Annotated in this window: 56 protein-coding genes and 2 riboswitches (1 of these 58 running past the window's edge); of the genes, 25 read left to right on the forward strand and 31 right to left on the reverse strand. The window is 51.9% G+C overall.

Translation table 11 applies throughout. From position 1 onward, the window contains the following. A partial coding sequence (locus Q397_RS24750) for a transposase (protein ID WP_156950727.1) occupies positions 1–202 on the reverse strand: 202 nt, incomplete at its 3' end. A gap of 74 nt (positions 203–276) precedes the next feature. Continuing rightward, positions 277–813, reverse strand: a complete 537-nt coding sequence (locus Q397_RS22575; protein ID WP_051610022.1) for an NUDIX hydrolase — start codon at positions 811–813, stop codon at positions 277–279. Between the two features lie 86 nt (positions 814–899). On the opposite strand from Q397_RS22575, the gene Q397_RS0113655 reads away from it, so the two are divergent. From Q397_RS0113655 to Q397_RS0113670, 4 genes are all read left to right on the forward strand, one after another. After that, the gene (locus Q397_RS0113655) at positions 900–1520 is read left to right on the forward strand and encodes a flavin reductase family protein (protein ID WP_028879892.1); all 621 of its coding nucleotides are present in this window, start codon (positions 900–902) and stop codon (positions 1518–1520) included. A 100-nt stretch (positions 1521–1620) separates the two neighbouring features. Next, positions 1621–1995, forward strand: a complete 375-nt coding sequence (locus Q397_RS0113660) for a histidine triad nucleotide-binding protein (RefSeq protein ID WP_028879893.1) — start codon at positions 1621–1623, stop codon at positions 1993–1995. An 86-nt stretch (positions 1996–2081) separates the two neighbouring features. After that, on the forward strand, positions 2082–2966 hold the full coding sequence (locus Q397_RS0113665) for a DMT family transporter (RefSeq protein WP_028879894.1): 885 nt from the start codon (positions 2082–2084) through the stop codon (positions 2964–2966). Beyond that, positions 2960–3397 (forward strand): GNAT family N-acetyltransferase, encoded by a 438-nt coding sequence (locus Q397_RS0113670; protein ID WP_028879895.1) that lies wholly within the window; start codon positions 2960–2962, stop codon positions 3395–3397. Before Q397_RS0113665 ends, Q397_RS0113670 begins: the two co-directional genes overlap by 7 nt. Here Q397_RS0113670 and rsmI read toward each other — a convergent pair. Further along, the gene (gene rsmI / locus Q397_RS0113675) at positions 3387–4313 is read right to left on the reverse strand and encodes a 16S rRNA (cytidine(1402)-2'-O)-methyltransferase (RefSeq protein ID WP_084149066.1); all 927 of its coding nucleotides are present in this window, start codon (positions 4311–4313) and stop codon (positions 3387–3389) included. The two genes, Q397_RS0113670 and rsmI, sit on opposite strands and share 11 nt — an antisense overlap. On the opposite strand from rsmI, the gene Q397_RS22580 reads away from it, so the two are divergent. Together Q397_RS22580 and Q397_RS24270 are read left to right on the forward strand one after the other, a co-directional pair. Next, positions 4280–5698, forward strand: coding sequence for a penicillin-binding protein activator (locus Q397_RS22580; protein ID WP_051610023.1), 1419 nt, complete (start codon positions 4280–4282; stop codon positions 5696–5698). The two genes, rsmI and Q397_RS22580, sit on opposite strands and share 34 nt — an antisense overlap. 14 nt (positions 5699–5712) lie before the next feature. Continuing rightward, positions 5713–7029 (forward strand): cyclic nucleotide-binding domain-containing protein, encoded by a 1317-nt coding sequence (locus tag Q397_RS24270; protein WP_028879897.1) that lies wholly within the window; start codon positions 5713–5715, stop codon positions 7027–7029. Positions 7030–7032: 3 nt separating this feature from the next. On the opposite strand, the gene hemW is transcribed toward Q397_RS24270, so the two are convergent. After that, entirely contained in the window at positions 7033–8202 is a 1170-nt protein-coding gene (gene hemW, locus Q397_RS0113690) for a radical SAM family heme chaperone HemW (protein WP_240475073.1), read from the reverse strand. A 71-nt stretch (positions 8203–8273) separates the two neighbouring features. On the opposite strand from hemW, the gene Q397_RS0113695 reads away from it, so the two are divergent. From Q397_RS0113695 to xth, 4 genes are all read left to right on the forward strand, one after another. Continuing rightward, on the forward strand, positions 8274–9674 hold the full coding sequence (locus tag Q397_RS0113695) for a DNA-3-methyladenine glycosylase 2 family protein (RefSeq protein WP_028879899.1): 1401 nt from the start codon (positions 8274–8276) through the stop codon (positions 9672–9674). Continuing rightward, a complete protein-coding gene (locus tag Q397_RS0113700) occupies positions 9675–10181 on the forward strand; it encodes a methylated-DNA--[protein]-cysteine S-methyltransferase (protein ID WP_028879900.1) in 507 nt (168 codons plus the stop codon). Between the two features lie 64 nt (positions 10182–10245). After that, positions 10246–10863 (forward strand): LolA family protein, encoded by a 618-nt coding sequence (locus Q397_RS22590; protein WP_051610024.1) that lies wholly within the window; start codon positions 10246–10248, stop codon positions 10861–10863. Between the two features lie 256 nt (positions 10864–11119). Beyond that, a complete protein-coding gene (gene xth, locus Q397_RS0113710) occupies positions 11120–11911 on the forward strand; it encodes an exodeoxyribonuclease III (protein WP_028879901.1) in 792 nt (263 codons plus the stop codon). Between the two features lie 9 nt (positions 11912–11920). On the opposite strand, the gene Q397_RS22595 is transcribed toward xth, so the two are convergent. The 6 genes from Q397_RS22595 to Q397_RS0113740 form a co-directional block, all read right to left on the reverse strand. Then, a complete protein-coding gene (locus Q397_RS22595; protein ID WP_051610025.1) occupies positions 11921–12940 on the reverse strand; it encodes a ParA family protein in 1020 nt (339 codons plus the stop codon). A 180-nt stretch (positions 12941–13120) separates the two neighbouring features. Beyond that, positions 13121–14173, reverse strand: coding sequence for a MaoC family dehydratase (locus tag Q397_RS0113720; protein WP_028879902.1), 1053 nt, complete (start codon positions 14171–14173; stop codon positions 13121–13123). A gap of 95 nt (positions 14174–14268) precedes the next feature. Beyond that, entirely contained in the window at positions 14269–14646 is a 378-nt protein-coding gene (locus Q397_RS0113725; protein WP_051610026.1) for a response regulator, read from the reverse strand. An 81-nt stretch (positions 14647–14727) separates the two neighbouring features. Then, positions 14728–15096 carry a response regulator gene (locus Q397_RS0113730; RefSeq protein ID WP_028879904.1) on the reverse strand — a complete coding sequence of 123 codons (369 nt, stop codon included), beginning with the start codon at positions 15094–15096 and terminating at the stop codon, positions 14728–14730. Between the two features lie 23 nt (positions 15097–15119). Further along, positions 15120–16319 carry an aminotransferase class I/II-fold pyridoxal phosphate-dependent enzyme gene (locus Q397_RS0113735; protein WP_038013983.1) on the reverse strand — a complete coding sequence of 400 codons (1200 nt, stop codon included), beginning with the start codon at positions 16317–16319 and terminating at the stop codon, positions 15120–15122. A 13-nt stretch (positions 16320–16332) separates the two neighbouring features. Then, positions 16333–17598 carry an MFS transporter gene (locus tag Q397_RS0113740; RefSeq protein WP_028879906.1) on the reverse strand — a complete coding sequence of 422 codons (1266 nt, stop codon included), beginning with the start codon at positions 17596–17598 and terminating at the stop codon, positions 16333–16335. A gap of 104 nt (positions 17599–17702) precedes the next feature. Between Q397_RS0113740 and Q397_RS0113745 the strand changes: the two genes are divergently transcribed. Then, entirely contained in the window at positions 17703–18413 is a 711-nt protein-coding gene (locus tag Q397_RS0113745) for a substrate-binding periplasmic protein (RefSeq protein WP_028879907.1), read from the forward strand. Positions 18414–18415: 2 nt separating this feature from the next. On the opposite strand, the gene apbC is transcribed toward Q397_RS0113745, so the two are convergent. After that, a complete protein-coding gene (gene apbC / locus Q397_RS0113750) occupies positions 18416–19528 on the reverse strand; it encodes an iron-sulfur cluster carrier protein ApbC (protein ID WP_028879908.1) in 1113 nt (370 codons plus the stop codon). A gap of 152 nt (positions 19529–19680) precedes the next feature. On the opposite strand from apbC, the gene hflK reads away from it, so the two are divergent. The 5 genes from hflK (at position 19681) to Q397_RS22605 (ending at position 24288) form a co-directional block, all read left to right on the forward strand. Next, complete coding sequence (hflK, locus tag Q397_RS0113755) at positions 19681–20793, forward strand: FtsH protease activity modulator HflK (protein WP_028879909.1); 1113 nt, start codon at positions 19681–19683, stop codon at positions 20791–20793. After that, positions 20793–21659, forward strand: a complete 867-nt coding sequence (hflC, locus tag Q397_RS0113760; RefSeq protein ID WP_028879910.1) for a protease modulator HflC — start codon at positions 20793–20795, stop codon at positions 21657–21659. Before hflK ends, hflC begins: the two co-directional genes overlap by 1 nt. 74 nt (positions 21660–21733) lie before the next feature. Then, complete coding sequence (locus tag Q397_RS0113765) at positions 21734–21919, forward strand: DUF2065 domain-containing protein (RefSeq protein WP_028879911.1); 186 nt, start codon at positions 21734–21736, stop codon at positions 21917–21919. Positions 21920–22000: 81 nt separating this feature from the next. Then, positions 22001–22660: a type 2 periplasmic-binding domain-containing protein gene (locus tag Q397_RS24275; protein WP_028879912.1), complete on the forward strand. Its 660-nt coding sequence runs from the start codon at positions 22001–22003 to the stop codon at positions 22658–22660. Positions 22661–22797: 137 nt separating this feature from the next. Then, positions 22798–24288, forward strand: coding sequence for a DegQ family serine endoprotease (locus Q397_RS22605; RefSeq protein ID WP_051610027.1), 1491 nt, complete (start codon positions 22798–22800; stop codon positions 24286–24288). Between the two features lie 68 nt (positions 24289–24356). Here the strand turns inward: Q397_RS22605 and Q397_RS24280 are convergent, their stop codons facing one another. After that, the gene (locus tag Q397_RS24280) at positions 24357–24977 is read right to left on the reverse strand and encodes a transglutaminase-like cysteine peptidase (protein WP_051610028.1); all 621 of its coding nucleotides are present in this window, start codon (positions 24975–24977) and stop codon (positions 24357–24359) included. Between the two features lie 170 nt (positions 24978–25147). Here Q397_RS24280 and Q397_RS0113785 point away from each other — a divergent pair, with 170 nt between their 5' ends. Then, on the forward strand, positions 25148–26512 hold the full coding sequence (locus tag Q397_RS0113785; protein WP_028879913.1) for a TrpB-like pyridoxal phosphate-dependent enzyme: 1365 nt from the start codon (positions 25148–25150) through the stop codon (positions 26510–26512). Positions 26513–26602: 90 nt separating this feature from the next. Beyond that, a complete protein-coding gene (locus tag Q397_RS22615; protein WP_051610029.1) occupies positions 26603–27385 on the forward strand; it encodes a hypothetical protein in 783 nt (260 codons plus the stop codon). 130 nt (positions 27386–27515) lie between these two features. On the opposite strand, the gene Q397_RS0113795 is transcribed toward Q397_RS22615, so the two are convergent. Beyond that, positions 27516–28307, reverse strand: coding sequence for an ABC transporter permease (locus Q397_RS0113795; RefSeq protein ID WP_028879914.1), 792 nt, complete (start codon positions 28305–28307; stop codon positions 27516–27518). 70 nt (positions 28308–28377) lie between these two features. Here Q397_RS0113795 and Q397_RS0113800 point away from each other — a divergent pair, with 70 nt between their 5' ends. Continuing rightward, entirely contained in the window at positions 28378–28935 is a 558-nt protein-coding gene (locus Q397_RS0113800; RefSeq protein WP_028879915.1) for a regulatory protein RecX, read from the forward strand. Here Q397_RS0113800 and Q397_RS0113805 read toward each other — a convergent pair. After that, positions 28932–30320 carry an aminotransferase-like domain-containing protein gene (locus tag Q397_RS0113805; protein ID WP_028879916.1) on the reverse strand — a complete coding sequence of 463 codons (1389 nt, stop codon included), beginning with the start codon at positions 30318–30320 and terminating at the stop codon, positions 28932–28934. The two genes, Q397_RS0113800 and Q397_RS0113805, sit on opposite strands and share 4 nt — an antisense overlap. Before the next feature lie 223 nt (positions 30321–30543). Here Q397_RS0113805 and ccoG point away from each other — a divergent pair, with 223 nt between their 5' ends. Further along, positions 30544–31992 carry a cytochrome c oxidase accessory protein CcoG gene (gene ccoG / locus Q397_RS22620; RefSeq protein WP_051610030.1) on the forward strand — a complete coding sequence of 483 codons (1449 nt, stop codon included), beginning with the start codon at positions 30544–30546 and terminating at the stop codon, positions 31990–31992. 15 nt (positions 31993–32007) lie between these two features. Here the strand turns inward: ccoG and Q397_RS0113815 are convergent, their stop codons facing one another. The 5 genes from Q397_RS0113815 to argH all read right to left on the reverse strand — a co-directional run bounded on the left by Q397_RS0113815 (position 32008) and on the right by argH (position 39109). After that, positions 32008–33786: an aminopeptidase P family protein gene (locus Q397_RS0113815; protein WP_028879917.1), complete on the reverse strand. Its 1779-nt coding sequence runs from the start codon at positions 33784–33786 to the stop codon at positions 32008–32010. Between the two features lie 12 nt (positions 33787–33798). After that, positions 33799–36195: a DUF4175 domain-containing protein gene (locus Q397_RS0113820; protein WP_028879918.1), complete on the reverse strand. Its 2397-nt coding sequence runs from the start codon at positions 36193–36195 to the stop codon at positions 33799–33801. Positions 36196–36271: 76 nt separating this feature from the next. Then, positions 36272–37531, reverse strand: a complete 1260-nt coding sequence (gene lysA, locus Q397_RS0113825) for a diaminopimelate decarboxylase (RefSeq protein WP_028879919.1) — start codon at positions 37529–37531, stop codon at positions 36272–36274. Between the two features lie 9 nt (positions 37532–37540). Beyond that, entirely contained in the window at positions 37541–37702 is a 162-nt protein-coding gene (locus tag Q397_RS25010; RefSeq protein ID WP_156950729.1) for a lipoprotein, read from the reverse strand. 12 nt (positions 37703–37714) lie between these two features. Beyond that, positions 37715–39109: an argininosuccinate lyase gene (argH, locus tag Q397_RS0113835; protein ID WP_028879920.1), complete on the reverse strand. Its 1395-nt coding sequence runs from the start codon at positions 39107–39109 to the stop codon at positions 37715–37717. A 218-nt stretch (positions 39110–39327) separates the two neighbouring features. On the opposite strand from argH, the gene Q397_RS24285 reads away from it, so the two are divergent. Both Q397_RS24285 and Q397_RS0113845 read left to right on the forward strand, forming a co-directional pair. Next, the gene (locus Q397_RS24285; protein WP_028879921.1) at positions 39328–40812 is read left to right on the forward strand and encodes a diguanylate cyclase; all 1485 of its coding nucleotides are present in this window, start codon (positions 39328–39330) and stop codon (positions 40810–40812) included. A gap of 139 nt (positions 40813–40951) precedes the next feature. Beyond that, complete coding sequence (locus tag Q397_RS0113845) at positions 40952–41521, forward strand: AAA family ATPase (RefSeq protein WP_051610031.1); 570 nt, start codon at positions 40952–40954, stop codon at positions 41519–41521. Between the two features lie 55 nt (positions 41522–41576). Here the strand turns inward: Q397_RS0113845 and gcvPB are convergent, their stop codons facing one another. The 4 genes from gcvPB to gcvT are packed head-to-tail and all read right to left on the reverse strand — an operon-like array spanning position 41577 to position 45901. Then, positions 41577–43076 (reverse strand): aminomethyl-transferring glycine dehydrogenase subunit GcvPB, encoded by a 1500-nt coding sequence (gcvPB, locus tag Q397_RS0113850; RefSeq protein WP_028879923.1) that lies wholly within the window; start codon positions 43074–43076, stop codon positions 41577–41579. After that, positions 43073–44422, reverse strand: coding sequence for an aminomethyl-transferring glycine dehydrogenase subunit GcvPA (gene gcvPA, locus Q397_RS0113855; RefSeq protein ID WP_028879924.1), 1350 nt, complete (start codon positions 44420–44422; stop codon positions 43073–43075). Before gcvPA ends, gcvPB begins: the two co-directional genes overlap by 4 nt. Next, the gene (gcvH, locus tag Q397_RS0113860) at positions 44422–44796 is read right to left on the reverse strand and encodes a glycine cleavage system protein GcvH (RefSeq protein WP_028879925.1); all 375 of its coding nucleotides are present in this window, start codon (positions 44794–44796) and stop codon (positions 44422–44424) included. The genes gcvPA and gcvH overlap by 1 nt, the downstream gene beginning before the upstream one ends. Positions 44797–44800: 4 nt before the next feature. Continuing rightward, positions 44801–45901 (reverse strand): glycine cleavage system aminomethyltransferase GcvT, encoded by a 1101-nt coding sequence (gcvT, locus tag Q397_RS0113865; protein WP_028879926.1) that lies wholly within the window; start codon positions 45899–45901, stop codon positions 44801–44803. 68 nt (positions 45902–45969) lie between these two features. After that, a riboswitch (glycine riboswitch) is annotated at positions 45970–46057 on the reverse strand. A 3-nt stretch (positions 46058–46060) separates the two neighbouring features. Next, positions 46061–46158: riboswitch (glycine riboswitch) on the reverse strand. Positions 46159–46377: 219 nt separating this feature from the next. On the opposite strand from gcvT, the gene Q397_RS0113870 reads away from it, so the two are divergent. After that, positions 46378–47436, forward strand: coding sequence for a YeeE/YedE family protein (locus Q397_RS0113870; RefSeq protein ID WP_028879927.1), 1059 nt, complete (start codon positions 46378–46380; stop codon positions 47434–47436). Here the strand turns inward: Q397_RS0113870 and Q397_RS22630 are convergent. The 3 genes from Q397_RS22630 to metZ all read right to left on the reverse strand — a co-directional run bounded on the left by Q397_RS22630 (position 47433) and on the right by metZ (position 51642). Then, on the reverse strand, positions 47433–49328 hold the full coding sequence (locus tag Q397_RS22630; RefSeq protein WP_240475074.1) for an HD domain-containing phosphohydrolase: 1896 nt from the start codon (positions 49326–49328) through the stop codon (positions 47433–47435). The two genes, Q397_RS0113870 and Q397_RS22630, sit on opposite strands and share 4 nt — an antisense overlap. Continuing rightward, positions 49279–50361, reverse strand: a complete 1083-nt coding sequence (locus Q397_RS0113880; protein ID WP_028879928.1) for a PDC sensor domain-containing protein — start codon at positions 50359–50361, stop codon at positions 49279–49281. Before Q397_RS0113880 ends, Q397_RS22630 begins: the two co-directional genes overlap by 50 nt. 87 nt (positions 50362–50448) lie before the next feature. Further along, positions 50449–51642: an O-succinylhomoserine sulfhydrylase gene (metZ, locus tag Q397_RS0113885; protein WP_028879929.1), complete on the reverse strand. Its 1194-nt coding sequence runs from the start codon at positions 51640–51642 to the stop codon at positions 50449–50451. Between the two features lie 120 nt (positions 51643–51762). Between metZ and tldD the strand changes: the two genes are divergently transcribed. Next, positions 51763–53196: a metalloprotease TldD gene (tldD, locus tag Q397_RS0113890; protein ID WP_028879930.1), complete on the forward strand. Its 1434-nt coding sequence runs from the start codon at positions 51763–51765 to the stop codon at positions 53194–53196. 72 nt (positions 53197–53268) lie between these two features. Here tldD and Q397_RS0113895 read toward each other — a convergent pair whose 3' ends face one another. The 5 genes from Q397_RS0113895 to Q397_RS0113915 form a co-directional block, all read right to left on the reverse strand. Then, on the reverse strand, positions 53269–53910 hold the full coding sequence (locus tag Q397_RS0113895; RefSeq protein WP_028879931.1) for a hypothetical protein: 642 nt from the start codon (positions 53908–53910) through the stop codon (positions 53269–53271). 70 nt (positions 53911–53980) lie between these two features. Continuing rightward, positions 53981–54280: a chorismate mutase gene (locus tag Q397_RS0113900; RefSeq protein WP_028879932.1), complete on the reverse strand. Its 300-nt coding sequence runs from the start codon at positions 54278–54280 to the stop codon at positions 53981–53983. A 20-nt stretch (positions 54281–54300) separates the two neighbouring features. Then, positions 54301–55659, reverse strand: a complete 1359-nt coding sequence (locus tag Q397_RS0113905) for a glutamate--cysteine ligase (protein ID WP_028879933.1) — start codon at positions 55657–55659, stop codon at positions 54301–54303. A 1-nt stretch (position 55660) separates the two neighbouring features. Continuing rightward, complete coding sequence (locus Q397_RS0113910; protein ID WP_028879934.1) at positions 55661–56419, reverse strand: 16S rRNA (uracil(1498)-N(3))-methyltransferase; 759 nt, start codon at positions 56417–56419, stop codon at positions 55661–55663. Between the two features lie 67 nt (positions 56420–56486). Beyond that, a complete protein-coding gene (locus Q397_RS0113915) occupies positions 56487–57251 on the reverse strand; it encodes a substrate-binding periplasmic protein (protein ID WP_169738000.1) in 765 nt (254 codons plus the stop codon). Between the two features lie 147 nt (positions 57252–57398). Here Q397_RS0113915 and ubiA point away from each other — a divergent pair, with 147 nt between their 5' ends. Then, positions 57399–57671, forward strand: partial view of a 4-hydroxybenzoate octaprenyltransferase gene (ubiA, locus tag Q397_RS0113920; protein ID WP_038013991.1) — the 5' portion only. Its footprint extends 639 nt past the window's final position; 273 of the gene's 912 nt are visible here — the first part of the coding sequence; its start codon is at positions 57399–57401; its stop codon lies beyond the right edge, outside the window.

The following is a 57671-nucleotide window of genomic DNA, read 5'->3' on the forward strand; positions in this document are numbered from 1 at the left end:
GAACAAACCTATTGTAACAGGTCGTATATGAACCGTAGCGTTCAGGCACATCTGCCCAAGGAGACCCTGTGCGAAACCGCCAGAGAATGCCGTTCAAAACACGGCGGTCATCTACACGTGGAACGCCTCGGCTTTTTTGAGGCAAAAGCGGTTCAATGATCGACCATTCATAGTCTGTAAGCTCAAAACGGCGGCGGCTCATAATTCCCTCCAAATCTTTTGGAAGGTTGAATCATATTCAAGCTGATACAGGAAGGAATTTTATGAGTTTACGGCCTAAAATACCTTAAAAGCCGCGCGCTCTGTAATCGCAGGGACTTCGGCATGTTCGCGCACTTCGTAAAACCTCTCCAGTGTCCATTTGACGGACGGAAACGCAAGGTCGTCCCACGGGATTTCTTCCCACGTGAACATATCCACTTCAAGACTTTCCATCCCCGCTTTAAAATGCGGTGACCTCATCGGGGCGCGGTGCATAATCATCACATGGCCCACCTGCGGAACTTCATAGACACCGATAATATCCTGCACATCCACATCCACCCCGGCTTCCTCGCGCGCTTCACGGGCGGCACCTTCCGCGACGGTTTCATTCAGTTCCATAAAGCCGGCAGGGAACGTCCATTTCCCGACAGACGGTTGAATGGCACGACGGCACAGCAGGAATTTATCTTCCCACGTACAGACAGCACCCACCACAATGCGGGGGTTTTGGTAATCGATAAAGCCGCAATCCGGACACACCAAACGTTCCCGATCATCACCGTCAGGAATTTTTTTGATGCTTGGACCATTTAATTTAGTATCATTCATGCCAGCAGTCTGCCCGTCTTGCCGATTTTTCGCAAGATGGGAAATGATCTCCTCAAAACAACATTTGAAGTTAAAGAATTTTTTTAATGTTTTTCAAAACCGATCAATCTCACAACTTGCCGCACCATCCCTTCAAAGCCTGCATCACACCCCGCCCGATCGGATGGGTCAGCACACTCAGTGCCGACGGGGTTGGTAATGTTGCTCCCTTTAGTTTTTTTAATGGTGTCGCGCAAAATCCACCACAGCTTATGCTATCCATTAATGGGGGCGGGCCGTTCTCAGCGACCAAAGATACCCTTCAAAACATTGAAGATACTCAAGAATTTTGCGTTAACATTGCAACATATGACCTGCGTGATGCTATGTTTAGAACCGCAGCCCCAGAACATCCAGATGTCAATGAAGCAGAAGTTGCAGAACTGGAAATGGTGCCTTGTGAATTAATAAAACCGCCCCGTATTAAGCACTCCCCCATTGCGCTGGAATGTCGTTTGACCCAAACCATCGCGCTTTTGTCCGACGACCCGACCCAAAAGAACACCGCCATAGTAGGGCACGTCATCGGCATGTATATCGATGACAAGGTACTGGTCGACGGCAAAATTGACGTGCAAAAGGTCAACCCTATTTCGCGTCTTGGCTATAAAGACTACGCGACCCTTGGCGAAATTTTCCAGTTGGACGCCAAGTGGCGCAAGTCATGAGTGTCAGATTTTTAATATTTACTATTTTTTACTTGTCAAAATTGGTGGCTTTTAGCAAGCTGTCCACGATTTGAATAAGTACAAGAAAGTTTCTATTGCCATGTCATACGATAACAATAACATTTTTGCCAAAATCCTACGCGGTGAAATTCCGTGTGACAAAGTCTATGAAACAGATCATGCCTTTGCGTTTAGAGATATCAATCCGCAAGCACCGGTCCACACTCTTGTCATTCCCAAAGGCGCTTACGTCAGCTTTGCCGACTTCTCGGAAAAAGCCTCCGCGGAAGAAGTGGTCGATTTTGTCCGTGCCGTCGGTCATGTGGCCCGCCTGGAAGGTGTGTCAGACGATGGCTATCGCCTTCTTGCCAACATTGGCAAAAACGGTGTCCAAGATGTCCCACACCTCCATGTCCATGTGACTGGCGGTAAACATTTGGGTTGCGCCTTCCCGCCGTCCGCCAAAACAGACTAAGTCCCTTTGAAGTTAGGTTCGGGGGATCTCCCCCGACTATCTCGTACACATTGGGGGACATCCGCCTTTTAGGAAAGCCCCCAGTTATGAACAGCACATCCCAGATTACACGCGGCCTGTTTTTTATGGCGATCGGTATCGCGTTCATGAGCATGATGGACGCCTTTATCAAGCATCTCAGTGAAACCATATCCGCCCCGCAAACCCTGTTTTTCCGTTCTTTCTTTGCCCTCATCCCCATTCTGGTGATCGTGCATCTGAAAGGCGGTTTAAAGGCGGTCAAAACACAGCGCCCCTTCTTACATTTGTTTCGGACCGTGCTGGCAGCTTTGGCTTTTGTCTCTTTCACCATTGGCCTGCGTGATATGTCGCTTGCCAATGCACTCGCCGTCTGTTTTTCCGCCCCGTTTTTTATGGTGGTTTATTCCAAATACCTGCTGGGTGAACAGATCGGCTTTCATCGCATTGGTGCGATGTTTGTGGGTTTCTTGGGCGTTGTCATCGTCCTGCAACCCGATGAAGGCATTATCGGCACCGGCGCACCTTATATGCTGTTTGTTGCGGCGACTTACGGTCTAACCCAAGTCTTGGCCCGTAAAGCCGCCGCCACCGAAACCGCCGCTAGTTTTTCCTTTTGGACAACCAGCGGCATGGTCCTTCTGGGGATCGGCTTTATGCCGTTTTACTGGATGGATATCGATCTGCAGACCCTCGGGGTTTGCTTCCTGATGGGCCTCAGCGGGGGCATTGGTCATTATTTTATGGTCGATGCCGTACGACTGGCCCCGACAAGCGTCGTCAGCCCCGTCGAATATACCGCCCTGATCTGGGGCGTGGCGTTTGACTGGATGTTTTGGCAAGTGATGCCGGAGTACGCAACTCTGGCAGGATCACTCGTCATTATGGCTAGCGGCATTTACATTCTCTGGCGCGAACGCCTACACAAAGAAGAGGAAATTCTCCCATGTTAATCCAACCTATCGCGGCCGAAAACTACGCCGAATGGCACGCCCTTTGGCAAGGCTTTCTGGACTTCCACGATGTCGAACTGGATGAAGAAGTCACCACCAGTGTCTGGAAACGCCTGTTGGATACCGACAACCCACTCAAAGGACTGGTCGCCATTGAGGAGGACAAAGTGATCGGCTTTACCCATTTTTACTTCCATGGCGCCTCTTGGAATACGGCACCCTATTGCTATCTGGAAGACCTGTATGTGGACCAGTCCCTGCGATCCAAAGGCACGGGCCGTGCGTTGGTCGAAGGCGTGAAGGAAGCCGCACGTAAACGCGGAGCCTCCAAACTTTACTGGCATACCACCATAGACAATAAAAACGCCCAAGCCTTTTACGACAAGATTGCCACCCTGACCGATTACGTGCGCTACGACCTCAAACTGTAAGTTCGAGCGCGCGATTATAGACCGTGCGTTTTTTAAGACCGGTTGCCGAGACGACTTCGGCAACCGCGTCGCGCACCGACAGACGCGCCAACGCATTTTTCAACAGCTCGTCCAAATCTTCTTCGCTGGTTTCTACTTGGCTGTCATCCGGTGGACCGATAACCAGCACGACTTCGCCTCGGACCTCTTCCTGTGCGTACATCTCGGCAAGTTCCGGCAACGTGGCGCGGCGCACTTCCTCAAACTTTTTAGTGATCTCGCGGGTAACAGCAGCTTCGCGATTGCCCAGCACCTCTGCCATATCCTGCAAGCAGGCAGCCACCCGACGTGGAGATTCCAAGGTAATCAATGTCGCTTGTACGGACTTTACCTCTTCCAATATCTTCTTTCGGGCCACTGTCTTGTTTGGCAAAAACCCTAGATAGAAAAAACGATCACTTGGCAATCCCGACAACACCATCGCAGAAATAACAGAACTTGCACCCGGCGCACTGGTATAGGGCAACCCCTGTTCTGCACAGTCACGCACCAGTTTATAACCGGGATCATTGATCAAAGGTGTTCCGGCGTCGCTCACCAGCACCACAATTTCCCCATCGCGTAATTTTTCCAAAACTTTCGGGCGCATACGATCCGCATTATGTTCATGATAAGCGATGGTCTTTTTTCGGGAAATACCGTGTATCATCAACAACTTGCCTGTGACCCGCGTATCTTCACACAGGATGGTGTCCGCACTTTTTAACAAGGTCAGGGCGCGCAAGGTAATATCTTGGGCATTGCCGATCGGGGTCGCAACGATATATAGACCAGCAGTGACTTTACTCAAAGGTTGGGACGCGCTACTCTCTTGTGCAACTTGACCCTCATTTTGGAGCCCTGATGTTTCGTTTTCGCCGTTTTCTTGTTTTGCCATTGTTATTCGTTTTCACTTTGGTGTTAAGCGCCTGTCAAACCACGACGGCACCGAAATGGTGGGAAGTCCCCGGCACATCGCCAAACGCGCAAGGTCAGGGATCGGGTAGCACATTCGACCCGACAGCTCAACCGCGTGCTGGGGCGGAAATTCCACCTTGGGATCCGTCACAACCGACGGTGCAGCAACCGGATGCCGAGGTCAAGGCCCAAGAATGGATGAACCAGTATGATCCACGCGGTGGTATTCAGGCCGCCCGTGTCGGTTTACTGCTGCCCCTCACCGGGCGGGCCGCCAAAGTCGGTCAGGAAATCATGAACGCCGCGCAATTGGCGCTGTTTGATTTTGCCGGGCCGCGCTACGAGCTGTTGCCATACGACACCAAAAGCACACCGGAAGGCGCGATGCAGGCCGCGCAATATGCCATTTCTGACGGGGTTTCCATCATCATCGGCCCGCTGTTGTCCGAATCGGCGCGTGCGGTTTCCCCGTTGCTGCAAGCGGCCAATGTAAATGCCCTTGCCTTCACCAACGATTCGCGCGCTGCCAGTGAAAATGTCTTTGTGCTGGGCGTACGCCCTGAAGAAGAAGTCAAACGCATCATCGACTTTGCCGCCTTGCAAGGCTCCAGCCGATTTGCGCTACTGACGTCTGCGGATGAATATGGCATGCGCGTGCGATCCGCCTTTGAAGAAACCGTCAGGGAAAACGGCGCGCAAACATCAAAAGTCGTTCAATATCTTTCAGGCGTGGACGATCTGCCCGCCCTGATCCGCGACATGGCGGATTATGACCGCCGCCGCCAAGCGCTTGTGCGCCAACAAAATGCCTTGAAAGGCAAGACAGATGCCCTCTCCAACAAAGCGCGCGCCCGCTTGAAGCTGCTGCAAACGTTGGGTGATGTGGACTTTGATGCCCTGCTGGTGGCTGCCGGTGGGAATGCCTTGCAAACCATTGCTGCAAACCTACCCTACTTTGATATCGACCCCAAGAAAGTGCGCATTTTAGGCACCAGCCTGTGGGAGACAAACTGGGTCCATGCAGAACCTGCACTGATGGGAGGCTGGTTTGCCGCCCCAAGTGCCAAAAATAGAACAGATTTCGTCGAACAATATAAAGCGGCGTACGGCCATCCCCCTCATCCTCTGTCCACATTGGCCTATGATGCCATTGCGCTTTCCGCAGTGCTCGCCAAGGACACAGGAGAAGCCGACTACAGCCGCCAGACATTAACGGATCCTGCAGGATTCCTTGGGCGCAACGGTATTTTCCGTCTGCACCCTTCGGGTCTTGCAGAACGGGGGTTGGCTGTCCTGCAGGTGCATCAGAAAGCGTTTAGAGAAATTTCTCCGGCCCCCAATAGTTTTGCACCAGCTCTTAACTAACGGGATAACAAAAAATGCCGGAATATAAAACACAGTCATTTAAAATGGGGGATTTGATCCTGGAAGAAGGCGCGGCGGCACGATGCGCCTATGTTATAAAATCAGGATCCGTACAGATCACAAAAAAACGCCGGGATGGGGCAGATGCCGTCATCACCACCTTAAAAGCCGGTGATATTTTTGGGGAAATGTCCATGGTAGACGCCGAACCGCGCTCTGCCAGCGTCCGTGCCACAACAGATGTCACCTTAATTGTCGTCGATGCCGCAACATTTCGACAAAAACAAGAAGCGCTGGATGTGTTTTCACGCAAGCTCATTCAGTCTCTGATCGGTCGTCTTCGGGTACAAAACCAAAGACTGACCGACATGACCGAACCGGGCGAGCTCAAAAAAGCCGCCCAAAAAGGCCAAATTTCCAGAAGCCCCACGGCCCATACAAATGTCCTGATCCGCGAAGACTTCCGGGAACGGATCGACTTTGGCACCATCCGATTTTTACTCGGCGATGCGAACCCCCAAGCCCGTCAGGGCATCAAAGGCGGTTTGCATATGCAGGGCTTTCGTGAGATCGAAGATGTCAGCAATGCCGATGACTTTAAAAAGAAGGTGGTCAACAACGGCTTTGATCTGATTTTGATGGATGGCAGCCTCGGCGTCACAAAACTTGCCGAAGTGATCAAGGACATTCGCCATGGCACCACTTTTGTCAGCCCCTTCTGCGTGATCTTCTGCATCATCGATCAACCGGACCCGAAAACACTTGAAATTCTGGCAGATGCCGGACTGGATGATGTGCTGGTCAAACCGGTTGCCCTTGGCAATATCATTGATCGGGTGGAACGCCGGATCAAACGACGCAAGCCCTTTGTGGTCACGCTGGATTATGTTGGCCCGGATCGCCGCAGCAGCAAACGCCCCGGTCAGGAAGAAATCCCGCTGGTCGACGTACCCAACCCCCTCGCCTATAAAGCCCTGCAAACTATGGAACCGGCGGACTATGTCCATGCCGAACAACGCGCCATTACCCAGATTGAAACCCTGAAGATCGAGCGCCATGTGGTTCAGATCGATTGGTTGCGCGGCAAAATCGGTAATCTGCATGCCGAACAAGAAAGCACGGAATTTTTCACCAAGCGCATGATCGCTGTCGCCGACATCCTTATTGATAAGTTGGTAGATCAATCCCGCACCGAGTACATTCCCGTTTGCGAAAAAATTCAATCTATGATTGGGGACTTCCAATCAGGTGTTGTCGAAATCAACGGATCGGAGTGGGAACGTTTCGCCAGTATCACCCGCCGCCTGCGTGTTGAGCTGGGCCCAACCTAAGCCCTAAACACGGACCAGTTTTTCCAACACGCCGTTTAGACATTTGCGCCCTTCTTCGGTCGGGCGCAAATGATCCCCTGCCCATTCCACAAAGCCCATCTCCAGCATATCAGCCAAACCTTGCGGGTCGAGACTGTCTAATAATGTCTTGCCCGTCAAAGACGCAAAATGATTAGCCGACATACCCTCACGCAAGCGCATCCCCATCAGGATCAACTCAATAATCCGTTCATCCATCTTGAGGGCACGGCGCTTTTGCTCTCCGCTTTGTTTTTCAGCAATTGCTTTTAGCCACAGGTCCGGCTTATAAATCTGATGGATCGCCTGATTCTGGAAGCGGCTATGCGCCCCCGGGCCAAGGCCGATATATTCGTCCCCTTGCCAATAGACCAGATTATGACGACTTTCCTGCCCCGGCTTGGCGTGGTTGGAAATTTCATAGGCTGGTAGGCCCGCTTCTTCCATAATCTCTTGGGTCAGATCATACATATCGGCGCCCAAATCTTCATCAATCGGCCCAATGCCGCGTTTGTGAAAATCCGTCCCCGGCTCAATCGTCAACTGATAGAGCGACAGATGCCCCGCTGACAGCGTTAACGCTTCGCGCAGTTCTGCCTGCCAGCCCGCAAGGGTCTGATCGGGACGTGCGTAAATCAGATCGAAGCTGTAGCGATCAAAGCTTTTTGCCGCCAACTCCAGCGCTGTGCGCGCTTCTGACATGTTATGGGCGCGGCCTAAAAACTTTAAGACCTCTTCCTCCAAGGACTGGATACCAATGGACAAACGGTTGACGCCCGCTTGGCGGAAATCCCGGAACGTATGACTTTCCACCGTTGTCGGGTTGGCTTCCAGTGTAATTTCCACACCATCCGTAAACCCCCACAGAGCCTGCGCACGATCCAAGATCGCCTCAACGGTTTTCGCCTGCATCAAAGACGGGGTGCCGCCGCCAAAAAAGATGCTGCTGATGCGATGACCTTTACTTTCTGCGAAGACCCGATCCAGTTCCTGCACAAAGGCCGTGCGCCATTGGTCATGGTCCACCGTGTTGGAGACATGGGAGTTAAAATCACAGTACGGACATTTGGACACGCAAAACGGCCAGTGGATATAAAGGCCAAACGGTCGGGTCATGGAATAGCTCATAAGCACCACAACTACTCCAATGCCCACAGAATAGCAATCCACAACGATCATGTCCGAAAATGGCAGGTGTGATCCGTCGAATGGTGTAAACTGCCCTCATGAAACACTTGGATCAAAACATCTGCTATCAGGCGCTAAAAACCCGCGATGCCCGCTTTGACGGCCGCTTTTTTACCGCCGTGTCCTCAACGGGTATCTTTTGTCGCCCCATTTGTCCGGCAACCACTCCAAAGCAGGAAAATTGCACCTTTTATCCCTCTGCCAGCGCCGCCCTCTCTGCCGGATACCGCCCTTGCCTGCGCTGCCGCCCCGAAACCGCGCCCAACAGTGCGGCATGGCTGGGGACCGAAGCGGTGGTCAAACGGGCCTTGCGCTTGATCGAACAAGGCGCGCTGGATGACGGCCAAAGCGTGACTGACCTCGCCGCTTCCCTTGGGATTGGGGAACGTCACTTGCGCCGCTTGTTTAACGATCATCTGGGGGCTGGCCCGAAACAGATCGCCCAGACCCGCCGTTTGATGTTTGCCAAACGCTTATTGGCACAAACCAATATTTCGGTGACGGAAATTGCCTTGTCCAGCGGCTTTAACAGCCTGCGCCGTTTCAATGACGCTTATAAAACTGCCTTTGGCTTTCCGCCGTCTCATGAACACAAGACCAAACGTGACACGGGCGACAGCACAGCCATCACGCTGCGCTTTCCCTACCGCCCCCCGTATGATTGGGACGGGATGCTCGCTTTCTTTCGCGATCGCTGCTTGGAACCCGTGGAAGAGGTGAGCGAAGATACTTATCGCCGCGTAGTCCGTTTTGACGATCAGGTCGGGGAGATCGCCCTGCGCCATGAACCTGCAAAAAACCGGCTGGTCGCGCAATTGACCAATATTCCGGTGCCCTATGTGCGTGATGTCTCTGTACGGATCCGGCGCTTATTTGACATTGATGCCGACCCCCAAGCCATCCAGCAAGGACTGTCCAGTGATCCGGCCCTCCAGCCCCTCATAAAGGCGCATCCCGGTTTGCGGCTGCCTGGCGCGTGGGACGGATTTGAAATTGCCGTGCGTGCCATCATCGGACAGCAGATCAGCGTCAAAGGGGCGCGCACCATTTGCAAACGGGTCATCGAACGGGTCAATAGCGGCATCTTCCCCACGCCGGCGGAAATTTGCAGCCATAGCCTTGACGGGCTGGGCCTGACCCAACGCCGGATCAATACTTTAAAAAACCTCGCCGCCCACTGGCAGGAGTTAGATGTCGCCAAACCGTTGGAAGACAGTATTGCCGACCTGTGCGCCTTGCCGGGGATTGGTCCGTGGACGGCGCATTACATCCTCATGCGCGCATTTTCTGAACCAGACATCTATCCCGTCCAAGACCTCGGGTTGATCAGAGGATTGGAAAAGCTGGGGTTGCCGGCGGGTAAGCATGACCTTGAAGAACGCAGCCAATTGTGGCGCCCGTGGCGAGCCTATGGCGCGCTTTATCTCTGGAGAGCTTAAATGAACCTGTTCCAAATGACACTGGAAACGCCCAGCGGCCCCCTGTCCATCCTTTATGATGCGACAGACACCGTTTATCACATCGACTTTCCCGATCAGGGTGAACGGCAAGAACGCCTGTTAAAGCGCCGCTTTAAAAACTTTCAGCTAACCGATCAGGACAGTGCGGCGCTGGCCCAGCCCTTACAGGCCTATTTTGCGGGTGACCTCCCTGCCTTGCAAGAGATCCCGGTTAAAACCGGCGGCACGGTCTTTCAACGTAAAGTCTGGCAGGCCCTTCGTGCGATCCCCATCGGCACCACCTGCAGCTATCGCGATCTCGCATACCAAATCGGACAGCCCCGTGCCGTGCGCGCGGTTGCCAATGCCAATGCCAACAATCCCATTTCCCTGCTGATCCCCTGTCACCGCGTCATTGGCTCAGACGGCACATTGACCGGATATGCCGGTGGACTAAAACGCAAAGAATGGCTTTTGCGCCATGAAGGTGCCATAAGCCAAGTGTAATGTTGCAATTGGTCCTTGATCAGCTAAATTGACCTTTAGCCCCAAAACATGAAAGCCCCATTCCATGACGCGCCTGTTTTTTTTCCTTTGTTTGATCCTCCTGCCCCTACAGTCCCATGCTGAAGACGTAAAACTCACGCCGGAGCAAACTCAACTGGCTGAAAAACTGCGCACCTACCTGAATGAGCTTAAAACCTTAAAAGGGACATTCGCCCAAGTCAGTTCGACCGGCAGCTATGCAGATGGCAAAGTTATTCTGCAACGCCCCGGTAAAATGCGCCTGACCTATAACCCACCGCAACAAACCGAACTGATCGTGCGTAAAGGCACTATTGTCTATCATGACAAAGAATTTAGACAGGTGACCTATTACCCGCTGAATGCCACGCCCTTGGCCGTTCTGTTGCAAGACACGCTTTCCTTTGAGGAAGATGTGCGCATTATCGACCTTGCCCAAAGCCCCGGCGTGATAGAACTCACCCTTGTGGACCGCGACGATCCGGGCATGGGGACCGTGACGCTCGTCTTTTCCGACGCACCGATCCAGTTGCGCAAGTGGGTGATTGTGGATGCGCAAGGGATCATGACGCAAGTGTCCCTGTTAAACGCGCAAACGGATGTGCCGGTTGCGTCAAATGCGTTTGATTTTATCGATCCGAAATACGATCTTTCCAATAAATAATGGAATTTCAGACCATTACGGATATGCGAAAAATGCAATCCTGCCATGCGTTAATTGCATTCATGAATCTGGGCACGAACGCCAATCTATAAAGACAGCAGGGTTATGATTTGAGTGTACATAACCTGAGGGATGGTTCCCCTGCCATCCATGCTCTCTCAAAATCGAGAGTCTTTATAAGCGTCCGACACCCCCTAGTCGGGCGCTTTTCTTATCTGCTATAACATCCTTCCCCAATCAACAAAAGGCATCACAGATGAAGCTCGTCACCTGGAACATCAATTCCATCCGCATCCGTTTGGAGCATGTGCAAAAACTGGTCAGCGATCATGCCCCCGACGTGATCTGTTTTCAGGAAACCAAAGTCCGTGACAGCCTGTTTCCCTTAGAAGCCCTCCAGGAAATGGGATATCCACATATCCATTTTGCGGGCGAAAAAAGCTATAATGGCGTGGCGATCCTATCCAAAATTCCGTTCAGTGACCCGGATGCTCTGTCGTGGTGCGCGCGTGAAGATAAACGCCATAGCTCTGTCATTTTAGAAAACGGGATTGAGCTGAATAACTTTTACATACCAGCAGGCGGGGATGAGCCGAATGCGGAGACAAACCCCAAATTTGCCCACAAGCTGCAATTCTTGGATGAAATGACTGATTGGTGCGCCAAACGTTTTGACGCCGATGCCAAACGCATCATGGTTGGGGACTTTAACATCGCCCCGTTGGAAACCGATGTCTGGGATCACAAAAAGCTGAAAAACATCATCACCCATACCGAGATTGAGATCACGCGTCTGGCACAATTGCAACAGGCCGGACAGTGGGTAGACGCCATGCGCCTGCACATTCTACCGCAAGAAAAATGCTTTACGTGGTGGAGCTATCGCGCCCGTGACTGGCTTGCCACCAACAAAGGACGTCGCCTTGATCACGTCTGGGTGACGCCGAACCTGCAAGACAGTGTCGCAGGCTGTGAAGTGCTTTTGGACTTGCGTGGACAGGATAAACCCAGCGATCACGCCCCTGTGCTTGTGACCCTCACCGTCTAGGCTACGCCCTTATTCCATCCCCAAAAAGGCCAGCGCCATGCCGATGGTCAAGGCGAGCGCCAAAATCACCCCGTTGCGCAATGAGACTTTAAACGAGTTGACTTCTGCCGCAGCGGGAGGATTGGTTGTTTTCGCTCCCGTCCCCGCAGAGGCCGGGTCATCCAGATGGACGGGTTCCGATCCCGCTGACAGCTCTTTATTGCGCATCCAGCTTTGAACACCGTTCATAATCTGCTTCTGATAATCTTCCAGACTGCGAGCATCATCGGGAAGTGCCCATTTCAAGACCTCTGCACAGGCTTTCACATAGGCCTGCCCACCCGATGAATAGGGCGAGTGCAAAAGAACAGGACGCCCCAAAAAAGCGCTTTCTGCAATTTTTGGCTCAACCGGGATCGAGGTCTGGAATACCACCTCTTTAAAATGCGCGCGGATTTCCGTATCGACCAATTGATGTAGTTTTTGTTTATGGTCGCTTAAGGTCATGAGGATCCGGTAATCGAGGGCATGGTCTGCCTCTACACGGATATCTTCAATGGACTGTTCCATCTGCTGCAAGCCCGCAATGGCAAAGCTTTCACTTTGCACGGGCACAATGACTTTTTGCGCGGCGACCAGCGCATTCAGGCTTAAAATCCCAAATGATGGCGGACAGTCAATCAGGATAAAATCGTATATCCCACCATGATCCTGCAAGCTTTCGCGCAGCCAATATTCCGGATCTTCATCATCGGAAGAAATGGTGCTTAAAGCCGCCAACTGAAAGGTAGCGGGCACCAGCGAAACATCGGGCAAATCGGTTTTCAAGGCCACATTGGCAAGGGGTTCTTCCCCCAAAACCAGTTCATAGCTGCCTTTTTCGATGCTCTTTAAGTCAATGCCAAGGCCAGTCGCCGCATTGCTTTGCGGGTCCATATCAACGATCAACACCGCATTGCCACCGGCTGCAAGGCCACTGGCGATATTGAGACTGGTTGTGGTTTTGCCCACGCCCCCTTTATGATTCATGACAGCGATAATAGCAGTCATACGAAGCTCTCTATCCTGTTTTAATTGCTACAGAGTAAGCGCTAAAGACGTAAAAGCAAAGGAGGATTTTATGAAACTATTGGTTAGGCCCGTTTAGGGGTAAACTCCCATTGGATTTACACGAAAAAGGGAGCCTGATTGCTCAGGCTCCCTTGATCTCTAAACTGTCGTGTTTTCCGATTAACGACGCGGCATCAAGACCCAGTAATCCAGATCAAGCACCACATCCGGATTGTACTTGCCATCTTCGCCTTTATAAGGGAAGTCCGCCGCCGGATGGTCTTTAGTCGCAACCAATCGCAGACGCAGCGCGCCCATGTCGGTGCGGCCTTTAATTTCCTGCTTATCCAACACTTCTGACCAGGCAAAGATGGTATTGCCCGCAAAGGTCGGGTTGGCATGAGCACCCGCATTGATCGCAGCGACCTTAAAGGCATTACCCAGACCGTTGAAAGACAGCGCGCGTGCCAAAGAAATGATGTGACCACCATAGATCAAGCGTTTGCCGAAACGATTATCTTTTGCGGCAAACTGATCAAAATGCACTTTCGCTGTGTTTTGATAGAGACGGGTCGCCAGTTGATGTTCGGCTTCTTCAATTGTCATGCCGTCCACATGGTCGATTTTTTCCCCGATGTCATAATCATTCCACAGATAAGGCGAGCCTGCGAGTTCACAATCATAATCGCTGAAGTCCAGACCTTCTGCGATAACCAGATCATCCACATCCACCGCTTCGGGCAGATTCGGGATGCAGGTTTCCGGTGTTGGGGCACTGGCGTCTTTTTTCATCACCATCACCCAGCGGACATAATCCAGCACCACTTCGTCTTTTTGGTTTACGCCAATGGAATTGACATAGACAACGCCTGTCTTACCGTTTGAGTTTTCTTTTAAACCAATGACGGTTGAGGTCGTGCGAACGGTATCGCCCGGATAGACCGGTGCGCCAAAACGACCTGCCGCATAGCCAAGGTTCGCAACCGCGTTCAACGAGACATCCGGTACGGTTTTACCAAAGACCATGTGAAACGCCAGCATGTCATCCAGCGGCATCGCTTCAAAGCCAAGGTTCATCGCATAAGGTTCAGCAGACTGCGGCATATGGCGAAAGCCATAAAGGGCCGTGTACAAAGCCACATCACCTTCTGTGACCGTGCGCGGTGTGGCATGGACGATTTCCTGACCTAAGGAAAAATCTTCAAAGAAATTGCCCGTATTGGTTTTTGTCATGGTTAGAATCCTCAAATTTTTATTTGAGGTTTTCTACCATTTTTTGCAGCGCAATGAAAAGAATTTTTGCAGGTGCAATATTGAAATAATATTTCTTACTGTGCTTTATCCAAAAGCATATTGACCGTCGTCAGCAAAACATCCTGACTCACCGGCTTGATCAGGGACGCATCAAAAAAGGCTTCCCCCATCTTCAAGGCTGCATACGGGGAGATACGCTCCCCCCCGCCGGTAATTGCCAGCAACTTGGGGGGCTTGTCCAACATATGGGCATGATGGGCAACTTGCATCCCATCCACTTTCGGCATCAACAGGTCGGTAACAACCAGATCAAATCTGGCACGATCAAGGTGATCATTGGCCTCTGCCCCATTGGTCGCTGTCACAACCCTATGACCCGCAGATAAAAGTGCTTGTTCATAGACGTACAAAATTTCCGCCATATCTTCAGCGACCAGAATATCAGCCATCATTTGCCTTTCTTGAAACCAACTCCAAGAGTATACGCGATGCCGTCCAAACAATCACTAAAAATTGTATTCATGATTTAAAAATCAATTCGAAGACAAACGGGCCACGGCGTCCAGCAAGGCTTTTTGTTCAACCGGCTTAATTAACATGCGGTCAATCTGGGCTTCTTTCAGCTTGATCGCCGCATAGGGCGACATTTGATCCCCCCCGCCCGTAATCACCAATACTTTGGCATCGGGGCGATGTTGCTTGACGGCTTCGACAACATCAAAGCCATCTTTTTGCGGCATCATCAGGTCTGTGATCACAATATCAAAATCTTCCTGTTCGATCCGCGCAACCGCGTCCCGACCATCTTTGACGCTGTCCACTTGATACCCCACACCCATTAAAATTGCTTCATAAGCAAAACGGATTTCGGCGACATCTTCCGCGATCAATACCTTTACCATGGTCCCAGACACTCCAATGCGGGCTAGAGAATACCTGCAATCCGCGTCAAGGCTTCTTCAACGATATCTTGTTCATGAACCAGCGCAACACGAATATAGGTTGTGCCTGGATTTTTACCATTTGCGTCGGTTTTTGCAAGATAATTCCCCGGAATGACCCGCACACCGGCCTTTTGCCAAATCTCAAGGGTCGCAGCTTCCGCATCGTCCCAACGCTCGCTCACATCCAGCCAGAGGAAGAAGCCGCCTGCCGGGCGATAAAAGCCCAAACGCGTGCCCAAAATCCGCTCCGCCGCATCGATTTTGGCCCGATAAAGGTCGCGGTTTTCCGCCACATGGGTATCGTCATCCCACAGCGCCGCAGACGCCGCCTGCAAAGGCAGCGGCATGGACGCCCCGCCATAGTTCCGCAAATTGACAAAAGAATTAATCAACGCCGGATCACCCGCCACAAAGCCAGATCGCAGCCCTGCCGCATTGGATCGTTTAGACAGGGAATGGAACACCAGCAGGTTTTTCAACGTGCCGCTTTCCTGCGCCAGTTCCAGCGCGCCACACGGTTTGTCCGTATCATACAATTCCGCGTAACATTCATCCATCAGGAGGGTGAAATCATAGGTGCGTGCCAGCTCCAAGGCTTTACGTAAATAGGCTTTATCTGCGACCATGCCTTGCGGATTCCCCGGAGAACACAGGAACAACAGGGTTGTTTTTTCCCAGGTTGCGGCCTCCACCGCTTCAAGGTCGGGCATAAAACCGTTTTCAGGACCGGCAGGGAGATAAACCGGCTCCGCCTCATTCATCACCGCAGCGCCGACATAGACCTGATAAAACGGATTCGGCACCAAAACCAGCGGCTTTTCCTGCCCATCCTTTGCCCGATCAATCAACAGGTTGCCGATCAAAAACAAAGCTTCACGGGTGCCGCAAACAGGCAAAATCGCATCGATATTCACAAAGTCCGGCTTTAGGTCATAGCGGCGATCCAGAAATCCTTTGATGGCGGTGCGCAGTTCCGGCGTGCCACCAACAGGGGGATATTTGTTCCATGTGGTATCATTGGCATTTATGGTGTCTTGCAACAAGCGCGGCGGCTGATGCTGCGGCTCCCCGATGGACATGGCAAGCGGTTGCAAACCTTCCGGCAGTTCGTGATGGTCAAGCAGGTCACGCAAACGCTGAAACGGATAATCACTCAAAAGGGAGAGAGAAGAATTCACCATAATGTAAAAGCCTTTAGTTTTTATGCTGCCCTCGAATATCGGGCAAGTAGCGCATGAGAGCAACCCCGATCACGAAAAAGATCAAGATTGTTGCCATGCCGGCGCGTTGGGATAGAAACAGGTCGGTGACCAACGCAACCACAAACGGTCCCACGAAGGCTGTCGCCTTGCCAGAGAACGCATAAAGTCCAAAAAATTCGGTGCGCATATGCGCCGGTGCAATCAAGGTCATATAGGTCCGGCTCGCCGCTTGTGCCGGTCCCATAAACAAGCCGAGGAACAGACCTAAAATCAGGAAGTGAGTTTTATCGGTCACCAGCAGGGTCAAAATGCCCAAGACCAATAGACAACACAGCGCGATCATAATCACCCGCTTTGGCCCCCAACGATCATCCAGCCAGCCAAACAAGGCCGCGCCAATCCCGGCAGTGACATTGATCCCGATCCCGAAAATAATCAGTTCGCTAAACGTCATATTGAACGTACCTGCCGCATATATGCCGCCAAAAGCAAACAAGGTGTTCAGCCCGTCAATATAGATCATACGGGTGACCAAAAAGGCGAAGACCGGGCGATGGTCGCGCCATTGACGCAAGGTTTTACCCAAAACCGCCAAGCCTTCACGCACCGCTTGGCCCATGCCTTTTGTCACAGGTTTATCTGGCACCCATAAAAACAAGGGCAAGGCAAACAACGCATACCACACCGCCACAAACGGGCCGGAAATACGCAGATGTTCCGCCAGCTCTTTATCCAAGCCAAACAAAGGCGTATCAGTTTGCACAAACAGGACCAACACAAGGGCCAGACCACACAAGCCGCCAAAATATCCAAGCCCCCACGCCATCCCTGACAAGCGACCTTCCTGCCCCGGCACCGACAGATCGGGCAACATGGCATTATAAAACACCATCGCCATTTCAAATCCGAACGTTGCCATCGCCACACAGGCCAAAGCCAGCGCGATTGAACTTTCTTCAGGGGTGGCAAACCATAACGCAGCCGAGCCCAGAATACACAACAGCGAAAACAGAAAAATCCACGGCTTGCGCGCCCCGCGCCTGTCCGCAATCGCCCCAAAAACCGGTGCGCACAAAGCAATCATCAAGCCTGCAAAAGACGTTGCATAACCCCACAACGCCGTACCTGTCACCTCGTCTGCCGCAATGCCTTTGGAGAAATAGGCGGCAAACACAAAAGTTGTGATCACCGTCGGAAAAGCAGAATTGGCAAAATCAAACAAAGCCCAAGCGGTCTGGCGAAAGAGGGTGGGGGTCATAAAAACTGCCTTTGCGAAAAAAATGCCAACGTCTCATCCTGTTTGGGGGTGACCACATAAACGTATTGTGCCACTTTAGTGTGAAATGACTTTAAAGGACAACCGTGCGCGCTTTATTTTTTCTTGTCACCTTTATATTCACCATTTCCCCTTTGCAGGCTGCAGATAAAATCAAAGTGGTGACAACCGAAATCCCTCCTTACACGATAGAAATCGGGATGCGCCCCGGCATTATGATCGAGCTGATAAAACTGATCGAAGACCGGATCGGGCACAAGCACGACATCACCTTTTACCCTTGGGCACGCGCACAAATGCTGGTCCAGTCCAATCCCAACCATATTATTTTCCCCCTAGCACGCAACTCGGAACGTGAAGATAAATATGACTGGGCTCTCAAGGTCATGCAGGTGGATGCTGTCTTTGTAACCTTAAATGGACAAAAAGTTTCACTCAAAGACGCAAAAAATCTGAACCACATCACCGTGCAACAATCCAGCCCCTTTGAAACCCTGCTGAAAGAAAAAGGGTTCACAAACGTCATCGCATCTGCGCGCACACCCGATCAACACCTGCGACTGCTGGAAAAGGGGCGTGTTGATGCATGGTACACATCAAAGGACCATGCGCAATACACCATGGCTGACACACCGTTTGCCTCAAAAGCCTTGTTCAGCGATCCGGTTAAAAGCGAAGATGTTTATATGGCTTTTTCAAAAAAATTCCCGCCTTCTTTGCGTCAAAAATATATTGATATATTCAACGAGCTCAAAGAAGACGGGATGATTGATCACATTCGCAAACAATATCGTTAAGGTCAGTCGAAAACGATCTTCGGCCCTTTACTGGCGCCCAACTGTTCTAGTGCCTTATACCAGACTTTATCGGCAATCGCCTTATAGGCCTTGGCATGTTCGCTGTCAGGGTCAGAGACAACAATCGGTTGACCGCCATCGGATGTTTCACGGATTTTGATATCCAGCGGAATTTCCCCAAGGAAATCAGCACCTTGTGCTTCTGCCGTCTGACGTGCGCCGCCATGACTAAAGATGTCTGTGCGCTCCCCACAATGCGGGCAGGAGAAATAGCTCATATTTTCCACGATCCCGAAGACCGGAATTTCCACTTTGCGGAACATATTCAAGCCCTTGCGGGTATCCAGCAAGGCAATATCCTGCGGTGTGGAGACGATCACGGACCCTGTCAGCGGCACTTTTTGCGCCATGGTCAACTGCACATCCCCTGTGCCCGGTGGCATATCCACAACCAGCACATCCAGCGCGCCCCAGTTCACGTCGCGCATCAACTGTTCCAGCGCGCCCATCACCATCGGGCCACGCCAGATCATGGCTGTATCTTCTTCGACCAAAAAGCCGATGGACATACATTTGATACCATGATTTTCCATCGGTTCTAAAATCTTGCCATCCAAGCTAAACGGCTGTTGCCCGGCAAGACCCAGCATGCGCGGGATGCTGGGACCGTAGATATCCGCATCCAGCAGACCAACTTTCAAGCCTTTCGCCGCCAAGGCCAAAGCAATGTTAACCGAGGTTGTCGATTTCCCCACACCACCTTTGCCACTGGACACCGCGATAATGGATTTCACATCCGGCATCAACGCGCCCTGTTGCTGTGGCTGTGGGCGTCCTTGTTGCGGGGCTTGGGCTGATGCCGGTTTTTCAGCGGTCAGAACAGCGGTCACACTCAAGACCCCCTCAAGGGCATGAACGGCTTTTTCCGCCGCCGCGCGGATGGGTTCAAAGTCTTTGGCGCGCGCGGGATCCCCAATATCAATGGTAAAGGCGACATGACCGTCTTTGGTTTGCAGTCCAAGCACCATGCCGGCACTTACGATATCGGTCCCTTTTACCGGGTCGTCGATTCCTTTTAATGTGTCGAGAACTTTTTGTTCTAATTGGGCGGACATGCTTGAAAACTCCTTCATGTAGGATAAATATTATCTTTAACTGCGCGTTGCGTTGCAAAAGCTGTTGCTGTCATATAAGACTGTATGACGACTTTTGCCAAGTGCAACAATCTATAACCTTTGACTAAAGTTAACATAGGGAAATACCCAATATGTCATGGAACAATCAGGGCGGCGGCCCTTGGGGCGGTGGTGGAAACAACCAGGGCCCTTGGGGTCAAGGACCAAAACGACCCAACGGTGGCGGCAATGGCGGCGGTGGACCGACGCCCCCCGATCTTGAAGAAATGCTGCGCAAAAGCCAGGAAAGCATGAAAAAGTTTCTTCCCGGCGGTATGGGTGGCGGGAAACTCGTCGTTCTCGGTCTGATCGTCATCCTTGCGATCTGGATTGCGTCGGGCTTCTATCGCGTTAACACCAACCAGCAGGGTGTTCAGCTTCTGTTTGGAAAATATGTCTCTTCCACCAGTCCGGGCCTGCATTGGAACTTTCCTGCGCCGATCGGTGACGTTCTGACACCCCAAGTCACAAACGTTCGAAAAATCGAAATTGGTGTGGCGGGTCAACGCTCACGTGGATCGGATGTAGGTGAAAGCCTGATGCTCACAGGTGACCAGAACATCGCTGACGTTGAATTTGCCGTTCTCTGGAACGTCAAAGACGCGGCAAGCTTCCTGTTTAATATCCGTGATCCGGAAACCACCGTACGCGCTGCCTCTCAAAGTGCCATGCGCGAAGTTATCGGTCAGATGAGTTTGGAAAAGATCAATACAGAAGGCCGGGGTCAGATCGCGCAAGAAGCAGAAGACCTGATCCAGCAAATTCTGGATGATTATCAATCCGGCATCAACATCACCGGTGTCGAACTGGACCGTGCCGATCCGCCACAAGCGGTAATCGAAGCCTTTAACGATGTCCAATCTGCCCGTCAGGATAAAGAACGTAAACAAAACGAGGCCGAGGCCTATCGTAACAAAATCGTTCCGACCGCACGCGGTGAAGCACAAAAGCTCATTCAGGAAGCCGAAGCCTATAAAGAACGTGTCATCAAAGACGCGGAAGGTGAAGCCAACCGCTTCCAGTCTGTCTACGAATCTTATGTCGTCAACAAAGACGTCACCCGTGAGCGTCTCTACTTGGAAACCATGCAAGATGTCCTCAAAGGGTCTGAGAAAGTCATCATCGACAGCCAACAGGGCAGCAATGGCGTTGTCCCGTACTTACCCTTACCTGAACTTCAAAAACGCAATAAGGGGGCCCAGTAATGCCTAAAAAGCTAGTCGCATTTATCATTTTGCTGGTCGGTCTCTTCGGTTTGGTTTCCGGCAGTTTGTTTAAAGTTGCCGAACCCGTCCAAGCAATTGTCTTTCAGTTTGGTGATCCGCGTCGCGTGATCCAGGAACCGGGCCTGAACTGGAAAATTCCGTTCATTCAGGATGTACAGTATTTCGACAAACGTGTTCTGAATCTTGACCCGCAACCGGCAGAACTGCCGCTTGCCGATCAGAAACGTATCATCGTCGATACATATGCCCGTTACAAAATCACAGACCCGTTGAAGTATTTTCAGGCGGTTCAGGGTTCTGAACGTGCATTCACTGACAGCTTTGGCCGTATTCTGAACCGTTCTGTTCGGGATGCTATTGCGAAAGTTGCCATGGTTGACCTGCTTTCTGAAAAGCGTGTTTCGGTCATGACTGAAATCACCGAAAGCGTACGCAAAGCGGCTCCGCAATATGGGGTGGAGATTGTAGACGTGCGTATCGGCCGTGCCGATCTGCCTGCACAAATCTCCAACAACGTGTTTGACCGTATGCGGACAGACCGGGTACAGGTTGCCAACCGCCTGCGTGCGGAAGGCGACGAGATCAAGCAACGTATTACAGCCGAGGCAGAACGTACCAAGACTGTAATCCTTGCCGAAGCCCGTCGTACCTCCAACATCCTGCGCGGTGAAGGCGATGCCCAGCGAAACGTCGTGCTGGGGGAAGCTTATGGCAAAGACCCTGAGTTTTTCCGCTTCTACCGTTCAATGGAAGCCTATCGTGAAGCGTTGGGCGAAGGCACCTCTATGGTGTTGTCACCGGATAGTGAATTCTTCACGTATTTTGGAACACGTCCTTCCAAATAACGGCTGATCAAGCTATTGAAACCCCGTGTACGCAACACCGTCACGGGGTTTCTTTTTTTTCAACAGGAAATTTTATGTCAGACTTTTTTGTAGCGATCGGGCTGGCGCTCGCCCTTGAAGGCATTCTCTATGCCTTATTTCCCGAAGGAATGAAAAAAATCATCATGCAGGTTCTCACGATGCCAGCATCGGCCGTGCGCACAACCGGTGTTACACTTGCCCTGATCGGTGTCGTTATTATCTGGTTAATTCGAGGATAATAATATACTCTTCTATAGATGATGAAATACTGGTCAAAATGGCTCCTTCTTTTTGCTCTCGTCACCTTTCCCACCACGGGAATGGCGAAAAGTTATGCGTTGGCTGCAATTGAAGACAACCCCTATCAAAAAGCCATCGGGCACCTGCTGCGCGATGCCTTTTCAGAAATGGGGCATACACTGATCGTGACCTACCTGCCGGGCAAACGCGCGCTCGTTATGTCCAATGCCGGATACCTTGACGGTGAAGTCGCCCGGGTTGCGACCACCAGCAACAGCTACCCTAACCTTATCAAGGTTCCCGTTGCGATCGGGCAGTTCAAAGCAACCGCTATCACCTATCAAGCCCCCGACGTTTACGAAAATTTTGAACAATTCAAACCCTATCGCTTAGGGATTTTGCGCGGCGTCATCTGGTCAGAAAAATGGACCTACAACTATAGCCATATCTATGCCAACAACTACAACGAAATGATCCGTATGCTAAAGGTCAACCGCTTTGCCTACGCCTTTGGTGATCATGCGATCTTTACTCAGATCAAAAAAACGACAAACGACACTTTCAAGATTCTGGAACCGCCAATTTTCCAATACAACCTTTACCCCTTTATCCATAAGTCCCACGCGGCACTTATTCCCGATTTGGTCAACGCTCTCAAGCAGATCGATATGACAGAAGGACTGGACACGCGATTGCAGCGATATTTCCACAGCGAACTGCAACACTATCTTAAAAATTGAAACAAACTGTTACAAAATTGCCTTAGCCAAGCCAATTTTGCACTTCATGCTGTCCACAATGACGCAATACTTGCGATTTTTCTCCTACAAGATACATTGGTTCCAATGTTTTGAAGCAAAGAGGCGAGTTGACAAAAATGAACAACATCAGAAACAACCGACAACGGCCTGCACAAGCCCAAGCCCAGGCAATAAATCTAAAACTCTGGATTATTGCGACCTTGAGCGCCTTTGGTCTATTGATCACCATTCTCGCACAAGCGAACGCGCGCCCTGCGCCGGAAAGTTTTGCCGATCTTGCAGAAAAACTTCTGCCCGCGGTCGTCAATATTTCCACCACACAAACGGTCACCGCCCATGGGCAAATGCCCCAAGGCGTGCCTGATTTTTTCCGTGAGTTCTTTGAACGGCGCGGCGGACAAATGCCAGAACCACAACAACGCCAAGCAACTTCGCTTGGCTCCGGTTTCTTTATTGATGCAGACAAAGGGCTGGTTGTCACCAACAACCACGTCATTCAAGATGCGGAAGAAATCAAAGTTATTCTTCAAGACAACACAGCGCTGGACGCAGAACTTTTGGGCCGTGACCCCAAAACCGATATCGCGTTGCTGAAGGTCGAAATCCCCAAAGGTGTCAAAGTCAAAGACGTGCCGCTGGGTGATTCTGACAAGATGCGCGTAGGTGACTGGGTCGTGGCCATCGGCAACCCGTTTGGTCTCGGCGGCACCGTCACTGCCGGGATTGTGTCTGCGCGTGGTCGTAACATTCAAGCTGGCCCGTATGATGACTTTATTCAGACAGATGCCTCCATCAACAAGGGCAACTCCGGTGGCCCTCTGTTTAATCTGGAAGGTGAAGTGATCGGGATCAACACGGCCATTTATTCCCCAAGCGGTGGCTCTGTCGGGATCGGCTTTTCCGTACCGACAAACATTGCCAAAACCGTTATTGACGACCTGAGCGAATATGGTCGCACCCGTCGCGGCTGGTTGGGTGTACGTATCCAGACCGTCTCAGACGAGATTGCCGAAAACCTCGGCCTTGATGAAGCCAAAGGTGCGTTGGTCACCAGCGTGGCAGAAGATGGCCCGGCTGAAGATGCAGGCATCGAAAAAGGCGACGTTGTCATCACGTTTAACGGCAAAGACGTCACTGAAATGCGCAAACTGCCGCGTATCGTTGCGGAAACCGAAGTTAACAAGTCTGTCCCGGTTGAAGTCTGGCGCAAAGGCAAAGTCAAAAAGCTGACCGTTAAAGTCGGGGAACTGGAAGTGGCCGAGAAAAACGGCACAGTAACAGCCTCCAAAGTACAAAACGGCAATTCCACCATCAAAGAACTGGGCATGTCCCTCGGTAGCCTCACCGATCCGTTACGCGCCCAGCACAACATCCCGGAAGAAGCCAAAGGCGTAATCATTCTGGATGTGGTCAATGATGGCCCAGCCGCCCAAAAAGGCATCCGTGTCGGTGAACTGATCGTCGAAGTCGGTCAGAAAGAAGTCACCAGCCCGGACGAAATCCGCGAAGCGGTCAAGGAAGCGGTTAAAACCAAGCAGAAATCCCTGCTTCTCTTAATCGACGGGGAAGATGGTCTACGCTTCGTAGCGGTCAAACTGACTGAGTAATCCATGCTTTAAAACAACAAAAGGGGAGGGGCTTCGGCCTCTCCCTTTTTTTATGTGTGGGGCTGTTTTTAGGCGGGTTGCCACAATCCATGGACGGATTGTGCATAGATCAAACGATAGGTTTTGCGAAAATGCCAATCGGTCTTGATCACATTGCTGGCGTTATCCAAAATCACAACGCCATTTTCCGGTGTTTTTACAGCAAGGCAGGCATGGGCCTGATGGCTATAGATATGTTTCACGCCAATAAGAAACATATCGTCTGGTGCAACCGCCAGATCCGTCAGGCAGGCAAATTTGCTCAGGGCGAAGTCTTCACAATCTCCGCCTTTTTGTCGAAACAGAACCGGATCAGCCCACAGGTCTTCCCGCCCATAAACCGACTGATCACTGGCATAAGGAATGCGGTTCACCGCGCGATTGACCTCTTCCAGCTTCTGCGTCATCGGCAGCCTGTCTAAAGCGGGCAGGGCAAACAGATCGTGGGTTTGGGCCTTAACCAGTTTTTGCAAAAAGGCCGCGCGCTCAATCCCCCAAGGGCTGGACGACTGTAAGGTCAAGCGCCTTCCCAGCAAAAAAGTCGCCGCGTTGGTGCGCGAAAAAGCAGGCACAGACGACAGAGCAAACAGACCACACGTGCCTGCGCCCACACATTTCTGTAAGAAATTTCGCCTGTTTATCGGGTTCATCCACGCCCTTCCTTAAAAGCAACTGCTGATACTGTAGCAATCTTTTTCAAGATTCACAAACTTCGAAAGATTATAAGGTGCAATTGGTTTCCAAAGAAACCTTATTGCTCGTCTCCAGAACAATTGCTATGGTCTGTGCGGTATTTTTACACTGGGGAAGGGACCATCACATGAGCGACGATACCATCAAGTATCTATTACCCGAAAACCGCATTCCAAAGGCCTGGTACAATATCGTTGCCGACCTGCCGCAACAGCCGGAACCTGTCTTGCATCCGGGCACCAAAAAACCTGTTACGCCTGCTGATCTGGAACCTTTGTTCCCCATGTCCATCATCGAACAGGAAGTCGCAACCGAACGCGAGATCGAAATCCCGGAGCCGGTGCGCGATGTCTACAAACAATGGCGTCCGGCCCCGCTGTATCGCGCCCGTCGTCTGGAAAAAGCCTTGGGCACCAGCGCCAAGATTTTTTATAAATACGAAGGGGTCAGCCCATCAGGATCGCACAAGCCCAACACCTCAGTTGCCCAAGCTTTCTATAACAAAGAAGCTGGCATCAAAAAGCTGACCACCGAAACAGGGGCCGGTCAGTGGGGCTGCTCCCTTGCGTTTGCGGCGTCTCTGTTTGATCTGGAAGTCGATGTCTATATGGTCAAAGTGTCCTATGGGCAAAAACCCTATCGCCGCGCGCTCATGCAAACCTATGGTGCGCGCTGCGTCGCCTCCCCATCCACAGAAACACAAGCGGGGCGTGATGTGCTCGCGCAAGACCCGGACAGCCGCGGCTCCCTCGGGATCGCCATTTCAGAGGCTGTGGAGCTGGCGGCCCAACGCGACGACACCAAATATGCCTTAGGCTCCGTGCTCAACCATGTGCTCTTGCACCAGACCGTCATCGGCATCGAGGCCATGGAACAGATGGAGATGGCGGACGCTGACCCCGACGTGGTCATCGGCTGCGCAGGCGGCGGGTCCAACTTTGGCGGGATCGCGTTCCCTTACATCGGACGCAATATCCGCGAAGGCAAAAAGACCCGTATTTTGGCGGTTGAACCGGCAGCCTGCCCCACCTTGACACGCGGCACCTATGCCTATGACTTTGGCGATACGGCCCAACTCACGCCACTGACCAAAATGCACACCTTGGGTGCCTCCTTCATGCCACCGGGGTTCCATGCCGGCGGATTGCGCTATCACGGCATGTCCACCTTGGTCAGCCAATGTAAAGAATTGGGGCTGATGGACGCGGTTGCCTATCGTCAAACGGAATGTTTTGCCGCGGCTGTCCAATTTGCCCAAGCCGAAGGCATCCTGCCCGCCCCAGAATCCAGCCACGCCGTCAAAGCCGCGATTGTGGAAGCCCTAGATGCGAAGGAAAAAGGCGACGAACGCACCATCCTGTTCTGCCTGTCCGGCCATGGTCACTTCGACATGCAAGCCTACACCGACTATTTTGAAGGCAAGCTTGAAGATAAAGACTATGACGAGGTCGCTTTACAAGAAGCACTCGCCCGCCTGCCCAACGTCGGTTGATCCAAAAAAACGCCCCTGTCAAATGCAGGGGCGTTAATCAAACGAACGATATAGAATAACCTTACTGCACAAAGAAAAGGGCTATATAAAATGAAAATACGGATTGCGGCAGTTGAAGATACGGGAGATGAAATGATCTGTGACGAATATATCGGTCACGACTTTCAGTCATTTGCAGAGATCTTGGAACAGCTCTCGACGTTGGAAAAATCAGCCCCAGGTCATATCGCCTTAACGTCCTTAGATGATTTAGGCCAAGCACAATATACCTCCATACATGCGACGTTATCTAAAGACCTGGATGACATCAAAGGCCATGACCTATCAAGCCTTTCTCCAGAAAGCTTTGAAGATGGTGAACATCGCGGATACCTATCTAACAAATCTGAATTTTTCATTCGAGAAGCAAACTTTCTTTCAAAGGCTAAAGAAACCACATTTGAGGATATCTTTACCCGCCACTTATGTATTACCGATCAAGAAATAGATGCCTTAGAGCAGGTTCATGCGAATCCATTGAAATATATTGATTCAAAGGTTCTCATAAAAGTCTCCCCCGTTCAATCTTCCGCCCTTGCTCTTGTTTCATTTCCAAATGGCTACTTCTCATGTGATCTGAATCCATTTGAAAACTATGTTTTAGCAAATCACTTAGAAGAAAATTACGGTCTAAGGCTATGTGGCATGGGCGCTTCCTTACTTGGCTTCAGGCATAGCCGAAAATTCGACGTCCAAACCGCACTCAAGCTTGGCGCAGAGCTCGCAAAAATCTATCACCGCGAAAACGAGACAAGCGTCATTGAACGCTTTGCCAATCTCGTGCAAACCCATGAATATTTCTTCATAAAATATGTAGAAGAAATCAATTTATAAGACAAAAGCGTGAACGACCCATTCAAGCGCTAGGCAGTTTTGTAACTCTCAATACATCTGTGCATAAAAAAAGTGGGCTAAGTTCTCAGCCCACTTTATGCGTCTGCTTTATTTTATAAAGCAAGAAACGTTAAGCTTTCAACTTATAGCCTGTCTTGAACATGCGATAGCTCACAATCCACAAGAAGGTGTTGATCCCGGTCATCACCAAAATACCTGTCAGGATGTTGCTGTCGGATTGACCGATAAAGCCCGCACGGAACCCATCAATCATGTAGAAAAACGGGTTGATGTGAGCCAGAAATTTACCCAGTTCCGGCAAGCGTTCTGCGGAATAGAACGTCCCGGACAAGAAAGACAGCGGCGTCACCACAAAGTTGGTCACGGCTGCCATGTGATCAAATTTCTCTGACCAGATGCCGCCGATAATCCCGAACAGGGACAACATCAACGCACCCATAAAGCCGTGAAACAGGATCAGGGCCGGATTATCAAACCCGAAGGGCACAAAAAAGCTCATAACCAGCACGATGATACTGCCGATCATCAGGCCACGTGTCGTGCCCCCCATGGCGTAAGCAAAGGTGAGTTCATGGGCATTAAGCGGCGGCATAAGTGTATCAACGATATTGCCCTGTACCTTGGCAATCACCAACGAACTCGACGTGTTGGCAAAGGCATTTTGCGTAATCGCCATCATCACCAGACCGGGGGCAAGAAATTCCAGAAACGGCACAGAGCCAATGGTTTCCACCGCGCGACCCAAGGCCAATGTAAAGACGGCGAAAAACAACAGGGTCGTGACCAGCGGGGCCATCAGGGTTTGGGTGTAAACTTTTAAAAAACGTCGGACTTCACGGGAATATAATGTCCACAGCCCGAGCCAATTTGCTGAATGCGGATTGACTTCAATGGGAGTCATAAGAGATTCTCTTTTTGGAAATAAATGTTTATTCTTTGTAACAGGCAAAGACCAATTGGTTAAGTGAGATATGTCACAAGAACAAAAAATTCCAAGACCCGTAAGCGCACAATCCCTGAGAAACGCCGCGCTGCGCTACATTGACCGCTTTGCCACGTCCCGTGAAAACCTCCGCCAAGTCCTGATGCGTCGGGTGCAAAAATCCAACTATTATCACGATACGCCCTTAGAAGACGGCATCAACTGGATCAACACCATCCTTGATCAACTGGAACAGGCCAATTTCATCAACGATCAGCGCTACGCCGAAGGCCGCGCAGGGGCGCTGCATCGCAAAGGCACCTCCTTGCGCGTGATCCAGATGAAGTTAAAAGAAAAAGGCATCTCAGACCAAGACATCGCCCATGCCCTCAATGCGTTAAGCGAGGAAACACAAAGCGAAAACTTGGAACGGGACGCGGCCATCGCCCTTGCCCGTCGGCGCAGGCTTGGCCCGTGGCGCCTCCCCGAAAAACGCGAAGACTTTAAGGATAAAGATCTTGGGGCCCTCGCGCGTGCCGGATTTTCCTATGATCTCGCGCGCGATATTATCGAAGCTGATAGCCCCGAAGACCTTGAAGAGATTTAAACAATCGCGTTGGCGTAGCTGTCATCCTTATTCAGTGTCTCTGCGATCAACTGCAACACATGGCGGGTCTGTTCAACAGACGTCGGCGCGCCAAGGCACAGACGCACGCCCGTGACATGATCCACATGGACCGCAAAGTCATCAGCAGCCAACAAACGCACATTCTGGCGGCGCATCTGGGCCACAAAGTCATGGGCGTTCCAATGGGCAGGTAAGGACAGCCAGATGTGAAACCCGTTCGGATCTGCACGAAACGTATGGGCGCCCAAAACGTCCCGCGCAATCTCCTGACGTTCGCGCGCGGCTTTGGAAATCGCTTCCCCCAACAAATCGGCACAACCGGACTGTAACAAATCCACTGCCATGGCTTTGGTGATGGGGGACACCATCAAGGACGTCGCGCGTAGGGCTTGGGCGATCTTTTTCTGGTGCGCTTGGTCAGGACAGATCAAAAACGCCACCCGCAGAGAACTTGCCACGCATTTTGCCAAGCCTGCAATGTAATAGCCCAAGTCAGGGGCAAAACTGCATAATGGGTCCGGCGCATGCTTGGAGATAAAGCCATAAGCATCATCTTCAATGATCTTCACATCATAGGTTTTTGCAATCTCCGCAATCTCGCGGCGACGCTCGCTGGGCCATGTGGTCGTAGTCGGGTTATGTTGCGTCGGTGTGCAGTAAAGCAACGCGACTTTATTCTGGCGACAGGCCTCTTCAAACGCTTGCGGAAGAATACCGTCATGATCCATTTCCAAACCAATATGGGGAATACCGAGTTTGCGCACCACGGACTGAAACCCCGGATAGGTAAATTCCTCCGACACCACACAGGTATCTTTTGTCACCAAATGCCCCAACAAGGCCAGCAGGGTGCCTTGGGTGCCGGGACAAATCAGCAGATTGTCTTTATCTGCCGGTTTGTAGCGCCGGGCAACCCAAGTGGCGGCGACTTCACGTTCCGACACTGTGCCAAAAAAGTCCTGATAGCCGAACAGGCTTTGTTCGTTCATACGCATCACGACCTGCGCCATATCGCGCTTCATGCGATCCAACAACCGCTTATCCTGCGGCAGGGGCGGAATATTCATCCCCATATCCACAAACAGGCTTTCCGTGTTTTGAGGGTGAAGTACGCCCCGGATAAACGTCCCCTGTCCCATGCGCGCAACCAACACGCCACGCTTTTTACCTTCTGCATAGGCGCGGGTGACAGTGGTAAAATCAATCCCCAGACGGTCTGCCAACTGGCGTTGCGGCGGTAATTTATCCCCCGCCTTCAAGACAGAACGCGCCAGATCATTTTCAATCGCTTCAACGATTGCCAGATATAAAGGACGCTGCGAATCGAGACTGTGTGGATACCAGTTAAGATCATTTTGCGTCATGCGTCATCCCTCTCACATGCATTCCATACAATTCCCTTTAATTTTCTAAACCTGCATGGTGCGCACAGGGCAAGGCCGCAGGAATCTAGGTATATATTGTATGTTAATTTAACCACATACAATAGTCGATTGTACGCGTTTATTGTTGAAATTGCATGCAGCATATGCCTTTTTCCCTGCGAAATCTACAGACAAATCACTCTTGTGTGAAAGGGTCCTCTCCATGAGTCCGCTGCAATCACCGCCCCCCACCGCCGCCTTGGATGACAAAGAAAATCCGCTCTATGCAAACCGTGTCAAAATCCATCCCCGTCGCATTTCCGGCTTTTACCGCCGCTTAAAGGATGTGATGCTTTGGGCGCTCTTGGCCCTTTATCACCTGACACCGTGGCTGCCGTGGGATCGCGGTGCAAACAAACCCAATCAAGCCATCCTGTTTGATATCCCCGGTGAGCGCATTTACCTGTTTAATCTGGAAATCTGGCCCCAAGATATCTACATGCTGACGGGTATGATGATCTTTGCGGCGGTCGGCCTGTTTTTCACCGCAGCGCTGATCGGGCGGGCGTGGTGCGGCTTTGCCTGCTTCCAAACCGTCTGGACCGACCTGTTTATGAAAGTCGAAGCCTGGGTCGAAGGTGATCGCAACGCCCGCATGCGATTGGACAATGCCAGACCGTCCCTGTCCAAATATGCCAAACGCACGACAAAGCATGCCCTTTGGCTCGCGATCTCCGCCTTTTTTGCCCTCTCTTTTCTGTGGTATTTTGGCGAAGCCGCAACAGTGACCAAAAATGTCCTCACTGCCAATATTGGTGGCTGGACGCTGGTGACCTTTCTAACGCTTATGGCCATGACCTACATTATGGCGGGATTTGCCCGCGAACAGGTCTGCTTTTACATGTGTCCATACGGGCGCTTTCAAGGCGTCATGTTTGATGAACACAGCAAGGTCGTCACCTACGAAAGCTGGCGCGGGGAAGGACGGGCCAAACCCGGCAAAAACCGCGATTTCAGCAACCGGGGTCATTGCGTTGACTGTTCCCTGTGCGTGCAAGTCTGCCCGACCGGTATTGATATTCGCGATGGCAACCAGATGGAATGTATTGGCTGTGCGCTCTGTATCGATGCCTGCAACGATGTGATGGAAAAATTCGGCCTGCCGAAAAACCTGATTTCCTATGACAGTCAGCACAATATCAATGCCCGTGCGACCAACAAGCTGACCCAACAGGTCACAAAACTGATCCGCCCGCGCACCCTTATTTACAGCGGCATTCTGCTTGCGACCCTTGCGGTGACCAGCCTTGCCCTTGACACCCGCGAACTGACGGAAGTGAATATGCTGAAAGACCGCGCCCCGTTTTTTGTCACCTTAAGTTCCGGTGACATTCAAAACGCCTATACGCTGCGCATCCTCAACAAAAGCACCGAACCCCGCACCTATATGGTCGATGTGGAAGCCCCAAACTTCCCGTCTTTCGAGATCATCGGGCAAGACACCAATAAAGTGACACTAGACAGCGGCAAAGTCGCCAGCTTGCGCTTGTTGGTGCGCGGCAAAATGCTCCCGGACTTTGAGGGCAAAATGCCGCTGACCCTGGTCTTGCGCGATGCGGGCTATCAACCCATCCAAGTGGAAGAAACCGTCTTTAACGGCCCTTCCCACTAATCCCCCCAAATCGCCTTAAATCGGCTGGGTGGCGGCGATCAACCAAGCAAGATCCTCGCCCTCCAGCAACGGCGATAAAGCCTCGCGGACCTGTGCGTGATAGCTGTTTAACCAGTCTATCTCGTGCGGGTCCAACAGGTTTTTCTCAATCCCGTTTACATCAAACGGGCAGAGTGTCAGCGTTTCAAACGCCAACATCTCACGCTCTCCGCCCTCTGACGGTTGCACGCAGACCAGATTTTCCAGACGGATGCCATAGCCACCGGTCTTATAATAGCCCGGCTCATTCGATACCACCATGCCCACGCCTAAGGCCACCTTGCTTGGCATTTTAGAAATGCGCTGCGGCCCTTCATGGACGTTAAGGAAACTGCCGACCCCGTGGCCTGTCCCATGATCATAGTCCATACCCGCTTCCCATAATGGCAAGCGTGCCAGAACGTCCAACTGCGATCCGGTCGTCCCTTTAGGGAAACGCGCGCGACCCAAGGCAATATGCCCTTTTAAGACACGGGTGAAACGGTCCTTCATCTCCGGCGTTGCGTTGCCGCGTACAATGGTGCGGGTAATGTCGGTTGTCCCGTCTTGATATTGCCCGCCACTATCGACCAGATAAAGGCCATTTTCCGGCAAGGGAATCGATGTTTCAGGGCTGACGCGATAATGCACAATCGCGCCATTTTCCGCAGAACCGGAAATGGTCGGGAAACTGTAGTCAAAAAACAGATCATCCTCACGGCGCAGACTATTCAGTTTCTGCGACACACTCAGTTCGTTAATGTCCGGTCCTGCCGGTTGTTCAGATAGCCAACGCAAAAAGCGCACCATCGTTGCCCCGTCACGGCGATGGGCCGTGCGCATCCCTTCAACTTCCACCACATTTTTGCAGGCTTTTGGCATCAAGGTAAGATCATCCGCGACAACAACCTGTGCACCCGCTTTTGTTAAGCGGCTATAAATCCATTCCGGTGCGCTATTGCCATCAAAACGCACGGTCTTTTTATCTGCCCCTAACGTATCCAGCACCGCACCGATCTGATCGGGTTCATGAAAACGCACAGCACTGCCCAAATGATCACGTACCGTTTGATCAATCTTGGCACTGTCCATAAAGAGATCTGCGCTTTCATCCGCATGGATTAAAGCAAAGCCAAGCGCTACAGGCGTGCACGGGATATCCCCCCCACGGATATTAAACGCCCATGCAATCGAATCGGGCAGGGTCAGGACCATACAGTCCTGCTTCTCTGCTTTTAACTGGGCTGCGATTTCCGCCAGTTTTTCCACATGGGATTGCCCACTGTAAGACAGCGGATGGACGCGCACAGGTTCTTGCGGCGCATTCGGGCGATCCGACCAGATGGCATCAATAAAGTTATGCGGGGCGGCAACCAATTTTGCCCCCGCCTTTTCACAGACCTGCTTTAAGCGCAGTAAGCTTGCCCCCGTATGCAGCCAGGGGTCATAGGCGATTTTCATGCCCGTTGTGACGTGATCGGCCAGCCAGTCTGTCGCAGGTGTTTCTGTCAGATGGCGGCGTTCAAACAACGTGCCGTCCACTTCATGTTCAGCTTGCAGGGTATAGCGCCCATCGACAAAAACCGCCGCACGCTCAGTCAGCACAATCGCCATCCCCGCCGAACCGGTAAACCCCGAAATCCAGGCCAGACGTTCTGACGACGCGGCAACATATTCGCCCTGATGTTCATCATTGCGCGGGATGATAAATCCATCCATCTCGAAAATCTGCATTTCACGGCGAAGGGCGCTTAAGCGCTGTGTCCGGTCAGTCATGGGGGTTACTTCCTAAAAACGTTCAAGTAGACGATCAATATATTTCAATTCTTGTTCTGTGCGACCCTTTTGTCCGGCACGACGGTATAATTCTTTTAAAATTTCGCGTGATCGCTTCATTTCCACGTCATCCGGCACAGTGCGACCTGTCTCGTCAGCGATCGGTCCCTTATTGCTGCGTCGTCCCAACGGGTCATAGCCGGGCAATTGACGGGGTAGGGACTGCATCCCCATCTGTTGGGCCAAGGATTGCGCACTTTCCTGCAAGCCTTTGCGCAACTGATCCACAGCCTGTCCCTGTGCCTGTATCGCCACGTCATCCAACCCCCGTTCAAGGGCCGTTGCCGCGCGATCCATCGCAGCTTGCGCGTCCTTCAATGTCTCAGGGGTTTGCACATTCATTTCGCGCAGGCGCTTTATCTGTTCTTGCAATTGGTCATAAAGTTGGCGTTGTTCCTCTGCCTGTTGAATCGCCTGTTTGGTTGCCTCCAGACTTTGGGCATCCCCGCTGCGTGTACGTTGAAAGGTGCGATCCAGCAAATCCTGCTGGGCTTCCTCCAAGGCGCGCAGTTGCTCGACCATTTCTTTTGCGGCTTGCATCATCTCTGGGTCCGGCGGTTCCTGCATGGCAAGACGCGACAGGATAGATTGAAACTGTTCCATCACCGCCTTTGCAGCTTGCGTATCACCCGCGCGCATCAGGTCACGCGCCTTGTTCAGCAAAGCCATCAACTCATCGCGCCCGATCATATTCGCACTCGTCAGGTTCGCGGCCCCTTCAAACCCTTCCATATCAGGCATGGACTGGCTCATTTGGCGTAAAAACTCATCCAGACTTTTTTGCATCTGTTCAAACAAAGCTTCCATGCCCGCACGACCCCCGGCGTTCCCCATAAGATCCTGCAATTGGCGCGACATAAATTCCAGCTGATTGCGCGCACTGCCCGACGCCCCTTCTTCTAGACGCACCGCCGTTTCCCACAGGATAACGCGCACGGCTTCAGTTTCCGGTGTTGCCATGTCAATGTGCAAACGATCAGAAGCCACCCGCAACGCCAGATAAACCGCAACGTCATCCGCAAAAGTTTCGGGCGTGCGCAGGATCTGATCCAGGGCGATCTGGGCATAGAGCCTGTCTTCCGGTGTACTTTCCAACAAACTGCGCCGGATTTTCACCAATTCGCGCGCAATCGGATGGGTGAAGCGACGTTCCGGCAAGACCATTTGCAGGGCCTGTCCGTAGTTGGTCTGATTGGCACTATCAATCGCGATGGGCGTAACGACCACCGTTTGTCCCGCCCACGGATTGTCCGACAGGTTATGGCGAAAACTGCCTTTAACCTCAGTCGCACTTTCATCCTGCACAAGGACCAGATCGCCGCGTCCATCCGGCTTTAAAGGATGGATTTTCAACTGAACCTGCTTCAAGCCAAAATCGTCTTTTGCCTCAAACCCCAAAGTCATGTGACCGCGAAAACCGGTCTTGACCGATTTATCCAGCGCAATTGTCGGCGGCAGGTCTGCAACCAGATGTACAGGCCAGCGATAGAGCAGCTGATCACCGTCCAAAAGCCGTAATTCGTCCCCCTGATCCACCGTTGTTTCCAAACTAAACGCCCCGCGTCCCAGCACCTGCATCTCTTCTTCAAACCCGCCAATGGCAAGGCGCAAATCTTCGGACTGTTGTGCGCCTTCCAACCTGATCAAAATCTGACTGTGCTGCACAATCGACACCGCATCGCTTGCTTGTGCAGACTGATCATCAGCTTGCAAAAAAACAGGCCCAAGACCCGTATAGGCAGGGGGATTAATCCAGGCTTCCACCCGCCAGCCTTGGGCAAATTGCGGCGCTTGATGCAAAGAAAAGGCTTGCGCAAAACGACTGCCATCATCAAAACGCGCTTCAATCGCGCCCAACACCAACAACAAGATCAACCCCGCCCGCAACGAATAAGGATCACGTTTATAAAGGCGGGAGCGCGGGAAGTTGACCACCACCTGCTTTAAGGCCGTCACCATGCGGTCCTGATGTTTGATCCAGATGGCTTGGCTCAGTTTATCATGCTGTTCGCCAACTGGTTGATCCAGCAAGGCAAACAGCGGCTGATGGGACAGGGCGCTGTCGCGTTCCAGCTTATGAAGTGCCGCCGTCTTATCCGGATAAGCCACGCCGCGCACGCCATAAGTAAGGCTACCCACACAGGCAAGACAAAACGCGCCCAGCACCAAAACATGCAGAACGGGCGAGAGCAGGGTAAACAGATTAAAGAGAATCGCTGCCAGAAACAGGCTGCTGATGATCAGGAAAGGCCAGAGACGCGGCCAGAGCGTTTCCCAATAGATCACCGCGCGCACGATAAAAATCATACGGTTTAATCGACGCAACGCAGCGGTGTCCAATTCGTGCATAACCAGCCCTAATCAACAAGTATCCTCTTCAGGATAAACTGTGTTCTTCAGGCTGGCTATACAAGTATTTGTGAAATTAACTTTGCCAGTCGGCAAGGCTTTCCAGATCCAGCAACTCTTCAATATCCACGCGTTTGCGGACCACAGCGTACTGATCGCCACTGACCATCACTTCGGGGATCAACGCGCGGGAATTATAGGTATTGGACATGGTTGCGCCATAGGCCCCTGCCGTTCTAAAGGCGACCAGATCCGCAGACGCAAGCTTCGGCAACTTGCGATCTTTTGCAAAGGTGTCGCCTGTCTCACAGATCGGGCCGACCACGTCATAAGTGACTTTCTCGTCCGTTTCCGGTTCAAACACAGGGACAATCGCGTGGTAGGCAGAATACAGCGACGGACGCATCAGATCATTCATCGCCGCATCGATCACGGCAAAAGTCTTGGTCGGAGCTTGCTTGACGTACAGCACTTCACTGACCAACAGACCTGCGTTGCCCGCGATCATACGACCGGGCTCAAATTCAAACTCAACGCCCAGATCGCCCAATTCTTCCACAACTAGCTTGCCATATTCAACCGGCAGCGGTGTTTCATCTTCTTCGTAAGGGATACCCAGACCGCCACCAAGGTCAACGCGCGTTACGTCCAGACCAAGGCTGCGCAGCTCGCCGACCATTTCCTTCATACGGCGGAAAGCCGCACGGAACGGTTCAAGGTCCACAAGTTGAGAGCCGATGTGACAGGCCAGACCTTTCGGGTCCACGCCGGACATGTTGCTCGCGCGTTGATAAACTTCAACCGCACGGGTCCAATCAATGCCAAACTTGTTGTCGCTTTTGCCTGTGGAAATTTTTTCGTGCGTCTTGGCATCCACATTGGGGTTTACGCGCAAGACAATAGGCATACGTGCACCAAGCTTGGTTGCAACGTCGCTCAGGACCACCAGTTCTTCTTCGCTTTCCACGTTGATCTGACGGATGCCCGCTTTGACGGCATATTCCAGATCGCTGCGGCTTTTGCCCACACCGGAGAACACAACCTTATTGGCTGGCACGCCCGCTTTGAGCGCGCGCTTCAATTCCCCGACGGACACCACATCCGCCCCTGCGCCCAGATCGGCAAGGGTCTTGATGACAGCGATGTTGGAATTTGCCTTAACCGCAAAACAGATGGTCGAGTCCAATTCTTTTACTGCGTCGGCAAAAACATTGTAGTGACGTTCCAGCGTTGCGCGGGAATAAACATAAAACGGTGTCCCGACTTCTTCAGCCAGTTTGGTCAGGGCGACGTCTTCGGCATAAAGTTCGCCGTTTTTATACTGAAAATGATCCATAAGATTTCTTTATTTATAGAGTTTCGGTTCAGGGGCCGGGGCAGGGTAGGTGCGCGGATAGGTCGGTTCCACATCATCCGGTGCAATCGGCTTGTTTTTGCGACCACAGGCCGACAAGGAAAGGACACAAGCCATTAACAGGACAACCCATACAGTTTTACGCGGCATCATCCCCCTCCTTTCTTACAAAAAACGCTTGCGGGCTTCGACGATCTGTTCACGCACGTTGCTTTGCGCCGTCCCGCCATAAGACGTACGGGACGCAACAGACGCATCAATCGTCAGCACATCGTACACGTCCTTGGTGATCGCCGCATCAACAGACTGCATGTCGTCCAAAGACAGATCGGACAAGTCACAGCCTTTATCTTCTGCAATCTTCACAATCGCGCCCGTGACATGGTGCGCGTTTCTAAACGGCATACCCAGTTCGCGCACCAGCCAGTCGGCAAGATCGGTTGCGGTGGTGAAGCCCCAGCTTGCACTTTCACGCATCTTTTCTTTATTGACCGTCATTTCTGCGATCATGCCGGTCATCACAGCCACGCCCAATTCCAGTGTATCCGCCGCATCAAAGACAGGCTCTTTATCTTCCTGCATGTCTTTGGAATACGCCAGCGGCAACCCTTTCATGGAGATCAGCAGGCTGTTCAAATCGCCAACCACACGACCGATCTTGGATCGGATCAGTTCGGCTGCGTCCGGGTTTTTCTTTTGCGGCATGATGCTGGACCCGGTGGAGAAACTGTCAGACATGCGCACAAAACCAAACTGCGCCGACGACCAGATCACCAATTCTTCCGCCAAACGTGACAGGTGAACGGAACAAATCGCCGCAGCACTCAAATATTCCAGTGCAAAGTCACGATCAGATACCCCATCCAAAGAGTTCCGCATCGGACCGGAGAAGTTCAACAGTTCTGCCGTATAATGGCGATCGATTGGATAAGGTGTGCCTGCCAAAGCCGCAGACCCAAGGGGCGATTCATTCACCCGCTTGCGTGCATCAGCAAAACGCGCACGATCGCGACCGACCATTTCCACATAAGCCAACAGGTGATGGCCCAAGGACACAGGCTGTGCCGCTTGCAAGTGGGTAAAGCCCGGCAGGATGGTATCGACCTGTTCTTCCGCGCGATTGATCAGCGCTTGTTGCAGGATTTTTAAGCCTTCATCCATACGATCGATGGCATCGCGCACCCACAGGCGGAAATCGGTCGCCACCTGATCGTTACGGGACCGCGCGGTGTGCAAACGCCCTGCCGCATCACCGATCAGTTCACGCAGGCGGTTTTCCACGTTCATGTGGATATCTTCCAAGGCGGCGGAGAATTTAAAATCACCCGCTTCAATCTCTGCCAGCACTTTGTCCAACCCGTCGGTGATGGCTGTGCCATCTTCGGCGCTCAGGATGCCTTGCTTGACCAGCATCGCGCAATGGGCCTTTGATCCGGCGATATCCTGCGCGTAAAATCGTTTATCAAAATCAATTGAAGCATTGATTTTTTCCATAATCGCGCTTGGGCCACCGGAGAAACGGCCGCCCCACATTTGGTTTGTATCGGATGTATCGCTCATGATCAGTCTCGTCATATAAGTCAGTAAATTGCTTGAGTTTGTTTGCCCGAAAGCGCCAGTCGCGTCAAGCGTGCAGCGATCATTTGCCCCCGAAAACCCTTCATTTACCTTTTGGCGCTATAATGCACCCCTCTCACCCGTATGGGCATTGACTCGACCTGATGCTGGTGAATAATGCGATCCTACCACGATCGTATAACTCACGGACAGTTCTTCACATGGTTTCTACGCCTTTATACCTGCCCATAAGAACACTGCTACATCTAACCGTTTGTGCCCTGTTTTTTCTGATAGCGGGCCTCAGGTCAGCCCCTGCCCAATCCCCTGCGGATATCGGGCTGAGCATCCATGAGCGCGCCTATCTCGATCACAAAAAAATTCTGCGCGTCTGTGTCGATCCCAGCCGCCTGCCCTTTGACGGGGTGGATGAGGCGGGCAATCATGATGGCCTGTCCAAAGATGTGTTTGATATCCTGGCCCGTATGCTCAATGTCACCATGGTGGTCCCGCAAGTGGAAGACTGGGACGACCTGATGAAAAAGGCCAAAAGCCGTGCCTGTGACGTGGTCTCCCAAATCAATGCCAATGATGAACGCCGGGAATTTCTCGACTTCACCACGCCCTATTTCTATCTGCCGCTTGCCGTCGTCACCCGCTATGACCGTATCTTTGTAGAGGAAAGCCTACAGGGGTCCGGCGTAAAGTTTGCCGTCATCAAAGACGATATCGCCATTGATAAACTGCGCAAAAAATATCCCGATATTGATCTTGTCGAGGTCAAAAACAATATCGAAGCCATGCAAATGGTCCATGACGGGGATGTCTTTGGTTATATCGGGGCCCAAGGGGCCGTTGCCTTTGCCATCCAAAAATTGGACCTGAATAAACTCGCGGTCACCGGCAGCTTGCCGCTGCGCTATGAACTCTCCATCGCGTCGCGCAATGACGAACCCTATCTGGGTAGCGCGCTTGAAAAAGCCGTGCGCGCCATTGATCCCAAAGAAGCCCAGAGCATCCGCGATAAATGGATTGCCATCACCATTCAGGAAGTCACGGATTATACCCTGATCTGGCAACTCCTTGTGGTACTTGGCACTGTGCTCATGGTATCCCTGTTCTGGAACAATCGCCTCAGTTCTGCCAACCGTAAAATCCGCGAGACGTTAACCCAGCTTCATGCCGCCCAACACCAGTTGGAAGATCAAAATAAAGTCCTGCAAAGACAATCAGTTACAGACTCCCTCAGTGGCCTTTATAACCGCTTGAAGCTGGATAAAGATATCGCCCAAGAAATCAAGCGGGCCGAGCGCAGCAACACGCCCTTCTCCCTGATCCTGATGGATATTGACCATTTTAAACGGATCAACGACACCCACGGTCACTTGATCGGAGATGACGTGTTGAAAGAATTCGCCGCCCTGCTGCAAAGCCAGACCCGCAGCAGCGATATTCTGGGCCGCTGGGGTGGGGAAGAATTTTTGCTGCTGTGTCCCGACTGCCCACTGGACGGTGCAAAAACGCGTGCCGAAGATTTGCGCACAACCATCGCGGCCCACACCTTCGCCCACATTGGCCCCTTAACCGCCAGCTTCGGCGTCGCCACCTATCACCCCGGCGAACACCCAAACGCCCTCCTCAAACGCGCCGACCTCGCGCTTTATCGCGCCAAAGAAAAAGGCCGCAACTGCGTCGATTGCAGCTAGTCGCCCTGCCGCGCAATCGTCATGCCGCACCCGTTGCGGCATGAATGGCTGAGGCGATACACCGACCTCTCCCCCATAATCGCGCAACAGGTGCGCGATGACGCTGTTTTTAAATTCTCCATGACAAAAGAGTATACTGATGAAAACATCCCCGATCCGACAAACCCAAACTTACTTTATCTTAAGTGGTGCCATGGGCAGTGGAAAAACCACCCTTTGCCAGGACCTCAAAGCAAATGGTCAGTCCGTCGTCGACGAACCCGCGCGACAAATCCTCGCGGAGCAGCGCAGCTTTGGCGGAAGCGGTGTACCCGAAGAAGATCCGCACCTCTTCACCAATCTGCTGCTTTCACGCACGCTTTATGCCTATGACTTTCACCAAGAAGCGAAACAACCGATCCTCTTTGATCGTGGGGTGCCGGACATCCTCGCCTACGCGAAATTATTTAACTTAGAGACAACGCGCTTTCAAAAAGCAGCGGAGATTTATCGCTATAATCCCACGGTTTTTATGATGGCGGACTGGCCGGAAATTTATACGACAGATGAAGAGCGTAAAATGACCTATGAACAAGCTCAACGCTTTGGGCAAACCCTTCGGTCCATTTACCAAAGCCTGAACTATACCGTCATCGACGTGCCCCAAATGAACATTCAAGACAGAAGCAACTTCATACGGGAGCATATACACAGCCGCACTGAGCAATAAAAAAGCCCCGAACATCACTGCTCGAGGCCTTTTTCTTTAACCGTGATAACCGAAGTTATTCGGCAGCTTCTGTCCATTTGAGAACAGGGCTACGCGCCGCTTTGGTTTCGTCCAGTCGACGACGCGGGGTCAGCATCGGGGCGGATTTGAAGCTCTCGGCTGCACCGTCCTTGGCTTTTTGCGTCATTTCGCGGATCATGTGGATAAACTTATCCAATGTCGCTTTGTTTTCTGTCTCTGTCGGTTCCATCAACAAGGCACCGTGTACCACCAGCGGGAAGTACATGGTCATCGGGTGGACCCCTTCGTCGATCATCATCTTGGCAAAATCAAGGGTGGTGACCCCTGTATCTTTCAAGAAACGATCATCAAACAGAACTTCGTGCATGCAAGGGCCATCCGGGAAGGAGACTGTCAGCATGTCCTGAAGTTTGGCTTTAAGGTAGTTGGCGTTCAACACCGCATCACCTGAAGCTTGACGCAGACCGTCAGACCCATGGCTCATCATGTAAGACAGGGAGCGAATGAACATCCCCATCTGACCGTGGAAGCCCTTGATCCGACCAAACGGGTCTTGATCGCTATCGGCTTTATGTTCCACCAATTTGAAGCCATCGCCCGTGTCCACAACATAAGGGACCGGAGCATAAGGCGCCAAAGCCGCAGACAAGACAACCGGACCAGAACCCGGACCACCGCCGCCATGCGGGGTGGAGAAGGTTTTGTGCAAGTTGATATGCATGCAATCAATGCCCAGATCACCCGGACGCACACGCCCCATGATGGCGTTGAAGTTTGCGCCGTCACAATAGAAATACGCGCCCACCGCATGCACAGCTTCGGCAATTTCTACGATGTCACGTTCAAACAGGCCACATGTGTTGGGGTTGGTCAGCATGATCGCCGCCACGTCTTCATTCAAGGCCGCTTTCAAAGCATCCAGATCGACACGCCCGTCAGACGTTGCCGGAATGCTTTCTACCTTATAGCCGCAAGCCGCTGCTGTTGCCGGGTTGGTGCCATGGGCACTTTCCGGGCAAAGAACGATTTTACGCGGGTTGCCTTTGGCTTCGTGCGCGGCACGTGCTGCCATCAGGCCGCACAATTCACCATGCGCACCAGCAGCCGGGCTCATGGCAACCGCTGGCATGCCTGTCAGTTCTTTCAGCCAATGGGCACATTGGTCGATCAGTTCCAGCGCCCCTTGAACCGTAGAATTCGGCTGCAACGGGTGCAGGTCTGCCAAACCGCCAAGGCGGGCCATTTTTTCGTTCAGACGCGGGTTATGCTTCATGGTACAGGACCCAAGCGGGTAGAACCCTGTATCAATCGCATAGTTCTTTTGCGACAAACGCATGTAGTGACGCACCGTGTCCGGTTCTGTCATGCCCGGCAGGCCGATCTTGCCTTCACGGGCCAGACCACCCAGACGGGTTTTCACTTCTGGCACATCCGGCAAATCAACGCCGCATTTACCCGGTGTGTCCTGTTCGAAAATCAACGGCTCTTCGATTTGCAGGCCTTGGTTTCCGGTAATGGTATGTAGATCGCTCATGACAGCACCTCCGTCAGTCCTGCCATCAAGGCATCGATATCTTCATCCGTTGTGGTTTCAGTGACCGCAACCAGCAACAGGTTGTCCAGTTCCGGACGATCCTGATAGAGACGACGCACAGGCACACCACCCAAGACGCCACGTTCTGCCAATTGGTCAATGACCTCGGTTGCTGATTTGGACAAACGCACGGTAAATTCGTTGAAGAATGTCTCATTCAACACCTCCACACCGTCCAAGGTATCCAGCTTGTCTGCCACTTGGCACGCACGGGCATGGTTCAGAGCCGACAGCTTCGTCAAGCCTTCTTCGCCCAGCAAGGTCATGTGAATGTTAAACGCCAACGCGCACAGACCGGAGTTTGTACAAATGTTGGACGTCGCTTTTTCACGACGGATATGCTGTTCGCGCGTGGACAGGGTCAACACCCAGCCGCGACGACCGTCTGCATCCACGGTTTCCCCGCAGACACGACCTGGCATTTGACGCAGGTATTTTTGACGAACGGCAAACAGACCCACAGTCGGGCCGCCAAAGTTCAGGGCATTACCGACAGACTGGCCTTCACCAACCACGATATCCGCGCCCATTTCGCCCGGTGTTTTCAACGCACCAAGGGACAAGACTTCAGTGAAGACAACAACCAGCAAAGCTTTTTTCGCGTGGCATGCTTCCGCCAGCTTGGTGTAATCGTTCAGGTGACCAAAGAAGCTTGGCGTCTGAACCACAACGCAAGATGTCGCGTCATCGATCAAGTCGATCAGGTCTTCCACATTGTCCACATCCGGCTCGGCACTCACGACTTCAAAGTCATTGAAGTGTGCGTGCGTGCGTGTCACGTCGCGGTAATGCGGGTGCAGGCCACCGGACAGGATGGCTTTGTTGCGTTTGGTCACGCGGTTTGCCATCAAGACAGCTTCCGCACAGCCTGTTGCCCCATCGTACATGGAGGCATTCGCCACATCCATGCCGGTCAGCATGGCAACCTGTGTCTGGAATTCAAACAGGTACTGCAACGTACCTTGGGACACTTCCGGCTGATACGGTGTGTAAGAGGTTAAAAACTCCCCACGCTGGATCATATAATCCACAGTCGCCGGGACATGGTGGTGGTACAGGCCAGCGCCCAAGAAGGACGGCGCGCTGTTGCAGCCTGTGTTCTTTTTCGCCATGGCTGAGATCGCACGTTCGACTTCCAATTCCCCGCGAACGGTGGGAAGTGTTTGAACGTGGCTATCCAGCAAAACATCGGCAGGGACATCGCAATAAAGATCGTCAATGCTTGAAACACCAATGGTTTCAAGCATTTCCTTGCGATCCCCGTCAGAAAGCGGGAGATAACGCATTAATCAAGCCCCTCACAGAAAGCTTTGTAGCCTGCTTCATCCAGCAACTTGTCCAGTTCAGACGCATCACCGATGGTCATTTTAAAGAACCAACCGTCGCCTTCTGGGGAAGAGTTCACCAATTCCGGCTGATCTTCCAGCGCGTCGTTGCCTTCGATGATTTCACCAGTGATCGGCGCGTAGACGTCAGAAGCTGTTTTGACAGATTCCACAACCGCAACATCATCGCCTTGAGACACTTCCGTGCCCGCAGCCGGTGTTTCAACAAACACAATGTCACCCAGGGCGTTTTGAGCGTAATCGGTGATACCAACAGTCGCTGTGTCACCTTCGACGAGTACCCATTCATGATCTTCAGTATATTTAACAGTCATAGTTTTAGCCCTTATAGTAACGTTGTGGAACAAACGGTAATTTTACGATTTCTGCCGGCATAGATTTGCCGCGGACAATCAGATTGATTTCTGTGCCGACTTTAGAAAAATCGGTTTTGACATAGCCCATAGCAACGGGTCCGCCGAAGCTGGGACCAAAACCACCAGAGGTGATTTCCCCAATGATGTTGCCGTCTGTGTCTGCAATTTCAGTATGGGCACGCGCTGGTGCCCGACCCAATGGCTTGATGCCGACGCGTTTGCGTTCCACACCGTCTGCCAGATGCTTCATCACCACGTCATGACCGGGGAAGCCGCCTTCTTCGCGACGACGCTTGCCGACCGCCCAGTTCAGGCCGCCTTCAATCGGGGATGTGGTGGTATCAATGTCTGATCCATAAAGACAGAGACCAACTTCCAGACGCAAGCTATCGCGTGCGCCCAGACCAATGGCTTCGACTTCGTTTTCCGCCAACAGTTTACGCGCCAGTTCTTCGCAACGATCTGCAGGTACGGAAATTTCGTAGCCATCTTCGCCCGTGTAGCCGGAACGTGAGACCAGACACGGGATACCCGCAATGTCATATTCGCCCATGTTCATAAAGATCAATTGATCCACACCCGGGGCAAAGCGGTTCAGCACTTCTGCCGCTTTCGGACCTTGAAGGGCCAACAACGCGCGGTCTTCAAGCAATTCCAATGTGTGGTTCGGCAAGGAAGCGGCGATATAAGCGAAGTCAGCGTCCTTACAGGCTGCGTTCACGACGATATACAGGTGATCGCCCCGGTTTGTGACCATAAAGTCGTCACGGATACCGCCTTCATCGTTCATCAACAAGGAATAACGGATACCGTCAACCGGCAGGCCTTTAATATCGCTGGGGGTCAGGCTTTCGATGGCCGCTTGCACATCCTCGCCCTTTAACAGGGCTTGGCCCATGTGGGAAACGTCGAACAGACCGCACGCCTCGCGGGTGTGCAAATGTTCTTTCATGATGCCGAGTTTATATTGCACAGGCATATCATACCCGGCAAACGGCACCATTTTGCCACCGAGCTCCTGATGAAGCGCGTGCAGCGGTGTGGTCTTTAATGTATCGCTCAAAAGAGGTTCCTTTCGTACAGATCGAGACCAAAACACATCGACCCTTACAGGTCGACAACTTGGCCCCTCTCTGTCATGGAACCTGAAAGATTCCCCCGGCCTATGCAAGGGTTTCCTCGTCGGTGGAGGCGTTGCGAAACACCTCTCTTTCCAGAGTCTCATCACCCAGCGGTCCTATATGCCTGAGAGTTTCGCAGGGGCGCATGCTCCTTCGGCGGATGCCTCATATGTTGGCACCTCTCTCCCGCATGGGGTCATATGATGTGAAATCATAGTATAGACGCAATTTAATCCGGTCAATCACCAATGAAGACTCATTCTAACGAACATCTTAAAAGCGATGCGCTCCCCTTGGTTTCCCGCCAAAAAATCAGCAAATTATTGACACAGTTTCAAAAATTACCAAATCAACTTCTTCTTAATTAAGGAGGATGTGATATAGTGTCGCCTTCATCGTTTTTGGGGCAAGCGACACAATGGAAAGTTTAGTGGATGCCGTGGGTGGACCCACTGCAACCGCGATTGGCGGTATCGTTATCGGCATCATATTCGGGTATTTCGCACAGCGCAGTCGCTTTTGCCTGCGCGCCGCAGCCATTGAATTTTCCCGCGGGCAACTGGGGGAAAAACTCGCCATCTGGTTTATTGTATTTTCCACCGCCGTCATCGGCACCCAAGGCTTGATCCTGCTGGATGAAATGTCGGTTAACGAAGCGCGCCAACTGGCCTTGCCCGGCTCCCTGTCCGGTGCACTGGTTGGCGGCTTGCTGTTTGGCAGCGGCATGATTTTGGCGCGGGGGTGTTCGTCGCGCATGCTGGTTTTATCGGCCAATGGCAATTTGCGATCTTTGCTCACGGGTCTTGTCTTTGCCGTTGTGGCCCAATCCTCCTTACGCGGCCTCTTGTCGCCCGTACGTAGTGACATTGCCGGATGGTGGCTGCTTAGCCCCGCGGACCTGCCGATTCTCCATCTCACCGGATGGGGGCCACTGGGTGGGATTTTAATCGGCTGCATCACGCTGGCAGGGGCGCTGTGGATTGCACGCCAACACACCATTGCCCATAAAGTCTGGCTGGGTGCTGCCGTTGTGGGGGCGACTGTGCCGCTTGCATGGTACTTCACCTTTACGGTCGCAGGCTTATCGTTTGATCCCATCCAGACGGAAGCCCTGAGTTTCAGTGGGCCGTCGGCTGATACGCTCATGTTGGTGCTGAGCCAGCCTGTCCCCGAAATGGATTTCGACGTGGGCCTGATCCCCGGTGTATTTCTCGGCTCTTTCCTCGCCGCCTATTTCGCACGGGAATTAAAGCTCGAAGGTTTTTCCGGCGGTCATTCCATGAAACGCTATATTGTCGGCGCCGCCTTTATGGGATTTGGCGGCATGTTGGCGGGTGGCTGCGCCGTTGGCGCTGGGGTGACGGGCGGATCGATCTTTACCATCACCGCCTGGACGACCCTGTTTATGATGTGGGTCGGCGCAGGCCTGACCGACCTTGTCGTCGATCGTAAACAGTGGGTGTTACAGTCGCTTTAACCCAGATAAGGCGTGATATCGACCTCATCCAATTGTTCCGGCAGCAAGAAGCGTTCCGCATAAACCTTATAGACCCCAGAGGTCAAGAACAGGTCAAACAGTTCCCCATCAATATGCTGGTCTTTCTTGAAGAAGCTCAGAATTTTGACCGCCTCGCTTAAGGTCTTCACCGGCTTGTAAGGTCGATCAGATGCGGTCAGGGCTTCGAAGATATCAGCAATCGCCATAATTCTAGAGGGGATCGACAGATCCTCTGCATCCAGTTTGCGCGGATAGCCCGTCCCGATCATGGTTTCATGGTGCGTGCCTGCATATTCCGGTACCCGCTTGAGATGATCGGGCAGGGGCAGTTGTTCCAGCATCAGGATGCTTTGGATGATATGCTCATTGATCTTGAAGCGCTCTTCCTCCGTCAAAGTACCGCGTTTGATACTGAGGTTATAAAGTTCCCCCTGATCATAGAGATTGTCGGGCACATCCAGTTTAAAGCCGCGTTCGGCATAAACCTCATGGACCGTATCCGCCCGCGGGAAGACATGAAACGGCTTGTCCGCCAGCAAATATTCCAGACAGTCACCATCCGGTTCTGACACAAAGCGCTTTTCCTCCGCCTGTGACAAACCCAGCTTGATGTCAAAATGACGCTTCCATTGGATCGTTGCAATTTTCTGCAGACGGGCCAACGCCTCGTCAGACATAAATTCCCCGCCCACGTTACATTCTGCCACAAAGGCAAAATCATCAAACAACTGCTGTCGTTTCTCCTCGAACGCGGCCTGTGCCTGATCTTGAGCCATCCCGTTTGCCACCGCTTCTAGCATATCGATCCGCGCATCGCGCAACAGCACTTCAAAACGGGTGCGCACCTCGTGGATACGGTTATAGATGGTTTCCAGTTTAGTGGCTTTATCCACTACATATTCCGGCGTCACCACCTTGCCGCAATCATGCAACCACGCACCGATCTCATACTCGCGCCATTCTTCATCGGTTTCAAACGCAAAGTCGGCAAACGATCCGGTATCTGCCTCACAAGCTTCTTTCGCCAGCATGATCGCCAGTTCCGGCACCCGTTCACAATGCCCGCCCGTATAGGGGCTCTTGGCGTCAATCGCACCGGCAATCAACTGGATCAGGGCATCCATCAGATTTTCCTGCCCTTCAAGCAATTGAAGATTATATAGGGCTGTCGAGGCCTGCGCCGCCAAAGCTTCCACAAAGGGTTCAAGGTCTTTGTCAAAGGCGACAAACCCGTCCCCATATTTGTCTTGCGCGTTAATAATCTGCAAAACCCCGATGACCCGTCCGCCACGCGGTTTTAGGGGAACCGTCAACATCGAGCCGGTGCGATAGCCCGTCGATTCGTCAAACGCTTTCGGACCGGAAAAGTCGAACTCATCCGAGCTGTAAACATCCGCAATATTCACCGTCTCTTCCTGAATTGCAGCATAACATGCCACATGTTTCAGGTTCGGTCTGCCATCTTCATGATAAAGAACAAGCTCAGCCAAGCTCGTCTCATTGCCGCTGGTGCCACCACTGGCGATACCCAGACTGTCGTTCATGACGATTTTAAATTCCAGATTTCTATTGTCATTCACCGTGTAAAGAGAACAGCCGTCCGCGTTGGTCAACTCCTTCGCACCACGCATCAATCCTTCCATCAAACGGTCGGTATTTTTCTCAGATGACAGCGAGATCCCCAGATCAACCAGTTTTGACAGCTTATCCTGCTCAAACTGCAATTCTTCCGTCTTTTGTGACAAGCTTTCACTCATATGGCTGAAAGACTGAATAAGCTCATCAAATTCAACAATATGGGTCGCCCCGATACGGGCCGCGTCAAATTCCAGATGTTCGACTTTCTGCGCCGCTTTCGTCAAGCGGGTCACTTTGCGCGACAGACTCGTAGAAAATAGAATGGAAATCGGCAAATAAATCGCTAAAGTCCTGTACAGGCGCCAAGATCCCTAAATAAAGTTCCGTCCCGGGAAACGGGATCATATCCTTTTCCGCAAAATAGGCTGTGCCTTCGTGCGCGACTTCCTGAAGAACCTGATTGTCCAAGCGCCCCCAAACGGCATCCATAACCTGTAGCTGCGCGTTTTTCATATCGCCTAAGGACTTCATCATCATGTCTGAGGCAATCGCGGGGGACGAAGCCAATACGTTATGCTGTGCATCGGTCAACACCAGTACACCATTCTCAGACACCTCAATCGCCGCCAGTTCAGACGCCAAGCCACTAAGCGTCAAATCGACCCCAAACACCCCGTCCGTGCCATATAATTTTCCAGAGGCGGTAATCCCCGGCTGCTTGAGGGAGTTAAACCAATAAGGTTGCGATAACACCACATCTCCGGCCTCCAAGGCTGCGCTATACCAAGGACGTTGCGTCGGGTTATAGTCGGGCATTGGGTCAGACGTCGTGCTGATAATCTGTCGTTGTTTGTTCAAAAACCCCCAACGTTGGACCCGTTCCCCATCGTTGACGATTGCGCGCACAATCCACGCCGTGCCCGCTGGCGCAGCATGCCGCTTGAGGATTTCTTCATCCCCGCGCACCGCGATCACCTGATAAAAATCATCATTGGCAAAGCCATAATAGGTGGAATAAAGCGATGGATTTTGAGAGAGCAGTTCAAGCAACAAAGGCAGTTGCGAGGCCTCTATAAAACGCTGCGGCATCTGATCAACATCATTTTGCTGAGCCGCAACCGAGGCGGTGGAAAAGGCCATTTTCAACAGGCCCTGAACTTTTGTCACCGCATGATCTGTTTTCGATTTAAATGATTGGGTCGCAATATCACTTGAAAACTGCGAACTCGCCATCAAAAACAGCATTGAAATAGAACCGCAGACCAAGACCACCATTACAACCAGCAAGGTTATAATACTGACTTTAAATCTTACCCGCATACCCATAGCAAACACGCCCCCTACATAACTGTAGAGAGCGTGCCGCACATTGCAGAAACTGTAAAGTTTTTATTTAACTACACGTTTCATTATTCAAGCCCCAAACACGACTTTAGATGCCTGTGCCAAATCTTCTTTCAAGTCTTCGGCGTCTTCCAGACCCACAGACAGACGCAGCAACCCGTCAGAAATCCCCAAACGAGCTTTCTCTGCCGCATCCACCTTGGAATGGGTGGTGGTTGCCGGATGGGTAATCAGGGACTTGCTATCGCCCAGATTATTACAAATACGGATCAGTTGAAGCGCATTTTCAAACGCGAACGCCTGTTCCTTGCCGCCCTCAATTTCAAAGGACAGCATCGGACCGCCGCAGCCCATCTGGGCCATCGCCAATTTGTGCTGCGGATGGCTGTGCAGACCCGGATAGTTGACTGTGCGCACGCCCTTGAGTTTTTCCAGAAACTTAGCCACCAGCGTTGCGTTTTCACAATGTTTGCGAACGCGCATATCCAGTGTTTCCAGCCCCTTAAGCTGCGTCCATGCGTTAAACGGGCTCATCGCCGGACCGGTGTTGCGGAAATACGGCATCATTTCGTCTTTAAACAACGCATCGTCATTAAACAAAACCGCCCCACCAAGCGTACGGCCTTGCCCATCGATATATTTTGTCGTGGAATAGACAACGATATCCGCGCCAAATTCCATCGGGCGCTGCAAAATCGCCGTTGCAAAAACGTTATCCACGATCACACGTGCGCCGACCTTATGCGCCAGATCGCACACCGCTTTCAAATCAACAATCTCCAGCGTCGGGTTGCTGGGTGTTTCCAGCAACACACAACGGGTCGGCTTGCTAAGCGCAGCTTCCCATTGGTTGAGGTCGTGACCATCCACCAATTCGGTTTCAATGCCGAACTTAGGCAGGATATTGTTAATGATATGTAAACAAGACCCGAACAGGGCACGGGACGCGACAACGCGGTCACCGGCCTGCAACTGGGCCATCAACGCCATATTGATCGCCGCCATACCGGTTGCGGTCGCAAGGCAGTATTTTGCCCCCTCGATCATCGCCATTCGTTCCTCGAACATTCCAACCGTCGGGTTGGCAAAACGGGAATACTGATAGCGTTTGATCTCTTCTTTAAAAGTCGCTTCCTGTTCTTCGGCTGTTTCATAAACATAGCCGGACGTCAGGAAAAGACCTTCGCAGGTTTCATCAAAAGCAGAACGACGTGTACCGCCCTGCACCAACTGGGTGCTTGTGCGCCAAGTCTTGTTGCTCATGACTTTCATCCTTTACGTTGCGTCAATTAAGGGGAAAGCTTTTTACACCGTTGACGAACGCGGCACAAGAGGCCACATTCCCTAGACGACGTTTCTTAAATTATCCCACAAGGCCCCCGTATGTCCGATTTGCAAGCCACCGACGATCTTTTCTTCTCCCGTTTCGAGCTGGATCAAAATAAAGTCCAAGCCAGTGTCACCGATGCCTTAAACGGCGCCGATGACGGGGAGTTGTTCCTTGAATACCGTCAAAGTGAATCGTTGACCTTTGATGACGGTCGCTTGAAAGGGGCCAGTTTCGACACCGCCCAAGGGTTTGGTTTGCGCTGTGTTGCAGGCGAAGCCAGCGGCTATTCCCACGCTGCCACACTGGACCAAGCCGCCCTTGATCGCGCAGGCGCCACCGTCAAAGCCGTTCATCAAGGTCACAGCGGGATCATGGCAGACGGACCGCGCGGCACCAACAAATCCCTTTATGTGGATGACAACCCGATCAACCTTGTCCCCTTTGAAAAAAAGGTCGAGCTGCTGGAACAGATCGACGCTTACTTGCGCGCCAAAGATCCACGGGTCAAACAGGCCTCGGCTTCCATCCTCGGGTCATGGCAGGCGGTGCGCATCATCCGCGCCGATGGCAGCCAAGCCGCTGACATCCGCCCGCTGGTGCGCCTCAATGTCTCTGTGGTTGTTGGCAGCGGTGATCGCATGGAAAGTGGCTCCCATGGAATGGGCGGTCGTATTTCCTATGAAGATTATTTAAAGCCGGAAAACTGGATGCCGGCCTGTGACGAAGCCTTGCGCCAAGCCTTGGTCAATCTGGATTCCATCCCCGCACCCGCCGGGGAAATGCCGGTTGTCCTTGGTCCCGGCTGGCCCGGTATTTTGTTGCACGAAGCTATCGGGCATGGTCTGGAAGGTGACTTCAACCGCAAAAAAACATCGGCTTTCGCAGGGCTGTTAGGTCAACGGATCGCCGCACCCGGCGTCACAGTTGTCGATGATGGCACCCTTGCGGACCGTCGCGGGTCCATCACCATTGATGATGAAGGCACACCCAGCCAGAGAACGGTTCTGATTGAAGACGGTATCTTGAAAGGCTACATGCAGGATCGCATGAATTCGCGCTTAATGGGGGTCGCTGCGACCGGCAATGGTCGTCGTCAATCCTATGCCCATATGCCCCTGCCGCGCATGACCAACACTTATATGATGAACGGGGACAAAGACCCGAAAGAAATCCTCGCCAGTGTCAAACGCGGCCTTTATGCCGTCAACTTTGGCGGCGGTCAGGTCGATATCACGTCTGGCAAATTCGTCTTTAGCTGTACCGAAGCCTATATGATTGAAAATGGCAAGATCGGCGCGCCCGTCAAAGGCGCAACCCTGATCGGCAATGGCCCCGATTGCCTGACCAAAGTGAAAATGATCGGCAACGACATGCAGCTTGATCCGGGGATCGGAACCTGCGGCAAAGACGGTCAAGGCGTCCCCGTCGGCGTCGGTCAACCAACCCTGCTGATCGACCCGCTAACCGTTGGCGGCACCGATATCTAACCAAAGACAAAAAAAGCCCCCGTCCAACAAATGGACGGGGGCTTTTTTATATAACATCACCGATAAAACGACCTAAATGCCTTCGATTGCGGCTTTAATCTGCGGATCATCCAGAACTTTCTGAAGCTCCTTGGTATAGATCGCGGTAAACATATCAAAAACATTATAGCTGCTGCTCAACGGGATTTTCTCGTCCCATTGTGCAAAATTCTTTTGCACCTGAATACGGCCCTCCCGGTCCACCACGACAATATCAAAATCAGATTGATAATCGGCAGACATCCAGAAGGCATAGCGTGACTTGTTAATTTTCACAATGATGCCCGGACGACCAGCTTCCACCAGCTTCTGGATGGCATTTTCAATGCTCAAACCCATTGGCAATTCAATGATTGCGACATCCGCCCCACTTTTAACAAAGCTCGCTTGCAACATGGTTGAAAGATAGTATGCGAACGGACGCCCTTCTGTCGCACCAATACGTTTCGGGTTCATGGGAACACCAAACGGCCCGTGCATAATGCCTTCAAACCAAGGTTCTTTATCTTTGCTGAGAATAAAATCGCGGTGATCAGTTACACCAACAGACAAATTACTGACATTCTGTGAATGGAATGTTGGATTTTGGAGTTCTGGCGGCAACTTTTGTGCACAAGCGGCCAAAGAAATCATCAATAACGCCACAACGGCGCTACGTTTTAAAAAGTTAAACATTGTTCCCCCCTCTTGGAATTACAATCTTTTAAATTCCAAGAGGGGAAAAAACAACAACTTTTAATACACTTTACTCGTTGATATCGTCCCAGCGAATTTCTTCGCGGGCGATCGATTCTTCCATGATATGGCGATAGATGGACTCTGCCATATCCGGGTCCATGCCTTCTTTTTCCGCAAAGACCCGCACGCGATCCACGATAAACTGGATCCGGGACGGGATGCGCACATCGCCGCGTGTTTCTTTGAATTGCGCGGCCTGCAAGACGTAACCGATCCGTTCCGCCAGCAACGGGATGATGATCTCGTCGAGACGGTCGATGTTATCGCGAACTTCTTGCAAAGAGTTGCATTTCACAGCTTTGGGCATTGTTTACTCGTGCGTTTTAATTAATAGGCGTGTTCTTTAAACACATGATCAATATCACCTTTCCAGCGCGTTTCAAACTCTTTGAGCATTAATTCTGCCTGAGTTTGACCGGATTCAGCGATCACATATAACGGGTCAAGGAACTTGCTTTCATCCTGCCCCTGTGCGTTTTTAATACCACGGCGTTTCAAACCTTCCTGTGCGATATCCAACACATCCAAGGCAAAGTCACCAATGGTGCGGCCTTTAAAGTCGGTATTCAGGGCGGTGTAAGGCACACGCTCGCGCAAGTATTCGTTATCTTCCAGTGACCAGTCTTTGATCAACTGTTCCGCCTGATCCAACGCTTGTGCATCATAAAGCAACCCGACCCAGAAGGCAGGCAGGGCACACAGGCGGCTCCACGGACCCCCATCCGCGCCGCGCATTTCCAAGAACTTCTTCAGGCGCACTTCAGGGAAGGCGGTCGTCAAATGATCTTCCCAATCCGCAATGGTTGGTTTCTCACCCGGCAAGGCTGGCAGTTTACCCGCCATAAAATCTTTAAAAGACTGACCGGAGGCATCGATATACTGACCATCGCGATAAACGAAATACATCGGCACATTCAGCATATAATCCACATAGGCTTCAAAACCGAACCCGTCATCAAAGACAAATGGCAGCGTGCCGCAACGGTCCGCATCCGTATCCGTCCAGATGTGGGAGCGGAAAGACAACAGGCCATTCGGCTGACCATTACGGAACGGGGAATTTGCCCACAAAGCGGTGGCAATCGGTTGAAGTGCCAAGGACGTGCGGAACTTGCGCACCATGTCACTTTCGCTTTCAAAGTCCAAGTTGACCTGCACCGTGCAGGTCGCCTTCATCATTTCCAGACCCAGCGTGCCGACCTTGGGCATATATTCGCGCATGATCTTGTAGCGCCCCTTCGGCATCCACGGAATATCATCCACAGGCCATTTTGGTTGGTAGCCTAAACCCAAAAAGCTGACATCCAGATCAGCGGCGACCTTTTTCGCCAGATCCAAATGGGTGCCGACTTCTTTACAGGTCTGATAGATATTTTCCAGCGGGGCGCCGGACAATTCGACTTGCCCGCCCGGCTCCAACGTCACAGAAGATCCGTCATCGCCTGTCAAAGCAATGATGTTGCCGTTTTCATAAACCGGCGACCATCCTGCATATTTGGACATATCTTCCAACAAAGCGCGCACACTCTTGTCGCCTTCATAGGGAAGGGTCTTTAAACTTTTCGTACAAAAAGCAAATTTCTCATGTTCTGTACCGATACGCCACTCGGACTTGGGTTTGTTACCGCTGGCAAGGTAGTCAACCAACTGGCTTTTATTCTCAATGATGGCTGTTTTATCGCCCATTTTATTCTTCCCTAAAACGGTTTCGAAGTGGTTCCTGCCAGTCTCCGATCACCGATTGCCAACAACTGATAGCCGCCAAGGCAGCCGTATCGGCCCGCAAAATACGCGGTCCTAAACTGATGGGCGTAACAAACGGCAGTTTGCGCAAAAGGTCAAGTTCCGATGTCTCGAATCCCCCTTCCGGCCCGGTCAAAAAAGCGTGAGGTCCCTCGCGATGTGCCATCAAGGCATCATGGATTGGCAAGGCGCCGCCACGTTCGTCCAACACAAAAAGACGACGTTCTTCAGGCCAATCTTTTATCAGTTGGGCTAAACTTACTGCGTCTTTTACATCCGGTATGTTAAGTCGTTCACATTGTTCGGACGCTTCAATGGCTTGCGCGTGCAGACGATCGGTTCTGATCTTCGATACAATGGTGTGACGGGTGATCACCGGTTGCAGGGTAGACACCCCCAATTCCGTTGCTTTTTCGATGATAAAATCAAGACGCTGTTTCTTGATCGGGGCAAAACAGAGCCACAGATCAGGCGTTGCTTCCGGGTCACGTAATTTCTCCGTCACCTCGACCACGCAGCGTTTTTTACGCGCATCCACAATCTGTGCTGCCCATTCACCAGCGCATTCGTTAAACAGGATCACCCCGTCACCAACTGCCAGACGCATGACATTATTTATATAATGGGCCTGATCTGTCGTCAGTTCCACCTGATGTCCGGCAGATAACGCCGCATCCAAATAAAGACGGATTTGTGTGCTCATCGGCAAAGCCCTTACTTTTCATTCTCGTCCTTCTATCGGACATATCCGTCATAAGATCAATCTAAAATCATGACCCGCTGAGATACTGTTCAATGGCATGATCCACAAGCCCATTTTCCACAATTGTTCGCATAGCCATACTCAACTGCGGCAAATAGTGCGCCAGTTTTGACGCTTTCGAGACGCCAAAAAAGCCCGGATTTTCCTTTTTATATTTGTACGATGCTTTGCGAATGTAAGAGGAGAGTTTACGGTTACGCACAACGTGATCCGTCACCAGTTCAGTGCCAATAAAGGCATCAAAGCGCCCCGCAACCAACATCTGCAACCCTTTATAGGTTCCGCTGACCTCGACCTTTGCCAGATCTGGATCACGATCAAACCTAGGGAAATTGACAGAAGCACGCGATACTCCGACAGTTAAATTGCTCAGATCCTCATACTCCGCAATCTGATAGGCAGCATTCGCGCGTATATAAAAGGCCTTGTTGACATATTCCTGATAAGCCGGCGCAATAAAATGGATATATCCGTCGCGTTCCGGGCGATGCAATAAACCTGTCTTCAAATCAATCTGACCATTTTGCATCATCATCAAGCAACGTTTAAGCGGGCAATAGTAGTAAGTGAAATTCAGGTGAAGATCGTGGCTCTCAGCCAGCTCATTCTGTAAAGCGGCTAACACCTGATAATCAATACCCCCCGCAAAAGTCCCATTGCTCGTGATCTGCCAAGGCGGGAAGTAGCTAAACCCCACAGTCACATTCAGCTCGACAGCCTTGGCAGAACCGCCAATAACAAGCCAAAGACCCAGAAAAATTTTTATAAGCATAAGACGGTTCATTACCCCTCAAACCACATCTACTTTCCCGCACACGCTGTCAACCCTACTGTATTCTATATAAAGAACATAGGTAAACTGACTTATTCGCAATCTCTGCCTTTTGCCAATCGCTAAAAAGGTGTATCAACAGACCCCATGATACAGAATAAAACAACGACCAAAAGTGACATTATTTATCAGGGCTGGGTTGGGCAGATGCCCCGCTTTATCCAGCCTTATCTGATCCTCATGCGCGCAGACCGCCCGATCGGAACATGGCTGTTGCTGTTCCCCTGCTGGTGGAGCCTGTCCCTTGCCGCAGACCTTTGGCCCAATGTGTATTATATGGCCTTGATGGCCTTTGGCGCTTTTGTCATGCGCGGGGCCGGTTGTGTCATGAATGATATTGCCGATCGTCATTTCGATGGT

This window comes from Terasakiella pusilla DSM 6293, assembly GCF_000688235.1.
Taxonomy (GTDB): Bacteria; Pseudomonadota; Alphaproteobacteria; order Rhodospirillales; family Terasakiellaceae; genus Terasakiella; species Terasakiella pusilla.

Coding starts and splice junctions, on each gene's coding strand:
- Q397_RS22575 (WP_051610022.1), bottom strand. CDS start 813: ATGAATGATACTAAATTAAATGGTCCAAGCATCAAAAAAATTCCTGAC.
- Q397_RS0113655 (WP_028879892.1), top strand. CDS start 900: ATGTTTTTCAAAACCGATCAATCTCACAACTTGCCGCACCATCCCTTC.
- Q397_RS0113660 (WP_028879893.1), top strand. CDS start 1,621: ATGTCATACGATAACAATAACATTTTTGCCAAAATCCTACGCGGTGAA.
- Q397_RS0113665 (WP_028879894.1), top strand. CDS start 2,082: ATGAACAGCACATCCCAGATTACACGCGGCCTGTTTTTTATGGCGATC.
- Q397_RS0113670 (WP_028879895.1), top strand. CDS start 2,960: ATGTTAATCCAACCTATCGCGGCCGAAAACTACGCCGAATGGCACGCC.
- Q397_RS22580 (WP_051610023.1), top strand. CDS start 4,280: ATGTTTCGTTTTCGCCGTTTTCTTGTTTTGCCATTGTTATTCGTTTTC.
- rsmI (WP_084149066.1), bottom strand. CDS start 4,313: ATGGCAAAACAAGAAAACGGCGAAAACGAAACATCAGGGCTCCAAAAT.
- Q397_RS24270 (WP_028879897.1), top strand. CDS start 5,713: ATGCCGGAATATAAAACACAGTCATTTAAAATGGGGGATTTGATCCTG.
- Q397_RS0113695 (WP_028879899.1), top strand. CDS start 8,274: ATGAAACACTTGGATCAAAACATCTGCTATCAGGCGCTAAAAACCCGC.
- Q397_RS0113700 (WP_028879900.1), top strand. CDS start 9,675: ATGAACCTGTTCCAAATGACACTGGAAACGCCCAGCGGCCCCCTGTCC.
- Q397_RS22590 (WP_051610024.1), top strand. CDS start 10,246: ATGACGCGCCTGTTTTTTTTCCTTTGTTTGATCCTCCTGCCCCTACAG.
- xth (WP_028879901.1), top strand. CDS start 11,120: ATGAAGCTCGTCACCTGGAACATCAATTCCATCCGCATCCGTTTGGAG.
- Q397_RS22595 (WP_051610025.1), bottom strand. CDS start 12,940: ATGACTGCTATTATCGCTGTCATGAATCATAAAGGGGGCGTGGGCAAA.
- Q397_RS0113720 (WP_028879902.1), bottom strand. CDS start 14,173: ATGACAAAAACCAATACGGGCAATTTCTTTGAAGATTTTTCCTTAGGT.
- Q397_RS0113725 (WP_051610026.1), bottom strand. CDS start 14,646: ATGATGGCTGATATTCTGGTCGCTGAAGATATGGCGGAAATTTTGTAC.
- Q397_RS0113730 (WP_028879904.1), bottom strand. CDS start 15,096: ATGGTAAAGGTATTGATCGCGGAAGATGTCGCCGAAATCCGTTTTGCT.
- Q397_RS0113735 (WP_038013983.1), bottom strand. CDS start 16,319: ATGGTGAATTCTTCTCTCTCCCTTTTGAGTGATTATCCGTTTCAGCGT.
- Q397_RS0113740 (WP_028879906.1), bottom strand. CDS start 17,598: ATGACCCCCACCCTCTTTCGCCAGACCGCTTGGGCTTTGTTTGATTTT.
- apbC (WP_028879908.1), bottom strand. CDS start 19,528: ATGTCCGCCCAATTAGAACAAAAAGTTCTCGACACATTAAAAGGAATC.
- hflK (WP_028879909.1), top strand. CDS start 19,681: ATGTCATGGAACAATCAGGGCGGCGGCCCTTGGGGCGGTGGTGGAAAC.
- hflC (WP_028879910.1), top strand. CDS start 20,793: ATGCCTAAAAAGCTAGTCGCATTTATCATTTTGCTGGTCGGTCTCTTC.
- Q397_RS0113765 (WP_028879911.1), top strand. CDS start 21,734: ATGTCAGACTTTTTTGTAGCGATCGGGCTGGCGCTCGCCCTTGAAGGC.
- Q397_RS24275 (WP_028879912.1), top strand. CDS start 22,001: ATGGCGAAAAGTTATGCGTTGGCTGCAATTGAAGACAACCCCTATCAA.
- Q397_RS22605 (WP_051610027.1), top strand. CDS start 22,798: ATGAACAACATCAGAAACAACCGACAACGGCCTGCACAAGCCCAAGCC.
- Q397_RS24280 (WP_051610028.1), bottom strand. CDS start 24,977: ATGAACCCGATAAACAGGCGAAATTTCTTACAGAAATGTGTGGGCGCA.
- Q397_RS0113785 (WP_028879913.1), top strand. CDS start 25,148: ATGAGCGACGATACCATCAAGTATCTATTACCCGAAAACCGCATTCCA.
- Q397_RS22615 (WP_051610029.1), top strand. CDS start 26,603: ATGAAAATACGGATTGCGGCAGTTGAAGATACGGGAGATGAAATGATC.
- Q397_RS0113795 (WP_028879914.1), bottom strand. CDS start 28,307: ATGACTCCCATTGAAGTCAATCCGCATTCAGCAAATTGGCTCGGGCTG.
- Q397_RS0113800 (WP_028879915.1), top strand. CDS start 28,378: ATGTCACAAGAACAAAAAATTCCAAGACCCGTAAGCGCACAATCCCTG.
- Q397_RS0113805 (WP_028879916.1), bottom strand. CDS start 30,320: ATGACGCAAAATGATCTTAACTGGTATCCACACAGTCTCGATTCGCAG.
- ccoG (WP_051610030.1), top strand. CDS start 30,544: ATGAGTCCGCTGCAATCACCGCCCCCCACCGCCGCCTTGGATGACAAA.
- Q397_RS0113815 (WP_028879917.1), bottom strand. CDS start 33,786: ATGACTGACCGGACACAGCGCTTAAGCGCCCTTCGCCGTGAAATGCAG.
- Q397_RS0113820 (WP_028879918.1), bottom strand. CDS start 36,195: ATGCACGAATTGGACACCGCTGCGTTGCGTCGATTAAACCGTATGATT.
- lysA (WP_028879919.1), bottom strand. CDS start 37,531: ATGGATCATTTTCAGTATAAAAACGGCGAACTTTATGCCGAAGACGTC.
- Q397_RS25010 (WP_156950729.1), bottom strand. CDS start 37,702: ATGATGCCGCGTAAAACTGTATGGGTTGTCCTGTTAATGGCTTGTGTC.
- argH (WP_028879920.1), bottom strand. CDS start 39,109: ATGAGCGATACATCCGATACAAACCAAATGTGGGGCGGCCGTTTCTCC.
- Q397_RS24285 (WP_028879921.1), top strand. CDS start 39,328: ATGGTTTCTACGCCTTTATACCTGCCCATAAGAACACTGCTACATCTA.
- Q397_RS0113845 (WP_051610031.1), top strand. CDS start 40,952: ATGAAAACATCCCCGATCCGACAAACCCAAACTTACTTTATCTTAAGT.
- gcvPB (WP_028879923.1), bottom strand. CDS start 43,076: ATGAGCGATCTACATACCATTACCGGAAACCAAGGCCTGCAAATCGAA.
- gcvPA (WP_028879924.1), bottom strand. CDS start 44,422: ATGCGTTATCTCCCGCTTTCTGACGGGGATCGCAAGGAAATGCTTGAA.
- gcvH (WP_028879925.1), bottom strand. CDS start 44,796: ATGACTGTTAAATATACTGAAGATCATGAATGGGTACTCGTCGAAGGT.
- Q397_RS0113870 (WP_028879927.1), top strand. CDS start 46,378: ATGGAAAGTTTAGTGGATGCCGTGGGTGGACCCACTGCAACCGCGATT.
- Q397_RS0113880 (WP_028879928.1), bottom strand. CDS start 50,361: ATGGGTATGCGGGTAAGATTTAAAGTCAGTATTATAACCTTGCTGGTT.
- metZ (WP_028879929.1), bottom strand. CDS start 51,642: ATGAGCAACAAGACTTGGCGCACAAGCACCCAGTTGGTGCAGGGCGGT.
- tldD (WP_028879930.1), top strand. CDS start 51,763: ATGTCCGATTTGCAAGCCACCGACGATCTTTTCTTCTCCCGTTTCGAG.
- Q397_RS0113895 (WP_028879931.1), bottom strand. CDS start 53,910: ATGTTTAACTTTTTAAAACGTAGCGCCGTTGTGGCGTTATTGATGATT.
- Q397_RS0113900 (WP_028879932.1), bottom strand. CDS start 54,280: ATGCCCAAAGCTGTGAAATGCAACTCTTTGCAAGAAGTTCGCGATAAC.
- Q397_RS0113905 (WP_028879933.1), bottom strand. CDS start 55,659: ATGGGCGATAAAACAGCCATCATTGAGAATAAAAGCCAGTTGGTTGAC.
- Q397_RS0113910 (WP_028879934.1), bottom strand. CDS start 56,419: ATGAGCACACAAATCCGTCTTTATTTGGATGCGGCGTTATCTGCCGGA.
- Q397_RS0113915 (WP_169738000.1), bottom strand. CDS start 57,251: ATGCTTATAAAAATTTTTCTGGGTCTTTGGCTTGTTATTGGCGGTTCT.